This window comes from Sphingomonas cynarae, assembly GCF_039537815.1.
Taxonomy (GTDB): domain Bacteria; phylum Pseudomonadota; class Alphaproteobacteria; order Sphingomonadales; family Sphingomonadaceae; genus Sphingomonas; species Sphingomonas cynarae.
In genome coordinates, this window is record NZ_BAABBF010000001.1 from 114,880 (window position 1) to 170,816 (window position 55,937).

Genomic DNA, 55,937 nt, shown 5'->3' on the forward strand with positions numbered 1-55,937 from the left:
ATCGTGGTCATTGCCCCTGTTCCCCTGCGCGATCGATATCCAGGGCCAGCAGCGCGAACGTCGCCAGCCAGTGTTCACCCATATAGCTGTCGGCCAGATGCGGCAGACTGGCAAGTAGGTGCGTTTCGGCCGTATCCCGAGCCGGTCCAGAGACGGGATGATCCGCGCCCAGTCGGTCCGCGATCCCGCGCCAGCACCACGCCCGGCTGAGATTCAGGCCATCGAGATGCGCGATCTTGCCGTCGCGCCGGTCGCTGACGATGGCGGGGGCGAACAGCGTCGCCGGCCGGCCGCCCGCGACATCGGGCAGGAAGCCGTCGAACCAGTCGCGGAATCCGTCCGCCGGCAGCACCGCCGCCATCAGCATCGCCTCGCACAGCGCGGGCGACAGGAATTCGTCCCCGCCCGGCTCCCATGCCTGGCAATCGCGATCGCCGCCGAACCAGTGCCGTGCCCGCTCGCCGATCAGCGCCGCCAGCGCCGGATCGCGCGTGGTGGCCCAGCGATGCGCCAGCACCAGCGCGAACGCGATGTTGGGATGCGCGCCCACCCGGATCGGATAGGTCAGCTTCGGCAGGAAATCCCGGAACCGCGCCGCGAACGCATCCGCCAGCGGTGCCAGCGCCGCGCCCCACGGATGATGCGCCGCCTCGTGATGCAGCGCCAGCAGCCATGCCCAGCCATAGGGCCGTTCGAACCCGCCCGCGTCCGGCCGCGCCAGATAGGCGAGTTCGCCCGCCACCTTGTCCGCCGTCAGCATCTCGTCGGCCCGCGCCCGGATCGCCGCCGCCTCCGGCATATCGGGGTACAGGCGCAGCAATCGCAGCAACTGCCACCAGCCATGCACGCAGCTATGCCAGTCGAAACTGCCGTGGAAGATCGGATGCAGGGCGGACGGCGTTGCCGCGTCGTCCGGCCCGGCCAGCACGTGGTCCAGCTTGTGCGGATATTCGCGGCCGACATGGCCCAGCGTCATCGCGGCGAAACGGCGGGCGGTCGGCAGGTCGAGGCGCATCATGCGATCATCACGTAGAGCAACAGCATGTTGAACGCGAGCAGCGGCAGCGCGGTCGGCACCTGCGCGCGGATCACCCCGTACCGGTCCTTCAGGTCGAGCAGCGCGGCGGGCACCAGATTGAAGTTCGCCGCCATCGGCGTCATCAACGTGCCGCAGAACCCCGCCAGCATCCCCAGCGCCGCGACCATCGCCGGATCGGCCCCCGCGCCGTGGATCAGCAGCGGCACCCCGATCGCCGCCGCCATCACCGGAAACGCGGCAAAGGCATTGCCCATCACCATCGTGAACAGCGCCATGCCCAAGGCATAGGCGATCACCGCCCCGGCCACGCTGCCGCCGGGAATCGCCCGGCCCATCAGCCCGCCGACCACCTCGCCTACCCCCGCCAGCGCGAACACCGCGCCCAGGCTCGCCAGCATCTGCGGCATGATCGCCGCCCAGCCGATATCGTCGATCAGCCCCCGCCCCGCCGCGAACGCCTGCGCTGGCCGCGCCTTCAGCAGCATCAGCCCCAGCGCGAGCGCCAGCATCGTCCCCATCGCCAGCGCCACCAGTGTCGCCTGTTTCGGGTCGACCAGCGCCGGCATCTGCTTGAACGCCAGCGTGCCGACCAGCGCCGCCGCCGGGATCACCAGCGCCGGCACGAACACGCGCCTGCCATGCTCGACGGGCGGCGCGGCCGTCACCGACCGCCGCATCCGCCCCGACGCCGCGATCGTCACCAGCGCCAGCACCAGCACCCCGTTGCCGACATCGCCCAGCCGGTCGCCCGCCAGGAACGATAGCGCGATCAGCGCATGGAACGCGCCGTTCGCCCAGCGCCGCTCCACCAGCGACGAGGCGGCGAACACCGCGAACACCACCCCCGCCACCGCATAGACGAACCCGATCCCGATCATGCCCCACCCCTTTGGCCGACCTTTCGCCGCGCCAGCCGCCGGTCCAGCCACAACAGCCGTCCGCCATGGATCAGGAACGCCGCGATCGCGGTCGGGATCGCCCAGACGGATAGCTGGAACGGCTCCAGCATGATGCCATATCCCTCCAGCACGCCCTTCATCAGCAGGATAGATCCGATCGCGATGAAGATATCCTCGCCGAAGAACAGCCCGACATTGTCGGTCGCGGCCGTCATCGCGCGTACCTGTTCGGATGCGTCCGCGTCAGCCGCCGCCGCCTCCGCCATCGGCGCGACCAGCGGCCGCACCGTCTGCGCCGGCCCCGCGATCGAGGTCAGCCCCAGCGCCGCCGTCACCTGCCGGAACAGCAGATACCCGATCAGCAGCCGCCCCGCCGTCGCCCCGCGCAATCCCGCGACCAGCCCCCGCGCCCGCGCCTGCAATCCGTGCCGTTCCAGCAGGCCGATGACGGGCAGCACGATATAGATGGCGGTGACGTAGCGCGTATCGTTGAACGCCTTGCCGAACGTCGCCAGCACCGTCACCGGCTCCAGCCCCGCCGCCAGCCCGGTGACCAGCGCCGACACCACCACCACCAGCAACGGATTGAACCGCAACAGGAAACCACCCGCGATCACCGCGATGCCCGCCAGCACCAGCATCAGGCCACGCCGCCGCGTTGAGAACGAAGCCGCCGCAAAAAATTTCTACTTCCCCGGCGAAGGCCGGGGCCCAGTTGGGCGACCCCCGGCGATCGATCGCAAACGCCACCCCAACTGGACCCCGGCCTCCGCCGGGGGGGTGGTTTCGATACCATGCCGCAGAGTTTTACAACCGTCCCATCACGGCGGCGACCAGCCTGCCCGACAGGAAGAAGATGGGTTCGCGCGGAGGCGCGGAGACGCGGAGGAGAAGAGCGGCGGGGTCCACGACACCGGCCCGCGAATCGTAATCCGGCATCGGCCTGTCGCGCAAGATGCCTGCGGCAGCGATCAACGTCCGCGCATAGCGCGCCCGAACCCCTTCTTCTTCCGCGTCTCCGCGCCTCCGCGCGAACCATTCCCGGCTGCCGCCCTCGTGACGCATCGGCATGGCTCATGCCCCATATCCCCCGCCACCCGGCGTCTCGATCACCAGCACGTCGCCTACGGCCATGTCGATCCGCGCGGTCGCCGACAGCGCCTCGACCGATCCGTCCGCCCGCTCGACCCGGTTGACGCCGACGCCGCCGTCACCGCCGCCCGCCAGCCCGAACGGCGCGATCCGCCGGCGGTTGCTCAGGATGCCGGCGCGCAAGGGGCTGCGGAACAGCAACCGCCGCCGCGTACCCTCGCCGCCCGGCTGCGCGCCCGTGCCCCCCGATCCCCGCCGGATCGAAAATTCCTCGACCAGCACGGGATAGCGCGTCTCCAGTATCTCCGGATCGGTCAGGCGGCTGTTGGTCATGTGCGTCTGCACCGCATCCGCGCCGGCATGATCCGGCCCCGCGCCCGCGCCGCCCGCGATCGTCTCGTAATATTGGTAGCTGCCGTCGCCGAAGGTCAGGTTGTTCATCGTCCCCTGCGACGCCGCCATCGCGCCCAGTGCGCCCAGCAGCGCATCGGTCACGACCTGGCTGGTCTCGACATTCCCCGCCACTACCGCGGCGGGGAAACGCGGGTTGAGCATCGACCCGGCCGGCACCCGGATCGTCACCGGCCGCAGGAACCCCTCGTTCAGCGGCACCGCCTCGTCCACCAGCAGCCGCAGCACGTACAGCACCGCCGCGCGCGTGATCGCCAACGGCGCGTTGACGTTGGACGGCCGCTGGTCGCTGGTCCCGGCGAAGTCGATCACCGCGCTGCCCGCGTCACGATCGACGGTCACCGCCACCGCGACCACCGCGCCCTCGTCCGTCTCATACTCGAACGATCCGTCCGGCAGCGTGCGGATCAGCCGCCGCGCCATCGCCTCGGCATGGGCCTGCACATGCTCCATATAGGCCGCCACCACGCCCGCGCCGTGCGCGGCCGCCAGTTGCCGCAAGCCCGCCGCCCCGCGCGCGCACGCCGCGACCTGCGCCGCCAGATCGGCAAGGTTCTGGTCGACGTTGCGCGCCGGCCATTCGCCACCGCGCAGCAGCGCGGCGATCTGCGCCGTCCGCATCCGCCCGTCCTCGACCAGCAGCACATCGTCCAGCACCACGCCCTCGTCGTGCAGCGTCCGGCTGTCGGGCGGCATCGATCCGGGGCTGGTGCCGCCGACATCGGCATGATGCCCGCGCGCCGCCACGAAGAAGGCCGGCACGTCGCCCCCCGCGAACACCGGCATCACCACCGTGATATCGGGCAGGTGGGTGCCGCCCGCATAGGGATCGTTCAGCGCATAGACGTCGCCGTCGCGCATCCCGCGCCCGTCGGCGTTATTACTGCGCCGCTCGATCACCCGGCGGATGCTCTGCCCCATCGATCCCAGATGCACCGGGATATGCGGTGCGTTCGCCACCAGATTGCCGCCCGCATCGAACAGCGCGCAGGAGAAATCGAGCCGTTCGCGGATGTTCACCGACGCCGCGCTGCGCTGCAACGCCGCCCCCATCTCCTCCGCCAGCCCCATGAACAGCCCGGCGAAGATCTCCAGCCGCACCGGATCGACCGCCGCGTCCGCGCACGGTGTCGCCAGCGCCTGCGTGCGCGACAGCACCAGACTGCCGTCCGCGATCACGTCGGCGCGCCAGCCCGGCTCGACCACCGTCGTCGACACCGCATCGACGATCAGTGCCGGCCCCGCGACCTGCGCCCCCGCCGCCAGCCCCTCGCGCCGGTGTAGCGGCGCCCGGTGCCGCGCGCCCGCCATGTAGACCGCGACGGTATCGACCGCGGGCTGCGTCACGGCGGGCAGCGCCGGCACGATCTCGCCCGCCTCCGCCACCTCGATCGCCTCGACCCGCAGCAGCTCCACCACCAGATCGTCGTCGCCGACGAAGCCGAAGCGCTGCCGGTGCGCGTCTTCGAACGCCGCCGCCATCGTCGCGGCGTCGCCCGCCGGCACCTCGATCGCCTGATCGACCCGCGCATAGCGGATCTGCGCCCACGCCTCGACCCGCGCATCGACCACGCCCAGCGCGCCCACCGCCTCGTCGGTCAGCGCCTGCAACGCCGCATCATACGCCGCCCGGTCGCCGATCGGCACGCCCAGCGTCGCCTGCCGCATCGCCCGCCGGCTCGCCAGCCCCATGCCCAGCGCCGACAGCACGCCCGCCAGCGGATGGATCAGCACGCGCCCCATCCCCAGCGCGTCCGCGACCAGACAGGCATGTTGCCCCCCCGCCCCGCCGAAACACGCCAGCGCATAATCCGCCGGGTCCTCGCCCCGCGCCACCGACACCGCGCGGATCGCGCGCGCCATGTTGGCGACCGCGATCGCCACCAGCCCCTCCGCCGCCGCCTCGCGCGACAGCGCATCCGGCATCGTCGCCAGCACCGCATCCAGCGCCGCCGCCGAAGCCGCCGGGTCGAGCGGCTGATCCCCCGCCGGCCCGAACAGCGCCGGAAACTGCCCGGGCACCAGCTTGCCCAGCACCAGGTTGCAGTCGGTGACCGTCAACGGCCCGCCGCGCCGGTAACAGGCCGGCCCCGGATCGGCCCCCGCCGATTCCGGCCCGACCAGCAACCGCCCGCCATCGAAGCGGCAGATCGATCCGCCCCCCGCCGCGACCGTATCGATCCGCATCGTCGGCGCCGCCACGCGCACGCCGCCGATCACCGCGTCGTGCCGCCGTTCCAGCACCCCGGCATAGAGCGACACGTCGGTCGAGGTGCCGCCCATGTCGAACCCGATCACGCGCGCGAAGCCGCTCCGCGTCGCCGTCTCCGCCATGCCGACGATGCCGCCGGCGGGGCCGGACAGCAGCGCATCCTTGCCACCGAAGCCCGCCCCCTCGACCAGCCCGCCGCTCGACTGCATGAACAGCGGCTTCTGCCCCGCCAGCGCCGCCTCCAGCCCCGCGACGTACCGCCCCAGCACCGGCGACAGATAGGCATCGGCCAGCGTCGTATCCCCGCGCGCGACCAGCCGGATCAGCGGCGCGGTGCGGTGGCTGACCGATATCTGCGTGAAGCCCGCCTCCCGCGCCAGATCGGCCAGCCTCGCCTCGTGCGCGGTGTATCGCCAGCCATGCATCAGCACGATCGCCACCGCGCGCAGGCCATCGGCATGGGCCACCGCGAACGCCGCCGCCGCCGCATCCTCGTCCAGCGGGCGCATCACGCTGCCCTCGACATCGACCCGCTCGTCGATTTCCACCACCGCCGCGAACAGCGGCGGCACGCGCCGGATATCGCGCGCGAAGATATCCGGCCGCTCCTGATATCCGATCGTCAGCGCGTCGCCGAAGCCCCGCGTGATCGCCAGCAGCGTCGGTTCGCCACGCCGTTCGAGCAGCGCGTTGGTCGCGATCGTGGTGCCGATGCGGATATCGGCGGGCGGCAACGGCCCCGCCGGCGTATCCGTCAGCCGCCGGATCGCGGCGACGGCGGCATCGTCGTACCGGCCGGGGTCCTCCGACAGCAATTTGGCGACCTTCAGCGCGCCATCCGGCGTCCGCGCCACGACATCCGTGAACGTGCCACCACGATCGATCCAGAACTGCCAGCCGTTCATGCCGTCATCCGCCTGTCGTCCCCGTTCCGTCAGGTCCGCGCTATCGCATCTGGACGCTCGCAGGAAGAAGATGGGTTCGCGCGGAGACGCGGAGACGCGGAGGAGAAGGGTGGCGGGGGTCGACTGTCTTGCCCGCGATCATGATCCGGCGGGGGCGGGCATGATGGCAGACGCCTTCGGCGTCATGATCTTTTTCTTCTCCGCGTCTCCGCGTCTCCGCGCGAACCCCCTTCAACGCCCGCCCCACCATGCGTCACCGGCGATCGCCCCGCCGCCTCACATCCCCAACAGCCGCGCCACCTCGCCGAAATCGCCCGCCACCGCATCCGCACCCAGCCCCAGCAGCCGCTCCCGGTGGTCGACCGCGCAATGCTGCCCGGCGCACAGGCCGATCACGAACGCGCCGGTCTTCGCCGCGCCCGTCACCCCCACCGGCGAATCCTCGATGATCGCGCATCGTCCGATCGGCACGCCCAGCGCCGCCGCGCCGTACAGGTACAGGTCCGGCGCGGGCTTGCCGGCGGCGACATGCTCGCGCCCCGAATACAGGTGGTCGCCGAACGCGTCGCGCAAGCGCAGATGGCGCAGATGCGCATCGATCCAGCGCACCCGGCTGGACGAGACGATCGCCCTGGGCAGGTCGGCGGGTAGGCTGCGCACGAACGCCACCGCGCCCCGCACCTCGCCGACGCCCTCGGCGATCACCCGTTCGTCCTCCACCTTGCGCGCGTCGTGGAACCCCGCCGGCAGGGTCGCGCCGATCCGCCGCTCGATCGCGTCGATGAAGTCGCTGCCCGACAGCCCCATATAATGCGTCATCGCATCCTCGGGAGTGGTCGGATGGCCGGCGGCGGTCAGCCAGTGCGCCAGATGCCGGTTCCCCGCCGCCTCGCTTTCCACCAGCACGCCGTCGAAGTCGAACAGGATGGCTTCATACGTCATGCCGCCGTCCCCCGCGCCCCGAACAGCGCGGTGCCGACCCGCACCTGCGTCGCGCCCAGCATCACCGCCGTCTCCAGATCGTCGGACATGCCCATGCTCAGTTCCGCCAGCCCATGGTCCCGCGCCAGCTTGGCGAGCAGCGCGAAATACGGCGCCGCCTCCACCCCCGCCGGCGGCACCGCCATCAGCCCGACGACCGACAGCCCCGCGTCCTTCGCCTGTGCCAGCAGCGCGGGCAGGTCGGCGATCGCGCAGCCGCCTTTCTGTTCCTCCTCACCGATGTTTACCTGCACGAAACAATCGGGCCGGCGCCCGGTCTTCGTGATCGCCGCGCCCAGCGCCTTCACCAGCGACGGCCGGTCGACCGAATGGATCGCGTCGAACAGCGTCACTGCCTCCTCCGCCTTGTTCGACTGCAACTGGCCGACCAGATGCAGCACCACATCGGGATGGCGCGCGCACAAATCCGGCCATTTCGCCGCCGCCTCCTGCACCCGGTTCTCGCCGAACACGCGCTGCCCCGCCGCCAGCAGCGGTTCGATCGCCTCGGGGCCTTGCGTCTTGCTCACCGCGACCAGCGTCACGTCGCCGGCCTTGCGGTCAGCCAGCGTCGCCGCCGCCGCGATCCGGGCGCGCGTCGTCGCCAGCGCGCTTTTATCGTCCTGTCGTTCCATCGGCTCGCTATAGGAGGCCGCGTGACGCGCCGATACCCTGATGGCCTGTATCCCGAGCGATGGTTGATGACCGACGAGCGGCTGGGCGACGACCTGTGGCGCATCCTGCGCCACCTGCCGCCGGGCAGCGGCGTGGTGTTCCGCCATTACCGCCTGCCCCCCGCCGATCGCCGCGCGATGTTCGCCCGCGTCCGCCGCATCGCCCGCGCCCGCCGGCTGGTGCTGTTCGCGGTCGATCCGCCGCTGCCCGGCGCCGCCGGTCGCCATGGCCGCGTGGCGGGGGCGACGAGCTGGCCCGCGCATGACCGGGCCGAGGCGCTGGCCGGCAAGCGCGCGGGCGCGGCGCTGCTGTTCGTCTCGCCGCTCTACACCACCGCCTCGCACCCCGGTACTCCCGCGCTCGGCCCGCGCAAGGCCCGCCGCATCGCCGCCGGCCTGAACCTCCCCGTCGTTGCGCTCGGCGGCATGACCCCCCGCCGCTACCGCCGCCTCCGCACGGCGGGCTTCGCCGGCTGGGCAGCGATCGACGCGTGGCGATGACGGATCGCGCCGCCGGTGGTGCGCCATCACGGACCCAATCGCCCCGTCCCTCGTTCGTGATCCCGAGACACCGACGGAGGGGTAACGTCATGGTGACATTGAGCGCATCGGTGGGACTGGGCGGCATCAATCGCCGGCCGGACGTGATCGCGGTCCAGCGCCTGCTCGATCATGCGGACGTATCGCCCGGCCCGATCGACGGCCTGTGCGGCCGGCGGACGATCATGGCGATCGAACGGTTCCAGCACGGCGTGATCGGGCGTCCCGACGGACGAGTCGACGTCAACGGGCCGACGTTGCGCCGCCTTTCGGCCGCCGCCCGGCCGGCACTGGCGCGGACATCGCCCCCCGCCCGTCCGGCACAGCCTGCCCGCCCGACACAGCCTGCCCGTGCCGCGCCCGCCGTCCGCCCGACGCCGGCAGGACAGGCCACCCCGCCGCCCCGGCCGTCGGCGGCGCATCCCAACAGCTTCTGGACCGGGCATACCTCGCTGCCGAGCCCCGACGTAAATCGTGGCCTGACCAGCCCGACCAGCGCCCAGCTCACCGCCCTGCTCGGCGATCCCACCGCGACGCGGGTCACCTCGAACACCGCCACCGAATCGGTCGGCCCCTTCCGGGTAACGGGTCTGAAACCGGCGATGGCCAGCCTTCGCGCGGTGCTGGGTCAGGTGCAGAGCGAACTTCCCGATCTGTACGGCCTGCTCGGCAGTCTCGGAATGCGCGTCGTCCGCAAGACCCGCGGGCGATCGACCTATTCGACGCATTCATGGGGCATCGCCCTCGATCTCCAGGTTGCGTTGCAGACGCCGCCGCTGGGCACGACCTATTCGCTGCGCGGGCTCGATGCGCTGGCCCCCTATTTCAACCGCGCCGGCTGGTACTGGGGTGGCGGCTATCGAAACGTCACGCGCAAGGATCCCATGCATTTCGAATGTGGACTGGCCCTCGTGCGGAGTTTCGGCCTGTGATGCGCGTCCTGTATCCGGCGGTCATCGCCATCGCGGCGATCGGCATGGGCTGTTCGCAGGCCGCCCCTCCACCCCCGCCCCCGGCGGCGGGCTGCGCGACGATCGTGCCGGCCGACATGAAGGGGCCTCAACCGCGCTGGCTCGGTGCCTGCACCGCGGGCAAGGCGGCCGGGGTCGGCGTATTGCGGGTCGGTGCCCGCGCGCCCTTCTCGCTGTTCTTCGGCCGCGTCGCCGCCGGCCGGCCGCAGACCGGGCTCATCATGCTGGAATCGGGCAATATGATGCAGATTCGCGGGGTCACCGCTTCGGGTGCCGTCATGGCCGCCGATGGCGAGCATCTGGCGGAGCAGGACCGGGCCTGGGCCGATGCCGTCGCCGGGGCGCGACTGGTCGCCCGGCGGTTCACCGCAGCGGGCAACAAGGGGTCGGCGGCCTATTACGCGCGCTGGGCGCACCGGATCGAGACGCAACGCCCGGAATGATCGCGTCGCCCGCCCGGGCGTACGTCTGACACGCGCCGGCATGCGTCTTGCGGTGCCCCGACCGCTCCCGACCACCCATAGTCGCTTCTGAGGGAAGGGGAGCGGTCCGGAGCCGCCCCCGAAACTCGCCCGTTCACGGGTCGCCGGTCGGACGCCGGCACCGCCGCCGACCACCGAACGCCGCGCCATCTCCCCGCGCGTCCACCATGCCGGCGGGCACGACAGGACTGGACAAAAAAAGGGCCCGGTACGTCGCCGTACCGGGCCTTCAGGTGTGTTCGCAGGAGGAACATCGTGGGGGGCGGGGGTCTGCTGCCCCCGCGCCCGAACCGGATCACATGTTGTAGGCGCGCTCGCCATGTTCGTTGATGTCGAGGCCCTCGCTCTCGACTTCCAGCGAGGGGCGCAGGCCCATCGTCTTGTCGAGCACGAAGAACAGCAGCCACGAGATCACGCCCGAATAGACCAGCGTGAACGCCACCGCCTTCACCTGCACCCAGATCTGGGTGGCGATGCTGTAGGTCGCCGGGTCGAACGCGGCGGGCATCACGTTGTAGTCGAACACGCCCTGCCCGCCGAGCGACGGCGCCGCGACGATGCCGGTGGCGATCGCGCCGACGATGCCGCCGACGCAGTGGACGCCGAACACGTCGAGCGTGTCGTCATAGCCCAGCTTGTTCTTCACCGTGGTGACGAAGAAGAAGCAGACCAGCGAGGCGACGCCGCCCAGCACGATCGAGGTCATCGGATGCGCGAAGCCCGCGGCCGGGGTGATCGCGACCAGCCCCGCGACGACGCCGGTGGCGACGCCCAGCAGCGACGGCTTCTTGTGCAGCACCTGTTCGATGATCGCCCACACCGCACCCGCCGCGGCGGTGGCGACGACGGTGTTGATGAACGCGACCGCGGTCACCGCATTCGCCTCCAGATTGGAACCGGCGTTGAACCCGAACCAGCCCACCCACAGCAGCGACGCGCCGATCATCGTCATCACCAGCGAATGCGGCGGCATCGGCTCGGCCTTGTAGCCATGGCGCTTGCCGATCACGAGGCAGCCCATCAGACCGGCGATGCCCGCGTTGATATGGACCACGGTGCCACCCGCGAAGTCGAGCGCGCCCCAGCCCCACAACAGGCCATGATCGGTCGGTGCGCCCGGCTGGAAGTCCGGGCCCGGCCAGTACCACACCATGTGCGCCATCGGGAAATACACGATCGTCAGCCACACGACGGTGAACACGATCAGCGGCGTGAACTTCACCCGCTCCGCGAACGCCCCGACGATCAGCGCGGGCGTGATGCACGCGAAGGTCATCTGGAAGATCACGAAGACCAGTTCGGGCAGGTACACGCCGTTCGAGAAGGTGGCGGCGAAGGTCGTCGCGTCGACGCCCTTCAGGAACACCTTGGAAAAGCCGCCGACGAAGCTGTTCAGCTCGCCGCCGTTGGTGAAGGCCATCGAATAGCCCCAGCAGACCCAGACCAGCGCGGCGACGCACACGATCGTCATTACCTGCACCAGCACCGACAGCATGTTCTTGGCGCGCACCAGCCCGCCATAGAACAGCGCGAGGCCCGGCACCGACATCATCAGCACCAGCGCGGCGGAGATCAGCATCCAGGCGGTGTCGCCCTTGTTCACCATCGCCGCGGTCGGCACGAAAGGTGCAGCGGCGGGCGTCGCCGCCACCGTCTGCGCCCAGGCGGGCAAGGCCGCGCACAGGCCAGCACCAAGGGCGACGCCGCGCCCGATCCCCGTCAGTTTCATGAAACCCCCCTTCACCCCTACAGCGCCGAATCGTCGGTTTCGCCGGTGCGGATTCGCACCGCCTGCCCGACGTCGAGCACGAAGATCTTGCCGTCGCCGATCGCGCCGGTGTTGGCCGATTGCTGGATCGCCTCGACCACGCGGGGCCCCAGTTCGGCGGCGCAGACCACCTCGATCTTGATCTTGGGCACCATGTTGGTGCTGTATTCGGCCCCGCGATAGATTTCGGTCTGCCCCTTCTGGCGGCCGAATCCCTTGACCTCGGTGACCGTCATCCCCGCGACGCCCAATGTGGTGAGGGCTTCCCTCACCTCGTCCAGCTTGAACGGCTTGATAACCGCAATGACCAGTTTCATCCCGCCCCCTTGTTTGGCCGATGTACCGGATTACGGATGTGCAACGATCATGCCATTTGCCCGGCTAGCCATGGAGCTGGTCCGCATGATCGTTGACGGAGATGTTACGGAATAATTAATAGGCAGCCGGGGCGATCTGCCCGTTTTTCGGGCAACGCGTCAGGCAGCGGTGACGATCGCGCGGGCCGCCGCCTCGTCCTCGTCGTCCACCATCACCCGCACCGGGATCAGCAGCCAGCTGCCGTCCGCGATGCTGCTGCCCGCATCGAACGCCACCGCCGGTATCCCCTCCGCCTCCAGCCGCCCGATTACGATATGTGCCTCGTTGCGGTTGAAGCGGCCGAGTTCGATCAGACTCATCATGCTCTCCGTTGACGCGCAATTCCTGTGCGCATAACTTTCACGCATGAAGCACGATCCGATTGCCTCGGGCAAGCGCAAGCCCGTCAACCTGTCCCTCGACACCGGCGTGATCGCCGTCGCGCGCGAAGCGGGACTCAATCTGTCGCAGATCAGCGAGGCGGCCATCTCGCTGGAAGCCCGCAAGGCGCGCGACCGGAAATGGAAGGAGGACAATCGCGAATGGATCGCCGCTCATAACCGCTGGGTCGAAACCAACGGCCTGCCGCTCGAAAAATACCGGTTGTTCTGATGGCACGTTTCGATGTCTATCGATTGGCGGATGGCGCGTTCGTCATTGATTGCCAGGCGGACTTTCTCGACGAGATCAATACGCGCTTCATCGCTCCCCTGCTGCCGCCGGGGAAGGCACCGCCGCCCAACGGTCACCTCAATCCCGGCTTCGAGATCGAAGGCGAGCCCTTGGTGATGGTCACGCAATTCGCCACTGCCGTCCGCACCACGGAGTTGAGGCAACGGATCGCCTCGCTGGATCACGAACATCTCCGTATCACCCGCGCGATCGATGTCCTGACCGGCAGTGCCTGATCCGCACCCGATGACGCCCGTCATATCTGACCCGCCATCACACATGGCCAGCCCATGAAGGATTGACCGCCCCCCGGCCCCCGGAGACCAAATGATACTGGCCCAACCCATCCCGTCATTGCGAGCGTAGCGAAGCAATCCAGAGCCCGGTTCGTGAAGCTCTGGATTGCTTCGCTACGCTCGCAACGACGACAGGGCAGGCTTCACATCATCCAGCCTAGGCCGCCGTGCCACCCACCGTCAGTCCCTCGACCAGCAGCGTCGGCTGGCCGACGCCGGCGGGCACGCCCTGCCCGCCCTTGCCGCACACGCCGATGCCCTCGTCCAGCGCGAAGTCGTTGCCGATGCCGCGCACCTTGGTCAGCACGGTCGGCCCGTCGCCGATCAGCGTCGCGCCCTTGATCGGCGCGCCCAGCTTGCCGTTCTCGATCCGGTACGCCTCGGTGCAGGAGAACACGAACTTGCCCGACACGATATCGACCTGCCCGCCGCCGAAGCTCTTGGCAAAGATGCCGGTCTTCACGCGCGACAGCAGTTCGGCGGGATCGTCCTGTCCGCCCTTCATGAAGGTGTTGGTCATCCGCGGCATCGGCGCATGGGCATAGCTTTCGCGGCGGCCGTTGCCGGTCGCCGCCATGCCCATCAGCCGCGCGTTCAGCCGGTCCTGCATATACCCCTTCAGGATGCCGTCCTCGATCAGCACCGTCTCGCGCGTCGGCGTGCCCTCGTCGTCGATCGACAGCGAGCCGCGCCGGTCGACCAGCGAGCCGTCGTCCACCACCGTGACGCCGGGCGCCGCCACCCGCTCGCCCAGCCGGCCGGAAAAGGCGCTGGTGCCCTTGCGGTTGAAATCGCCCTCCAGCCCGTGACCGATCGCCTCGTGCAGCAGCACGCCCGGCCAGCCCGGCCCGAGCAGCACCGTCATCTCCCCCGCCGGCGCCGCCACCGAATCCAGGTTCACCAGCGCCTGCGCCAGCGCCTCGTCGATGCCGCGGTTCCATGTCGCCGGCTCGAACAGCCGGTCGTACAGATAGCGGCCGCCGATCCCGAACGTCCCCGTCTCGCGCCGGCCATTCTGTTCGGCGACGATCTGGATGTTGAGGCGCACCAGCGGCCGCACGTCGGTGGCGACGAAGCCGTCGGCGCGCACGATCTCCACCACGCTCCACGATCCCGACAACGAGACGGACACCTGCGCCACGCGCGGATCGCGCGCGCGTGCCGCGGCGTCGATCGTCTGGCACAGATTCACCTTGTCGGCGAAGGGGATCAGGTCGAGCGGATCGGTATCGGTATAAAGATGCCGGTTGTTGCCCTGCGGCGGCGCGGCCTTCGGCGTGGCGGAGGGATCGATCAGCGCCATCGTCTGCGCGGCGCGCTTGATCGCCGCTTCGCTCAGTTCGTTGGCGTGCGCGAAGGCGGTCGTCTCGCCGGCCACCGCGCGCAGGCCGAAGCCGGCATTGGTGTCGTAGGCGGCGGTCTTCAGCCGCCCGTCGTCGAACCCGAACGCCTCCGACCGGCGATATTGCAGATAGAGTTCGCCGTCATCCGCCCGCCCCAGCGCGTCCGCGGTCAGCGCCTGCGCCGCCTCCGGCGACAGATCACGGTAGAGGAACGAGCGGGGGTCCTGATATGCCATGCCGGCAATATAGGGACAGGCGGCGGAAGGTCCACGTCCCGATCTTCCCCAACCCCTCTTGCTTCCCCGGCGGAGGCCGGGGTCCAGTTGGGGGACGCCGGTAATGTCAAACTTCCGGTTATCGCCTCACGTCATGGCAAAGCCATGACGTCGAACGGCAGGGCGAGCCCGCCGCCGGCCGATCGGCGGCGCGTTTACTTCGGCTTGTTCTGGGGGCTCGCGCCTTCCGCGATATCGGGCAGGCTCGCCTGATCCTTGCCGTCCGCCGCGCCGCCGACCAGCACGAAGCGCCGGTCGCAATAGCCGCAATCCACATAACCCGCCTCGTCGATCTGCAACCAGACGCGCGGATGGCCGAGGGCGGCGCCCCCCGGAATATCGGCGGCGCCGTCGCAGGCGACACGGGGCTGGCTGACGCGGGCGATTTCGAGCGGAGGATGCATGGCGGTGCAGATAGCAAGGAGCATTGTCGCCACGCAAGCAGAAGCCTATTCGCTGGCACCATGACCGACGCTGCCATCTCCATCACCGGCCTCTGCAAGACCTATCAGGGCGGCAAACGCGCGCTGGACGGCGTGACGTTCGACGTGCCCCGCGGCCAGATCTTCGGCCTGCTCGGCCCTAACGGCGCAGGCAAGTCGACGCTCATCAACATCCTGGCCGGCCTCGTCAACAAGACGGACGGCAGCGCCAGCATCTGGGGCTTCGACATCGACGCGCACCCGCGCAACGCCAAGGCATCGATCGGGATCGTCAATCAGGAAATTCTGTTCGACCCCTTCTTCACGCCGATCGAGACGCTGGAGATCCAGGCCGGCCTTTACGGCGTGCCGAAGCGCGAACGCCGCAGCCTCGAACTGCTGCGCGCGGTGCATCTGGAGGACAAGGCGAATGCCTATGCCCGCACCCTGTCGGGCGGCATGAAGCGGCGGCTGATGGTGGCCAAGGCGATGGTCCATTCGCCCCCCGTCCTCGTCCTCGACGAACCGACCGCGGGCGTCGACATCCAGTTGCGCCAGCAATTGTGGGATTATGTCCGCGAACTCAACGCCGGCGGCGTGACGGTGGTGCTGACGACCCACTATCTGGAGGAGGCGGAGCAGCTCTGCGATCGCATCGCGATCATCAACCATGGTCAGGTCGTCGCCAACGAACCCACCCGCGACCTGCTGGCCCGTGCGCAGGAAAAGGTCGTCGCCGTCACCGTCGACCGCGACCTGACCGGTACGCCCGACGCCCCCTGTTTCGAGAAGATCGCGCTGCTGCCCCCGCGCACGCTGGAGATCACCTATTCCAAGGACCGGGTGAACGCGGGCGAGGTGCTGGCGGCGGTGCAGGCGAACGGCCTCGGCATCGTCGACGTCTCGACCCGCGAGGCCGATCTGGAGGACGTGTTTCTCAGCCTGACCAGCAAGCCGGCCTGACGGGGCAGTTCTCCCTACTCTCCACCGCCTTCGGCGTCTCCTCCCTCTCCCGGCGCAGGCAGGGAGAGGGCCGGGCGGAACGTCCCGCTATCCTGCCGGAACCCGCTGCCCGCCCCATCGCTTCTCCCGGCACCCCCGCCAGGAGCGCCGCCGCCATGAACGCCACCCGGACCACCACGATCACCGCCGGCATCGCCGGCATCGCCGCCACCGGCATCGCCGCCGCGCTGTCCTATGCCCGCGCCACCCGCCCGCCCGTCATCACCGCCCGCGTGCCCGAACCCGCGAAACCGGTCGAGCTGCAACGCTATACCGGCCGCTGGTACGAGATCGCCCGTCACGAGAATCGCTTCGAACGCGGCATGGAAGCGGTAACCGCCGATTACAGCCTGCTCGGTCCCGACCGGATCGAGGTCGTCAACGGCGGCCGCAAGCCCGGCACCGGCGCCCGCTCCGCGAAGGTCGCGCGCGGCAAGGTCGTCGACGCCGCCACCAACGCGAAGCTGAAACTGTCCTTCTTCGGCCCCTTCTATGTCGGCGATTACTGGGTGCTCGACCATGACGACGCGTACACCTGGTCGATCATCGGCGAACCATCCGGCCGTTACCTGTGGATTCTCGCGCGCCGGCCGCACCTTCCGGCGGACGAGGTGGAAGCCCTCCTCACCCGCGTCGCCACGCTCGGCTACGACCGTCATCGCCTGCGGATGACGCGACAGGACTGACCTGAGCAGTGGAAAGTACGCTTGACGTAAAGCTAACTTTCCATGACAAGCTTCCTTCACACCGAATCGAAGGAGCCCGTCATGCGTTTCTCCCCTGCCCAGCGCCGCTACAGCCGCCGCGTCCTGATCCTGGCGATCGTCTATGCCGCGCTGTTGCTGCCCGCCGTCTATCTGTTCGCCCGTCATCTGGTGACCGGCCCGCTCGCCTATCTGCTGGGCGTGCTGCCCGCGCTTCCCGTCGTCGGCTTCTTCGTCGCGGTCGGTGCCTATCTGGTCGAGGAACAGGACGAATATCTGCGCCTCATCTTCGCCCGCCAGTCGCTGATCGCGACCGGAGTGGCGATGACCGCGGCAACGGTCTGGGGCTTTCTCGAAGGGTTCGATCTGGTGCCGCACGCGGTGGCGTGGGCATGGCCGGTGACATGGTTCGCCGGCATGGGGATCGGCGCGTGCGTCAACCGGATGGTCGAACGGACGGCGGCATGAACAACCATCTGCGCACCCTGCGCGCCGAACGCGGCTGGAGCCAGCAGCAGCTCGGCGAGCTGCTCGACGTCAGCCGCCAGAGCGTCAACGCGATCGAAACCGGCCGCTACGACCCCTCGCTCCCGCTGGCCTTCCGCATCGCCGAACTATTCGGCCTCGCCATCGAACAGATCTTCGTCAGCCCGTCGGGACGATCATAAGCCGAATACCCGTCCTTCGAATCCCCGCTCTTCAAATGCCTGTCCTACCGCCGCGGATTTTGGCAGAGCCCGGCGATGGCCTCCGTTTCCTGCCCCCCGCCGTCCGCCTCGTCGCGTCCATCCCTGCCCGACCATGCGACGTTCGTGACTTTCCGTGTGACTTTCCGCGGCCGTCCGGGCCTGCCGGCATGAGCGGGTCGGACGTCCTCATCATCGGCTCGGGCGCTGCCGGGCTCACCGCCGCGCTCAACCTGGCGGAGCGGTTCCGCGTCACCGTCGTCGCCAAGGGGCAACTGAACGAGGGGTCGACCGCCTGGGCACAGGGCGGGATCGCGGCGGTGCTGGAACCCGGCGACACCTTCGCCCACCATGTCGAGGACACGATGGTCGCCGGCGCCGGCCTCAACGACCGCGAGATCGTCGAGTTCGTCGTGGAGCGCGCCCCCGCCGCGATCCAGCGCCTCACCGAACTGGGCGTCCCCTTCGCCACCGAGGGAGATGCCCTCCACCTGACGCGCGAGGGTGGCCATTCGCACCGCCGCATCGTCCATGTCGCCGACGCTACCGGCTGGGCGGTGCAGGAGGCGCTGCAACGCGCCGCCGAGGCGCATCCCAACATCACGCTGCTGCCCGACCGGGTCGCGATCGACCTGGCGACCAGCCGGCACGAGGAACGCTATTCGGGGGCGGGCAATGTCTGGGGCGTCTATGCACTCGACCGCGCGAGCGGCCGGGTCGAGCTCCACACCGCGCGTGCCACGATCTTGGCGACCGGCGGCGCGGGCCGCACCTATCTGTTCTCCACCGCCCCGCGCGGCGCGACCGGTGACGGCATCGCGATGGCATGGCGCGCCGGCTGCCGCGTCTCGAACATGGAGATGATGCAGTTCCATCCCACCTGCCTCTACCATCTGGAGGTCAAGAACTTCCTGATCACCGAGGCGGTGCGCGGCGAGGGCGGGCGGCTGATCAACCCCGCCACCGGCCAGCGCTTCATGACCGCGCACGACCCCGTGCGGATGGAACTGGCCCCGCGCGACGTGGTGGCGCGCGCGATCGATGCGGAGATCAAGCGCCACGGGCTCGATTACGTCCATCTCGACATCAGCCACATGCCCGCCGATTTCATCCGCGGCCATTTCCCGACCATCCATGAAAAGCTGCTGGGGCTGGGCATCGACATGACGACCGGGCCGATCCCGGTCGTCCCCGCGCAGCATTATACCTGCGGCGGCATCGTCGTCGACGCGCACGGGCGCACCGATCTGCCCGGTCTCTATGCGGCAGGCGAATGTACCGAATCGGGGCTGCACGGCGCCAACCGGCTCGCCTCCAACTCCCTGCTCGAATGTTTCGTGTTCGGTGAGGCGGCGGCCGATCACATCGCCACCTGCTGGGACGCCCTGCCCCCCGTCCCCGCGATCCGCGCCTGGGACGAGAGCCGCGTCACCGATTCGGACGAGGAGGTGGTCATCAAGCAGAACTGGACCGAGATCCGCCGCTTCATGTGGAATTACGTCGGCATCGTCCGCACCACCAAGCGGCTGCAACGCGCCGCCAGCCGCATCCGCCTGATGACCGACGAGGTGGCGGAGCATTACGGCCATTTCCGCGTCACCCCTGACCTGATCGAACTGCGCAACCTGCTCCAGACCGCCGACCTGATCGTCCGCGCCGCGCTCCACCGCCACGAAAGCCGGGGTCTGCACTACACGCTCGACTATCCGGCAACGCTGCCCGAAGCGGTGGATACCGTGCTGGTGCCGTGACAGACGGCCGTTACTGACGAAACGTCACTTTCGCAGCGATAAGTAGCTGATAAGTAGCAAATATTCCTACCACCCCGGCGGAGGCCGGGGTCCAGTTGGGCGAAGGGTCGGGATCAATCACAGCGGCCTTCCCAACTGGCCCCCGGCCTCCGCCGGGGTGGTGAAGGGGGCGGCGATTCATCCGGTTCCCGCACCCCCGCCTCCGCTCGCCGCGCGCAACCGTCATGTCGGCGCAGTGACGGCCAGAGGCGGTTTCGCCCCGGCCACGCTCGGCTAAGGATCGTATCCGGGGGTACGAGTGCGGGATTTCATGCGTTTACGATCGGTTGCTGTCCCTGTGCTGATGCTGTCGCTGACCGGCTGCGGCGCGCCGTCGCGCCCCGGTGCCAGCGGTCGCGCGCCCGAGCGGGAGGAGCAGGTATCCGTCTCGATCCCCGTACCGCCCAGCGTCGCCCGCCCCACCACCAACACTCCCCGCCAGCTCCAGACCGCGATCGAGGCGCTGGCGCGCGGCTTCGACGGCCGCGCCGGCATCGCGGTGCGCGCGGTGGACGAGGGGTGGACGGTGGAAGCCGGCGGGCGCCAGCGCCTGCCCCAGCAATCGGTGTCGAAGCTGTGGGTCGCGTTCACGCTGCTCGACCTGCGCGACCAGGGCAAGATCAGGCTCGACGATCCGGTCACCGTCCTGCCCTCCGACCTCACCTTGTTCCACCAGCCGATCGCCTATCTGGTCGCCAAGACCGGGCGGTTCGACACCACCGTCGGCGGCCTGCTGACGCGGGCGCTGACGCAGAGCGACAACACCGCCAACGATCGGCTGCTGACCCTGGTCGGCGGGCCGCCCGCCGTCCGCCGGATGATCGCCGCCAAGCGGCTGGGCGATATCCGTTTCGGCCCCGGCGAGCGATTGTTGCAGGCGGGCACCGCCGGCCTCGTCTGGCAACCCGCCTTCTCGATCGGCAACGCCTTTGCGATCGCGCGGTCGCGGCTGTCGCCGGAAGCGCGGGCGGCCGCGCTCGACCGTTACGTCGCCGATCCGCCCGACGGCGCCGCGCCGCTCGCCATCGCCGATGCGCTGGCGCGGGCGGCGCGCGGCGAACTGCTGTCGGAAACCTCGACCCGCATCCTGCTCGACACGATGGGCGCGTCGCGCACCGGCCATGCCCGGCTGCGCGCGGCGGTGCCCGCCGGCTGGCAGATCGCGCACAAGACCGGCACCGGTCAGGACCTCGGCCGCCGCAATGCCGGGTTCAACGATGTCGGCCTGCTCACCGCCCCCGATGGTCGCCGCTATGCGCTGGCGGTGATGATCGGCGACACCGTCCGCCCGATCCGCGAACGCCAGATGCTGATCCAGAACGTCGCCAGCACCGTGGCCAGCTACGTCGCCGGCCACCCCGGCGCGGCCTTCTCGGCGACGCTGGCGAACTGATCCGCAGCGGCGTCGCCTCCCTTCACCAACGCCTCCCCGGCGGAGGCCGGGGAGCATCGGGTTTGAGGGCCGGCGCCAACGGATCGCTTGGTCCCCCCTCGCTTACCCGCTACATCGCGAGGCACCATGCCCCATCTCTATCTCGTCGACGGCTCCGGCTACATCTTCCGCGCCTATCACCGCCTGCCGCCGCTCACCAATGTGCATGGCGAGCCGGTCGGCGCGGTCTATGGCTACACCACGATGCTGTGGCGGCTGGCGGACGAGGTGCATGCCGCAGAAGGGCCGACGCATATGGCGGTCATCCTCGACAAATCGTCGAAGACGTTCCGCAACGACCTGTACGACCAGTACAAGGCGCACCGTCCGCCGCCGCCCGAAGACCTCGTGCCGCAGTTCCCGATGATCCGCGACGCCACCCGCGCCTTCTCGCTGCCGTGCATCGAGACCGAGGGGCTGGAGGCGGACGACATCATCGCCTGCTATGCCAAGGCGGCGCTGGCGCAGGGGTGGTCGGTCACGATCGTCTCGTCCGACAAGGACCTGATGCAGCTGATCGAGCCCGGCCTCGACCTGTATGACACGATGAACAACCGCCGGCTCGGCGCGGAGCATGTCGCGGAGAAATTCCACGGCATCGCGCCGTCGCAGCTGGGCGACGTGCTGGCGCTGATGGGCGACAGCGTCGACAACGTGCCGGGCGTCCCCGGCGTCGGACCGAAGACCGCCGCGAAGCTGATCCTCGAACATGGCGATCTCGAATCCGTCCTCGCCGCCGCGGAGGGGATGAAGAAGGGCAAGCTGCGCGACAATTTGATCGAACATGCCGACATGGCCCGGCTCAGCCGCGAACTCGTGGCGCTGAAATGCGACGTGGCGCTGCCCGAGCCGCTGGAGGACCTGGAACTCAAGGGCATCCCCGACGCACCCTTGCGTGCCTTTCTCGAACATCACGGCTTCCGCTCGCTGCTCAACAAGCTGGGCCAGGTCGCCGATGCGCCCGCCGCCGCCCCTGCCGGCGATGCGCCGATCCAGGATGACCCGCCCTGCAATCTCGACGGGTACGAGACGGTGCAGGACCTCGACGCCCTCGACGGCTGGATCGCGCGCGCGCGTCATCAGGGCTGGATCGCGGTCGATACCGAAACCAGTTCCACCGACGCCACGCAGGCCAACCTCGTCGGCGTGTCCCTCGCGCTTGCACCCAACCTCGCCTGCTACATCCCGCTCGGCCATGGCGGCACCGACCTGCTGGCGGAGGTGCCGGTGCAGATCGACACCACCGCCGCGCTCGCGAAGCTGAAGGAGCTGATGGAGGACCCCTCGGTCCTCAAGATCGGCCACAACCTGAAATTCGACATGATCATACTGGGCGAACGCGGCATCGACGTGGCGCCGCACGACGACACCATCGTGATGAGCTTCGATCTCGACGCCGGCCTGCACGGCCACGGCATGGACGAACTCGCCGCCACGCACCTCTCGCATGCCTGCATCGCGTTCAAGGACGTGGTCGGCACCGGCAAAAGCCAGCGCGGCTTCCACGAGATCGACCTGAAGACCGCCACCCGTTACGCCGCCGAGGATGCGGACGTGACGCTGCGGCTGTGGAAGCGGTTCAGGGCGCGCCTGCCCGCCGAGGGGTCGACCCGCGTCTACGAGATGGTCGACCGTCCGCTGGTGTCCGTCATCGCCCGGATGGAGCGGCGCGGCATCAGGGTCGATCGCGAGCAACTGGCCGCGCTGTCCGCCGATTTCTCCACCCAGATCGCCGCGCTGGAGGTGGAGGTCCATGCCCTTGCCGGCGGTCCCTTCACGATCGGCAGCCCCAAGCAACTGGGCGACGTGCTGTTCGAGAAGCTGGGGCTGAAGGGCGGACGCAAGGGCAAGTCGGGCGTCTATTCCACCGACGTGACCGAACTGGAACGGATCGCCCGCGAGAAGGGCCCGCATACCGAGATCGTGCGCAAGGTGCTGGAATGGCGCCAGCTGTCGAAGCTGAAAAGCACCTATACCGATGCGTTGCAGGCGCAGATCAATCCGAAGACCGGCCGCGTCCACACCAGCTATTCGCTGACCGGCGCGCAGACCGGGCGGCTGTCGTCGACCGAGCCCAATTTGCAGAACATCCCGATCCGCACCGAGATCGGCCGCCAGATCAGGCATGCCTTCGTCGCCGAACCCGGCAACGTCATCCTCGCTGCCGATTACTCGCAGATCGAACTGCGCCTCGCGGCGCACATGGCCGACGTTCCTGCCTTGCGGGAGGCGTTCGCCAACGGCGACGACATCCACTCGCTCACCGCACAGGAACTGTTCGGCGAGGTGAACCGCGACACCCGCGGCCGCGCCAAGACGATCAACTTCGCGATCCTCTACGGCATCAGCCGCTGGGGGCTGGCCGCCCGGCTGGAAGTGAGCGCGGACGAGGCGCAGGCCATGATCGACCGCTATTTCGAGCGGTTCCCCGGCGTCAACCGCTACATGGCGGAGACGCTGGAGGCGGTGCGCGGTCAGGGCTTCACCACCACGCTGTTCGGCCGCAAGACGCATTTCCCGCGCATCGGCTCGAAGAACCAGGCCGAGCGGCAGGGGGCGGAGCGCGCCGCGATCAACGCCCCGATCCAGGGCACCAGCGCCGACATCATCAAACGCGCGATGGTCCGCATGGAACCCGCGCTCGACGCCGCCGGCCTCGGCCATGTCCGGATGCTGTTGCAGGTCCACGACGAACTGGTGTTCGAACTGCCCGAAGCCGACGTGGCCGCCGCGAGTGCGGTGATCCGCGACGTGATGGAAAACGCCGCCGCCCCGGCGGTGACGCTGTCGGTGCCGCTGGGGGTCGAGATCGGCACCGGCCCGAGCTGGGGCGCGGCGCATTGAGCGCGATGGTCCATGACGGACGGGAATGGTCGATACCCGTCACCCCCCACAACACCACCCCGGCGGAGGCCGGGGCCCAGTTGGGGGACGCCGGTGACACCTCACGACAGCCTGCCCGACTGGACCCCAGCCTCCTCCGGAGTGGAACGGTTTCAGCCGGACTGACGTCTGCCTCTTCTACAATATCCCCCCGATGACCCCCACCAAGGACATCGACGCCCTCGCCAAGGGCGGCCGCACCAACATCGCCGGCTTCGCGCTGCGATTGCTGGCGCGCATCCCGTTCCTGTTCATCGCGGGCCGCTTCTACGGTCCCGATCTGGTCGGGCGGTTCGCGATCGCGGTGGTGGTGGTGGAACTGGCCGCGCTGCTCGCCACGCTCGGCATGAAGCGCGGGCTGGCGCAGGCGCTGGCCAAGGCGGATCGGCCGCACGCGCATGTCGTATGGGATGCGCTGGCGCTGGCGCTGGTCGCCTCGCTGATCGCCAGTGCGGTGCTGTGGATGTTCCCGCAGCTGCTCTATCCCAATTCGCCGATCACCGGGCTCGACCATTGGCTGGCGCTGATCGTCGTCGCGATCGCGTGGTCGGACCTCAGCCTCGCCGCGCTGGCCTATCGGCTGAACGTGAAGGCGGCGGTGACGGCGCGCGCGGTGGTGGAGCCGTGGACGATCTCGATCGCCGCTTACGTCTTCTCGTTCTTCACGATCCGCGACGGGCTGGTCCTGTCCTATGTCGCTTCGATGACGGCGGCGCTGATCGCCAGCATGGTGCCGTTCCTCCGCTCCTACGGCCTGCCGCGCGGCTGGTCGCCGCGCCTGCGCGAACTGGCGCGGCTCGCGCGCGTCAACGCGCCGCTGGCGGGGGCGGACGCGTTGGAATGGGGGAGCCGCAACGTCGACCGCTTCATCCTCGGCCTGTTGTTCGCGCCCAGCGTGGTCGGCATCTATTACATGGCGCAACAGGTCGCCTCGCTGCCGCAGAAGCTGAAGACCAGCTTCGATCCCGTACTCGGCCCCGTCATCACCCGCGCGCTGGCCGATGACGACCACCCCGCCATCGCCAGCCAGGTGCGGCAGGTCGCGTTCTGGATCATCGCCGCGCAGTTGCTGCTCGCGCTGATGGGGTCGATCCCGGGCGAGGCGGTGATGGGCGTGGTCGGTCCGCAGTTCGTCGTCGGCACCGCGCCGCTCGTCTTCCTGCTGATGGGGGAGGTGTTCGCCTCGACCGGGGCGGTGTGCGAATCGGCGCTGGTCTATGTTGCGCGGCATCGCAACCTGATGATCTCCGCGACGATGCTGGCGTTCCAGATCGCACTCAGCGTCGGGCTGGTCTTCGCGATGCGCGCGCTCGGCTGGTCGCCGACGTGGCAGGCGGCGGGGCCGGCGGTGGCACTGGCGGTCAGCCTCGCGCTCACCTCGCTGGCGAAGGCGATGCTGCTGCGCCGGCTGCTCGGCGCGCCCGTTTCGCCCCTGCGCTGGCCGCTGATCTGGGCGGCGCTGGCGGCGGTGGTGGTGGGCGGCGCCTTCACCGCGCTGCCCCACCGGTTCGAATGGGCGGAACTGCTGATCGGCGAGCCCGCGATCGCCGCGACCTATTGCTGGATTCTCTGGCGCTGGGCCTTCCGCCCCGCCGACCGCGCGCTGTTCACCAAGAAACCGGACAGGGCGTCGCTGCCGAACGAGGGCGCCGCGACGGGCTGAGCGCTCTCTCCGCCGGAGGGAGCGCCAGGATCGATCAATGCCGGAAGTGGCGCATTCCGGTAAACACCATCGCCAGCCCCGCCGCGTCCGCCGCCGCGATCACCTCGTCGTCGCGGATCGATCCGCCCGGCTGGATCACCACCGTGGCGCCCGCCTCCACCGCCGCCATCAGCCCGTCTGCGAACGGGAAGAACGCGTCGGACGCGACCGCCGACCCGGTGGTGCGCGCCTCGCCCCAGCCGGCCTTGTCGGCGGCGTCCTTCGCCTTCCACGCGGCGATCCGTGCCGATTCCAACCGGTTCATCTGGCCGGCGCCGACGCCCGCCGTGCTGCCGTCCTTCGCGTAAACGATCGCGTTCGACTTCACATGCTTGGCCACCGTCCAGGCAAAGCGGCAATCCGCCAGTTCCTGCGGGGTCGGCGCGCGCTTGGTCACCACGCGCAGCATGTCGTCCGTCAGCCGGCCATTATCGCGCGACTGCACCAGCACGCCGCCGACGATCTCCTTCGTCACCTCGCCCTCGCGATGCGGGTCGGGCAGGCCGTCGGTCAGCAACAGGCGCAGGTTCTTCTTGGCGGCGAAGATCGCCAGCGCTTCGTCGTCGGCACCGGGGGCGACCACCACTTCGGTGAAGATGCCGGTGATCGCGCGCGCGGTCGCGGCGTCGATCGCGCGATTCAGCGCGATGATGCCGCCGAACGCCGATACCGTATCGCATGCGAACGCCGCCTCGTACGCGTCCGCCAGCGTCGCGGCGGTCGCCACGCCGCACGGGTTGGCGTGCTTGACGATCACCACCGTCGGATCGGCATCGCGGAACTCCGCGATCAGTTCCAGCGCGGCATCGGCATCGTTGTAGTTGTTGTAGCTGAGCGCCTTGCCCTGCACCTGCCGCGCCTGCGGCAGGCCGGCCGACCCTGCCGCATCGGGACGGACCCGCGCCTGCTGGTGCGGATTCTCGCCGTAGCGCAGCGTCAGTTCGTCCTGCTCCCCGTCGTCCTGCCCGCCGTCCGCCTGCTGCGCGAACCAGCGCGCGATATAGCTGTCGTACTGGCCGGTATGCGCGAACGCCTTGCCCGCCAGCCGCCGCCGCGTCGCCATCGTCGTGCCGCCGGCCGCCACCTCCGCCAGCACAGCGGCATAATCCGCCGGATCGGTCAGGATCGCGACCCAGGCGTGGTTCTTCGCCGCCGACCGGACCATGGCCGGGCCGCCGATGTCGATATTCTCGATCACCGTATCGGCATCCGCACCACTCTCTACCGTCTTCTCGAACGGGTAGAGGTTGACCACGGCGAGGTCGATCGCCCCGATCCCGTGCTGCGTCATCGACGCGACATGGCCGGCATCGTCGCGCACCGCCAGCAGCCCGCCATGCACCGCCGGGTGCAGCGTCTTGACCCGGCCGTCCATCATCTCCGGAAAGCCGGTCAGCTCGGCCACGTCCTTCACCGCCAGCCCGGCGTCGCGCAGCGCCTTCGCGGTGCCGCCGGTCGACACCAGCTCGACCCCCGCGTCCGCCAGCGCGCGGGCGAAGTCGACGATGCCGGTCTTGTCGGATACCGACAGCAGGGCGCGGGTAACGGGAACGGCAAGGAGATCTGGAGTCATCGGAATTCCTTCGGCACGGCGCGTGTTGCGGCGGCCCATAGGGCGCGCGGCCGGATCGATCAAACCTTGGCGATCAAACCGTGCGCTTCAGCATCCAGCCGACCTGCGCCCCGCCCGACGATGCCTCGCCCATGATCGCCAGCTGTGCGGTCGCGACCGGGCGGCCGCCGCCGTCGATCCACACGCCGTCCTCGACCGCCAGCGCGCCGCCGCGACAGCGGAACTGCCATGTCGCGCCATCGGCCAGTTCCAGCGTCGCGCCCTGACCGTCCGCCGCCGCCGTCGCCGCCACCCCCGCGCCCAGATGAAACCGGATCGCGAACGGCGCCGATCGCCCCCGTCGCCGGCCGGAAGGCAGCAGCGCATCCTCGCCGCGCAGCTCGCGCCCGTCGCCGGTCAGCATCAGTTGCCGGCGGTGGAGCAGTCCCCAACGACGGACATAGCCGTCATGGCTCGCCTCGATCCGGCTGGCATTGTCCGCCTCCTGCCGCGACAGTTCGACCTGCCCGACACCACGGCCCAGCGTGCCGTCGGTATGGATCGCGGTGGAATTGGTGTCGCCCAGCGTCAGCGTCGAATGCGCGGCAGTGGTGCGCAGTCCCTCCAGCAGCATGGCCGGCAACCCGGCATGGGCCGCGCTGGCGCCGCCGCCGTTCACGATCAGCCGCGTCGGCCCGTCGGAAAATTCGAACGCCAGCGTCGACGCGCAGCCGCCCGCCACCAGCCGCGCGATCGGCGGCGGCGCGGCATCGACGATCAGCACCGCCGACCCCGCCGCCATGCGCTGATACCCCCAGTCGCGCGACTGGCGCAGCGGCCGGGTGCGCACGCCGCTGGCGGCGATCACCGCCGCGATCTGGTCGGCATCGCCGGGGCCGCCGCCCTGCCAGCTCGACAGCATCCGGTCGCCGTGCAGGCTGCCGAGCAGCGCCGGCACCGCGCGCATCGACGCCGCGACCACCGCTTCCGGCACCTCCGTCCCGCAGGCGACATAGATTTGGCGCAGCATCGCCAGCAACATCACCATGTCGAGGAGCACCGCCGGGCTGCGCGACACCGCGCCGCCATCCTCGAACAATCCCCCCGCCAGTGCGCGGCCCAGCCCCGCCTCACCGAAGCCGCGACGCGGATCGTTGCCGGGGATCAGCAGTCCGGCGGCCACGACGCCGCACCATGCCGCGATCCGCGCCGCCCCCGGCGTCGCCTTGTCGGCGGAACGATCCAGATGCCGCGCCCCGCGGGCCAGCGTATTGAGCACGCGGGCGTCGTGATCGGGATCGATCCCGCGCAGGATCAGCGGCGTATGCAGGCTCCAGTACAGTACGCGCCGGCCCCACGCCTCGGGCGTCCATGCCGGATCGGCCACCGTCTCGGCATGGGCGTCGAGCCATATCGTGGTCAGGTGCGTCGCGATCGGCGCGGCCTGCGCCAGCGTCGCCACCGTCGACAGGTCGCGCAGCCAGGCGAAGCTGTGCAGATAATCGCCGAAGGCCGCACTCCATAGCGGCCGGCCGAAATCGAGACCGGCGATCGCCTGCGTCTCGCCCCGGAACGACAGCCGTCCCGCCAGCAGCGCGCGCCCGCGCGCCGGATCGCCGATGATCGGGTCGTCGGGCGTCGCCGCCAGCCGGTCGGGCGGCTGCCCGTTCGATCGCACCGCCTGCAACGGGGTGCGCCACGCCAGCCGGTCGAACCCGTCCGTCAACCATCCCGCCAGCGATCGCCCCTTTTCGGCGACGATGCGGAACGGCTGATCCCCGCCCTCGATCGCGGCCTCGCTCAGGACCGCGCCGTATTCCTCCTCATGTTCATTCCCGTCGCCCGGTGGAACGCTGGTCACCCATTCCCCCGCAAGGCTGCGATATTGGCGGCATAGGCGGCCGGCCCGCCCCGGAATACGGCGGTGCCCGCGACCAGCGCGTCGGCCCCCGCCTCGATACAGCGGCGCGCGCTGTCGGCATCGACGCCGCCGTCCACCTCCAGATCGATCGCCCGCCCGGTCTGGTCGATCATCCGGCGGATCGCGGCGATCTTCTTCAACTGGCTGTCGATGAAATGCTGGCCGCCGAAACCGGGGTTCACGCTCATCACCAGCACCAGGTCGACCATGTCGATCAGGTAATCGAGCATCTTGGCCGGCGTCGCCGGATTCAGTACGATCCCGGCGCGCTTGCCCAGCCCCTTGATGTGCTGGATCGTGCGATGGACGTGCGGCCCCGCCTCGGGATGCACGGTGATGCAGTCCGCGCCCGCTTCCGCAAAGGCATCCAGATACAGGTCGACGGGCGAGATCATCAGGTGGACGTCGAACGGCTTGTCCGTCAGCGGCCGGATCGCCTTCATCACCGACGGGCCGAAACTGATGTTGGGCACGAAATGCCCGTCCATGATGTCGACATGGATCCAGTCCGCCCCCGCCGCGTCGATCGCACGGACCTCCTCGCCCAGCTTGGCGAAATCGGCGGACAGGATGGACGGCGCGATGCGGACGGGGTTCATGGCGGGCTCTCTATCACTGCGGCGGCAGGTCGCAACCCGGTCAGCCGCGAACCAGCTTCGCCACGAAGAACCCGTCATTGCCGCCATCGGCGATCATCCCCGGCAGGGTGCGGACATAACCCTGCGGGTCGACCGGCACCGGCAGGTCGGCGGGTGCCGGCACCAGCGTATAGTCGCTGCGCGCCGCCAGGAACCGGTCCAGCTGCCGCTCACCCTCGTCCGGCTCCAGCGAGCAGGTGGCATAAACCAGGGTTCCACCCGGCTTCACCCAGTCCGCCCCGCGCGCCAGCAGCCGCGTCTGCAATTCCGCCAGTTCGGCGACCAGCGACGGGCGTACCCGGTGCAGCACGTCCGGATGGCGGCGGAAGATGCCGGTCGCGCTGCACGGCGCATCCAGCAGCACCGCATCGACCGGCTCGTCCGGCGACCACAGCAGCACGTCGCCGCGCACCACTTCCGCCTTCAGCCGGGTGCGGAACAGGTTCTCGCGCAGCCGCTTGATCCGGCCTTGCGAATTGTCGACCGCGATCGTCTGCCACCCGGCGGCGGCCAGCTGCATCGTCTTGCCGCCGGGCGCCGCGCACAGGTCGAGCGCGATGCCCTCACCTGTGCCGATCAGCCGCGCGGGGATCGAGGCGGCGATGTCCTGCACCCACCATGCCCCCTCGGCATAGCCCGCCATCTCCGGCACCGGCGCATGGTCGTGCAGCCGCAGATGACCGGGGGCGAGCGACACGCCGCCCAGCCGCTCCCGCCATTCTTCGGTGCGGCCTGCATCGGCCAGCGTGATGTCGAGCGGCGGCGGCGCGGCGACCGCGACTTCCGCCGCCTCGACCATCGCCTCGCCCCACGCCTTTTGCCAGCGCAGCTCGACCGGGGCGGGCAGATGCGGCGTTTCGGGCAGCAGCTTGCCGCTCCTCATCAGCGTGCCGAACACGCCGTGGACCAGCTTGCGCGGGCCACCATCGACCAGCGGCAGCACGGTGGCGATCGCGGCGTGTTGCGGCGTGCCCAGCACCAGCGCCTGCACCAGCGCGATGCGCAGCGCCATCCGCGCCTTGGCGTCGTCGGGCAGGGCGCGCTCGGTCGCGCCGTCGATCAGCGCATCCAGATCGGGCAGCCGGCGCAGCGTCTCCGCCGCGATCGCATGGGCCAGGCCACGGTCGGGGCCGTGCACCATCCGCGTCGCCGCCGGCAACGCCGCCTCCAGCGATTCGCCCCGGCGCAGCACCGCGTCGAGCAGCTTGATCGCGGCGCGGCGCGTCGGCACGCCGAGCGGTTCGGGCGCGTGGGTCTGCCCGCGGGGGGTCTGGTGGGGGGCGTTCACGTTGCATCGCTCCTTCGCGACCCTATCTGGCACAGGGTCGCCATTCTGGAAGGAACCGCCATGGGCCAGCGCCCCGATCATGTGAAGCCGCCCGCGCATCTTTCCGCCAATCCGCCGGTGCCCAAACCCGACGCGACGGCCCCGGTGCGCAAGGCCGAGGACGATCCGCTGGGCCGCGATCCCGTCCGCTACGGCGACTGGGAGAACAAGGGCATCGCCATCGATTTCTGAGGTGATCGTCCCGGTAAGACGGGCATGACGGGGCGGCGGCGATGCACTCGATTGTCATCTCGGCCTGACAGGCCGGTTCGCCACCGGAACGAATTGCTTCCGGAAACGTCCCGTCGGGGATGAAAAGACGCGGGATGATCGTGGGGGCGGCAGCGGCGGCCATCCTGCTGCTGTTGCTGGCGATCCTCGCGGTCTTCCCCTGGGGAAGTCTGCGCGGCACGATCGAGCGTAAGGCGAGTGAGCGGTTCGGCCGGCCGGTGCGGATCGGCGCGATCGAGCGGCTCGACACTATCGGCTTCCACCCCGTGATCGCGATCCGCGACGTTGCCGTCGCGCAGGCCGACTGGGCCGGCACCAGCGACTTCGCAAGGATCGGAACGATCACGCTGCGCTTCCCGGTCTGGCCGCTGCTGATCGGCCGTTTCCGGCCGCAGGACGTGACAATCGATGGCCTGCACCTAGCGCTGGTGCGCACGAAGGAGGGCCGCACCAACTGGGACCGGCCGGACGGGTCGAAGGATAGCGGCGACGGCGGCGGCCCCGATATCGGCCGCCTGACGATCCGCAACGCGATCGTCCGCTACGCCGATGGCAAGCAGGACCGGCAACTCACCGCCCGGATCGCCGCCGATCCGGCTGCCGGCCTGCGCGTGCAGGGGCAGGGCCGGATCAACGGCGTGCCGATCCGCCTGACCGTCAGCGGCCCCGCGCCGGCGCAGGCGCCATGGCCCTTCACCGCGACGATCGACGGCGACAGGCTGGCGATGCGCGCGACGGGCACGATGGACCGGCCGCTCGATGCGGACGCGATGACGCTGGACGTCACCGCCCGCGCCGCCGACCTGAAACTGATCGATGCGGTGATCGAGGCGGGGTTGTTCCACACCCGCCCGGTCGCGATCCGCGCGCATGTCCGCCACGACCCGGACCGCTGGGCAATCACCGCGCTGACCGGCACGATCGGCCGCTCCGACATCGCCGGACGGCTGACGGTCGACAAGGTCGATGGCCGGTCGAAGATCGACGGCGCGGTCACCTCGCGCGCGTTCGATTTCGGTGATCTCACCTCGGCGGCGGGACGCGCGGAGGCGGCAGCACTTGAAGCACGGATCGGGCCACGGCTGGTGCCCAATACCCGCATCGACATCGGCAAGATCGATTCGACCGATGGCCGATTGGCGTTCCGCGTCGGCCGGATCGTCGGCAGTTCGTCGCCCCCCATCCTCAGCCTGGCCGGCGTGATGACGATGGATCATCGCCGCCTGACGCTGGCACCCTTGCGCCTCAGCCTCGATCAGGGGCGCGTTACCGGCCGCGCGGTGGTCGATCAGCGTCAAGGACAGCCTGCGCCGACCCTGACGCTCGACCTGACGCTGGCGGGCGGCGATGTCCGTGCCTTCGCGGCGGGGGGCGAATTCACCGGCAAGCTGGCGGCGCGGGTGCGGCTGGTCGGGGTCGGCGACACGCTGCGCAGCGCGGTGGGGCGGTCGGACGGCAGCGTCGGCTTCACCGTCCGCCACGGCCGCCTGCCCGCGCGCTATGCCGCCGCGCTGGGGTTCGACGCGGGCCGCGCGCTGCTTGCCGGATCGGGCGAGCGCGCCGGGCTACGCTGCCTCGTCACCAGACTGGCGATGGCGAACGGCACCGCCCGCGCCACGCCGGCGATCATCGATACCGAATGGAGCAGGATGACCGCCACCGGCACCGTCTCCTTCCCCGACGAACGCCTGTCGATGCGGCTGACCGGCGCGCCCAAGCACCCCGCGATCCTGCGCATCCCCGGCGCCGCGACGATGACCGGCACGATCACCGCCCCCCACCTCGACGTACCGCGCGAAACCAAGTCGGTCGGCAACATTCTGAAGGCGATCGGCCGCAAGATCACCGGCGATACCGGCCCCCTCGCCACCGATGCCGACTGCGACGCACTGGCGGCACGGGCACTGCGGTAGCAGTCCCGTGCCGACACCCGGCCGCGCGATCAGCCGAAGGCGATCACGGTCTTGCGACGACGATAACGCGTCGCGCCCGCCACCATGCCGAAACCTGCCAGCATCATCGCCCAGGTCGCCGGCTCGGGAACCGCGCCGGCACCGGCGAGATAGGTGTAGGTGACGCTGACGTTGCTGAAGCTGCCGCCGGACAACGCAGGCGCATAACCCGGCGCGACCAGACTATAAAAGCCAAGGACGAAGCTGCCCGTACCGATATAACCGCCCAGATCGGCAGTGAAGATCGGGTTCGCGGTCTTGACGATGTTCACCGATATCTGATTGGCGGCCGAAAAATATGACTGGACCACCTCATTGACCATTACTTGGCCATAGGCGGGTTCACCGATCGTTCCGAAAATTCGTACCATCGGCGCGGGCGAACCCGGCAAGCTGTTGTAAATGTAAGAGGCGGTCACACTGTACCGATTGTCGAACGACACGCTCTGGAGCGTACCCAGCGAGGAGTCGAACCGTGGCAGAAACACCGGCCCCCGGTTCGCGTCCGTATAGGTGATCGTGGCGGCGCTGGCGCTCGATGCCGCGCAGATGGCTGCAGCGGCAATCGCCACCGTCCTGAAAAAATTGCTCACATGCTTTCCCCGTTTCGCGATCGCTGATCGCGGCCGTGGCGTTAACAAAAGCGCCTGATCCGTCAATCACACCGAACCCTAGCTGTCCCGCTTCAGGACGGGATCACAGGCCTTGTTATACCCCCTCCTCGCGCAACGGTCGCGCCAGCAGGGTACCGATCACGTCGGACACGGCCGCGCCCTCCAGCAGGTGGCACACCGCGTCGCATACCGGCATGTCGACGCCTGCCTCCGCCGCCGCCTGTCGCAGCACGGGCGCGGTGAACGCGCCCTCCGCGACCGTGCGGCGATCCGCCAGCAACGCCGTCGCCGCCTCACCCCGGCCCAATCCGACGCCCAGCGAGAAATTGCGCGAACTGGTCGACGAGCAGGTCAGCACCAGATCGCCCAGGCCGGACAGCCCCGCCAGCGTCTCGGCCCGCGCGCCGCGCGCCAGCCCGAACCGCGTCATCTCGGCGAAACCGCGCGCGATCAGCGCCGCGCGCGCATTCTGCCCCAGCCCCGCACCCTCGACCACGCCGCAGCCGATCGCCAGCACGTTCTTCACCGCGCCGCCGATCTCGGCACCGGTCACATCGCTGGACGCATAGGGCCGGAAATGCGGGGCGGCGAGCCGTTCAGATAGCGCGGTGCGCAGGACATCGTCTTCGCACGCCAGCGTCACCGCGGTCGGCAATCCTCGTGCCACCTCATGCGCGAAGGTCGGGCCGGACAGGACGGCGATCGGCGCCTGTGGATGCACGGCGCGCGCCACCTCCCCCACCAGCCGGCGGCTGCCCGCCTCGATCCCCTTGGCGCACAGCACCAGCGGCCGGGTGCCAACCGGCGTCGCCGCCAGCACCGCGCCGACATGCTGCGCCGGCGCCACTACCAGCAACGCGTCGCACGCCGCCAGATCGGCGAGATCGCCGGTCGCCCGGATCGTCGGCGACAGGTCGATGTCGCTCAGGAACAGATGGTTGCGATGATCGGCATTGACCGAGGCGACCACCTCCGCCTCACGCGCCCACAACAACACGTCGCGGTCGCCGTGCGCCGCCACCTGCGCCAGCGCCGTGCCCCACGCCCCGCCGCCGATCACCCCGATTCTCATGCCTTCACCCCCGCACCGCGCACTGCCTCTGCCGAGGGATCGAGCGGCCAGCGCGGCCGGGCGGGCATGTCGAGCGGATCGGTCAGCCCGGCGGCGAAGCGTTCTGCCCCGGCCCATGCGATCATCGCCGCATTGTCCGTACACAGCCATAGCGGCGGCGCGACGAAGCGGCGGCCATGCTTGGTCGCCAGTGCCTCCAGCGCCGCGCGCACCGCGCGGTTCGCCGCGACCCCGCCCGCGACGACCAGCGTTGCCGCCTCCGGCACCGCCGCCAGCGCGCGCGCGGTGCGATCGAGCAGGCATTCCACCACTGCCGCCTGGAACGACGCGGCCAGATCCTCCGGGCTGTGCTTGCCCACCGCGCGCGCCACCGCGCTCTTCAGACCCGCGAACGAGAAATGCGGCTCCGCCGCACCCTTCAGCGGCCGGGGCAGCGGCACGGCGCGGGGATCGCCCAGCGCCGCCGCGCGCTCCACCGCCGGCCCGCCCGGAAAGCCGAGGCCCAGCAGCTTGGCGGTCTTGTCGAACGCCTCGCCCACCGCATCATCGATCGTCGTCGCCAGCCGGCGATAGCGGCCGACCCCCTGAACCAGCAGCAACTGACAATGGCCGCCGGACACCAGCAGCAGCAGATAGGGAAAATCCAGATCGGGGTCGGCCAGTCGCGGCGACAGCGCATGGCCCTCCAGATGGTTGACCGCGACCAGTGGCTTGCCCGCCGCATGGGCCAGCGCCTTGCCGGTGACGAGGCCGACCATCACCCCGCCGATCAGCCCCGGCCCGGCGGTGGCGGCGATCACATCGACCTGCGCCAGCGTCACCCCCGCATCCGTCAAGGCCGCGGCGACCAGCGGCCCCAGCGCCTCGACGTGCGCGCGCGCCGCGATCTCCGGCACCACGCCCCCGAACGGCGCATGCGCCGCCTCCTGCCCCAGCAGCCGATGCGCCAGCACCTGCCGGTCACCCGTCACGAGCGCAGCGGCGGTTTCGTCGCAGGAAGATTCCAGACCCAGGATCAACATGCCTGTGAACGTAGCGGATTGCCGCGAACTTGTCGAAACAGGGACGAATCATTCGACTTCGCGAAGATAAGCCCGAACCGGAACCGCTGAATTGATTCTATATACACTATAGTTTGACTCATATTGGTTTGTATCCCAAATACCGTTGAAAGGGAGCTTGGTGTTGAAATTACTCGAAAACACAACCGTATCAGCTAAAATCACTACAATGCTGATGATGTTGGGCGCAGTGACGATGTTCATCGCGTGGAACGGGTCGAAACAATTGCTTACGGCTGATTCGGCCTATTCCGGTCTGGCCGCGGTCGAGCTTCCCGACAACGTCCTGCTCGCACGTCTGAACAGACGGGTGACGGAAATGGTATATCTGGGATACCGCGCGGTTGCTCTCGACCCTGCCTCGACAGACGCGCAAGGCACACCCGGCCTTGAACAGAAATCGTACGAATCCGCGATGGAAATCGTTACCACAGTCGTCCGGCAAGAGCCGGAGATTGCACCGATGCTCGATGGATTTCGTCGACAGATTACGGAAATCCACGCTCTTTCCGGCAACGCGGTACAATTAGGGCTGCGGAGCAAGGATGCGGACGCCTATGAATCATTGGCAAAGGCCGACCGGATAATCAAAGAACTGATCACAGTTTCCACGAAATTCAACGAAGACCGGATCGCCAACGCCCGGAAAACCAATGACGCCCTGTCCAAAAAGGCTGCCTCGACCTCTACGACCCTGTATGTCATGGCGATCGGCAGCGTATTGGCCAGTATTGCCTTGGGCCTGTTCGTGATCAAAACGGGTATCGTCGGGCCGCTAAAGACCCTGCAGGACCAGATGGGCGATATCGCCGCCGGCAATTATACGACCGAGGTGCGGGGTACGACACGCGGCGACGAAGTGGGCGCGATGGCCAAGGCCGTTCTGGTGTTCCGTGAGAACGGGATCGCCAAGAAAGACGCGGACGAAGTGATCGCGCGATCGACGGCCGAACAGAAAGAGGTGATTCATGCCCTGCAATCGCATCTGTCCGACCTTTCCGACGGCAACCTGACGACGCGGATCACGGCGGACTTCCCCGGTAGTTATGCCGCACTCAAGACGAACTTCAACGAGGCGCTGGTCCGACTGCACGACCTGATCGGGTCGGTGTCGGAAAGTGCCGCCACGATCCGTACCGGCTCGGGCGAGATCGCGCAGGCGTCGGAGGATCTCGCACGCCGCACCGAGAGCAACGCCGCCTCGCTGGAAGAGACGGCCGCGTCGGTGACGCAGATGGATGGCCGGCTGCGCGCGTCGGCAGTCGCGGCGACCCGGACGGTGGAGCGCGCCGATCAGGCGATCGCCACGGTCGGTGGCGGCCGTGCGGTAGCCGACGAGGCGGTGCAGGCGATGGGTCGGGTCAGCGACAGCGCCAAGGGCATCGACTCGGTGATCGAGGGGCTCGACAAGATCGCATTCCAGACGCGGGTATTGGCAATGAACGCCGCAGTCGAGGCAGGCCGGGCGGGCGATGCCGGACGCGGCTTCGCCGTCGTCGCCGATCTCGTCTCCGCCCTCGCCATGCGTGCCGAAGAGGAAGCCAAGCGGGCGCGTGACCAGCTGACAGTGACGCAAACCGATATCGTCACTGCGGTCGAGGCGGTGACCAAGGTCGACGGCGCGCTCGCCAACATCTCGGGCGATGTCGCGCAGGTTCACGAACTGCTGGCGACGATGGCGGCGGACAATCAGGCGCAGTCGGCGGCGATCACCCAGATATCCGCAGCGATCGGCACGATGGACCAGTCGACCCAGCAGAACGCCGCGATGGTCGAGGAAACCTCCGCCGCCGCGCGCAATCTGGCGGGCGAAGTCGGCAACCTGAGCGAGCAGGCAAGCCGGTTCAATATCGGACACACCGGCGCGCATGATCGCAAGCCGGCGGGCAAGCCCGACTATGTAAGGCCGGAAGCGTATAATTCACCGATCAAGCCGCTGCCTGCCGCCGCCATCCCGGCCATGGTCCGATCGGACAGTGACTGGACGTCGTTCTGACGTCTGCCCGGTCATGACCGATCTGCGGTCATGACAGACTGTTCCCATCAACCCCCTTGGGTTCCGCCACGCCCCCCGCCTATAGGCAACCGCATGGTTCGGTTAAGGCTCGGTACGCGGGGGTCGCCGCTGGCGCTAACCCAGGCGGGGATGGTGCGGGATGCACTGTGCGCGGCGCATGGCTGGCGGCCCGACGATATCGAGACGGTCGTGATCCGCACCACCGGCGACCGGGTGCAGGATCGCGCGCTGGCCGAGATCGGCGGCAAGGCGCTGTGGACCAAGGAGCTGGATCGCGCGCTGCTGGCCGGCGAGATCGACGCCGCCGTCCATTCGATGAAGGATGTCGAGACGATGCGCCCGGCGGCGATCCGGATCGCGGCGATGCTGCCACGTGCCGATGTGCGGGACCGGCTGATCGGGGTCGCAGCGATCGCCGACCTGTCCCATGCTGCCACGGTCGGAACCAGCAGCCCGCGCCGCCGCGCCCAGTTGCTGCGCCAGCGCCCCGATCTGAAGATCGTGCTGTTCCGCGGCAATGTCGACACCCGGCTGGGCAAGCTGGCGGCGGGGGAAGTCGATGCGACGCTGCTGGCCGCCGCCGGGCTCGACCGGCTCGGCCGGACGACCGTCGGCCATGCGGTGCCGACCGACACGATGCTGCCCGCCCCGGCGCAAGGCGCGGTCGGGATTGAGGTGCGCGCCGACGATGCCGCCGCGCATGCGCTGTTCGCCGCGATCGACGATCCTGCCACCCATGCCTGCGTCGCGGCCGAACGCGCGCTGCTCGCCGCGCTGAAGGCGGACTGCCATTCCCCGGTAGCGGCGCTGGCCAGCCTGTCGGGCGAGATGCTGACGCTGCGCGGCGAATTGCTGGCCGAGGATGGTGCGGCACAGGTGGAAGGCCATGTCGAGGGCACCGTCGCCGACGATCTCGGCGCACGCCTCGCCGCCGATCTGCTCGCCCGCGCGCCCGACCCGGTCCGGCGGCTGTTCGCGGGGTGAACCGCGCGGTTGCGGTGCTGCGGCCCGAACCGGGCAATGCGCGCACGGCGGCGCTGATCGCCGCGCAGGGCGGCCGGGCGATCCGGCTGCCACTGTTCACAGTGGCGGCGAAGGCGTGGATTCCGCCCGATCCTGCCGGATTCGACGCGCTGGTCGCGACCAGTGCCAACGCCTTTCGCCACGGGGGCGACGGGCTGGCCAGCCTGTGGACCCTGCCGGTATGGGCGGTCGGCCGGGCCACCGCACGTGCCGCCGCCGATGCGGGCTTCACGGTGGAGGCGATCGGTGACCGCGGCGTGGAATCGCTGGTCACGACAATGCCGGCAGGGCGGCGGCTGCTGCATCTGGCGGGGCGGGAGCGGATCGCGACCCCTGATGCAGTCGCCATCACCGTCTATGCCGCGGAACCGCTGCCGGTTGCGCCCGGCGCGCTCGCGGCGCTGGCGGAGGGGGTCGCGCTGCTGCATTCCGCCCGCGCAAGCGCCCGGCTGGCGGCGCTGGTCGATCGGCGCGGCGACATCGATCTGGTCGCGATCAGCGGCGCGGTCGCCGCGGCGGCGGGCGGCGGCTGGGCGTCGGTCGCGGTCGCGCCCCGGCCCGACGACGTCACGATGGTCGCGCTTGCGCTCGGGGCGGCCCGGAACGGGAATACCGGCCGACCACGGGAATGATTGACCGCGCGGGCGCCTGCGAGGATAACCGCCCGCGATGAGCAGCCCCGCGTTTTCCGATCCCGCGCCCTTCGATCGCCCGCCCGCGCGGGGCCGCCGCCCCGGTTTCGTCGTCGCGCTGATCCTGATCGCCTTCGTCGCGGGCTGTTCGCTCGCCAGCTATGCGATCTATGCCGGCTGGCTGTCGCGGCTGAACATCGGCGCGCAGCCGCCGCAGACGGGTACGGACGGGGCCGGTTTCACGCCCGCCCAGCCGCTGACCTCGACCGGCGCGGCCCCCGCGGTCGATCCCGCTGCCCTGGTTACGCGGGAGGCGGCATTGGCCGCCCAGCTCGCCGCGCTGGAGGCACGCACCGCCACCGTCGCGACCGATGCCGCCGCCGCGGGTGCACAGGCGACGCGGGCGGAGGCGCTGATGGTCGCCTTCGCCACCCGCCGCGCGATCGATGGCGGCACCGGCCTGGGCTATCTGGAGGAACAGTTGCGCAGCCGCTTCGTCGGGGCACAGCCGCGCGCGGTCGCGGTACTGATCCAGGCGGCCCGTACCCCGGTGACGATCGAGGATCTGCGCCAGGGGCTCGATGCGATCGCCCCCGATCTGCAATCGGCCAGCGGGCGCGACTGGTTCGCCGACACCCGCCGCGAACTGCGCAACCTGATCGTGCTGCGCGAGGAGGGCACCCCCTCCACCGCCCCGGCCGACCGGCTGGCCCGTGCCCGCCGGCTGCTCGACGATGGCCGGGTCGATGCCGCCCGTACGGAGATCGCGCGGATGCCCGGCGCGGCGCAGGCGGGCAACTGGCTGGCGGCGGCGCGCCGCTATGCACTGACGCATCAGGCGCTCGACGTGGTCGAAACCGCGGCGATCCTGGGCCAGGCGACCGGCCAGCCGCCGGTCCCGGTGCGTGGCGACCCGATCGCGCGGTAGGCTTTCCCTCAGTCCAGCCCCAGAAACGCCACGCCCGGCACCGTCAACTGCTGGCTCCCCGACCCTGATCCCGACCCCGACAGGGTGCCGTCGCGCTCGATCCCCAGCACCGTGATCGTCCCCGACCGTTCGTTGCCGACCAGCATCTGCCGGGCATCCTCGACCAGCACGAAGATGCGGGGCCAGTGGCCGCCGCTGCCGATATGCTGCGCCAGCCGGGGCTCCCCCGTCGGCTCGATCACGAACACCGCGATGCTGTCATGCCCCCGGTTCGAGACATAAAGTCGCTGCCCCGCCCGATCGACCGCGATATGCGCCGCCTGTGATGCACCGGAGAATCCGGGGGGCAGCGTCGATACGGTCGATCGCGTCGCGAACCGCCCGTCCATGCCGGCGTCCAGCGTGATCAGCTGGTTGGACAATTCGCACACCACATAAGCGACCGGCAGGCGCGGATGCCGCGCCAGATGCCGTGGCCCGGCCCCCGCAGGCGCGCGCCACGCCGGCTGCGGCAGCGCCAGCACGCGGGCACGGGGATCGAACGGATAGGCGAAGATCGCGTCCGCCCCCAGGTCGACCGCATGCAGCCAGCGCTGGTCGGGGCTGAACCCCACCCAGTGCGCATGGGGCCCGGCCTGACGGTCGCCATCCGGGCCGCTACCCTCGTGCCGGAACACCGTCGGCCGTCCTGCCACGCCCTCACGCCGATCGAGCGACAGGAAGCCGACGCTGCCGCCGCCATAATTCGCCACCGCCAGACAGCGGCCAGCCCGGTCGATCGCGAGATGGCACGGCCCTCCGCCCCCACTCGGCGCATCGCCCAGCCGTTGCCAGCCGGGACCATAGGCCGCGACCATGCCGTCGTCGCTTTCCGCCACCGCATACCAGCGCCCGCGCCGGTCGCGCACCGCGAACGATGCATCGGCGATCGTCCTGATCGCGGGGGCCAGCGTCCACCGCCCGGTGCCGGCATCATGGGCGAGCCGGTACAGCCCCTCCCCCCCTTCGGCGGTATAGGTGCCCGCCACCATCCGGCGTACCCGCGCCGCGGTCGCCCTGCCCGGCAGCAGCAGCCCCGCCGCCAGTCCGCCCAGCCCACCCAGCGTGGTCCGCCGCGTCATCGCCGCCATCGTGCCATCCGTCATCGCCGTTCCCCGTCCCGTTCCGCGCATCGGGTCATCGCGACGCCCGGTCGATCGCATCGACCGGTGGCCGTTCCGCCAGCGACGCCGCCACCGCCTCGACCCGTTCCATCAGGCGTAGCACATTTCCCTGCGCCAGCGCGACGAGGTCGCGGTCCCGCCATCCGCGCCGGATCAGTTCGGCGAACAGTCGCGGATACCCGTCGACGCCCTTCATCCCCACCGGCCCGGTGCCGCCGATCCCGTCATAATCGCCCCCCAGCCCGACATGGTTGCGCCCCGCCACGCGGGCGACATGCTCGACATGGTCCGCGACGGTGGCGATATCGACCCGGGGTTCGGGATGCGCGCGGTCCCACGCCACCAGCGGCGCGGGCGACCGATCGCCATAGACGTCCGCCGGCACCCCCGCCCCTGCCGCATAGGCGGTCCGCGCCGCATCCCAGGCCCGCCAGTCGTCCGACAGAAAGGCCGGGTAGCAATTGACCATCACCACGCCCCCGTTGGCTGCGATCGCGCGCAGCAGATCGTCGGGAATGTTGCGGGGCGCGGCAGTCAGCGCCCGCGCGCTGGAATGCGACGCGATCACCGGCGCCGTCGTCGCCGCCAGCACCGCGGCCATCGTCGCGTCGGAAACATGCGCGATGTCGACGATCATGCCGATCCGGTTCATCTCCGCCACCACCTGCCGCCCGAACGGCGACAGGCCGCCGCTGCGCGGTGCGTCCGTCGCCGAATCCGCCCAGTCCAGGCTGCGTGCGTGCGTCAATGTCAGATAGGCGACGCCCAGCGCCCGGTACTGGCGCAGCACCGCCAGCCGCCCGTCGATCTGGTGGCCCCCCTCTACCCCGATCAGCGAGGCGGTGCGCCCGTCCTTCATGATCCGCCGTATCCCGGCGGCATCGCTGGCCAAGGCGAGATCGCGGGGATGCGCGGCGACCAGCCGGCGGACGATGTCGATCTGCTCCAGCGTCAGTTCCACCGCGCGCGGGCCGGTGACGTCGGCGGGAATCCACACCGACCAGAACTGCCCGCCGACATGCCCGCGCCGCAACCGGTCGAGATCGGTCTGGAGCGGGCGCGGCAGCCGGTCGGTCCCGCGCGTCAGGTCGATCGCCTCGACATGGCCGCCCTGGGTATCGCGGATTTCCCAGGCCAGATCGTTGTGCCCGTCAATCAGCGACGCCGCGGCCAGCACGCGTTCGGCGCGGGCCAATGCCGGGTCGGGTTTCGAGGAGGCCGACCGGGGCGGATCGGCGGCGGCCAACATCAGGAGCAGGGAGATCATCCCGCCATGATGGCAAAACGGCGGGACCGGGTCACCCCGATCCCGCCGCCGTCATGCCGATTGCCCGCCAGGGGCGATCGGATCGTCAGGCATGGGCGACGCGGGTCGCACGACGGCGATAGCGGGTCGCACCGCCGACCATCGCGAAACCGGCCAGCATCAGCGCCCAGCTCGCCGGCTCGGGCACCGACGCGGTCATCGAGATGCGATCATATCCGTCCATGTAGCGGGCCGTGTACTCGGTGATCGACCCTGCGCCGGTGCCGTCGTTGAAGAAGTCGATCAGGAACCCGGCCGACCCGATATCATTATAAGCCGCGAAGACGAGCGGGAAGCTGAAGCCCTCGAACGTTCCCGCCACGATGGTCCGTGCCGCGGTATCGAACCCGAAATACCGGTTCGACAGGCCAAGGATGTCGGTCAGCGAATAGGTGACGCTCGGGAATTCCTGAACGGTGCCGTCGCTAAGCAGGATCGGGCCGCCGACCGTGGTCATATCGAAGCTCTTGAGGTCCTCGAACGCCAGTACACCGGTCTTGGCGTCGTCATATTTGAACACGCCGCTGGCACGGCTGGTGCCGTTCAGGCCGAAATCGAACGTCACGGTCGCCGCCTGCGCGGGGGAGGTGATCGCCGCGGCGGCGATCAGAATACCGGTGGCCAATGACATCAGGCTGGTCTTCATGCGGATTTCCCTCGATTGCCCTGCGATCGGGCCAAAACATCGTTGAGAGACGTCCTAAATGATAATGACTAACATCGGGTTACGCGATTGATCCCGGATCGGGACGATCGCAGGAGGCAGGTGTTCAGCCCGCCGGATCGTGCGAGCGGCCGAAATCCTCCCGCGCGTCGTCCTGTCCCTGTTCCACGATCGACCGGCGGATCGCGCGGGTGCGGGTGAACAGGTCGAACAGCGCGTCGCCGTCGCCCCAGCGGATCGCACGCTGCAACTGCGCCAGGTCTTCGGAGAAGCGGCCCAGCATTTCCAGCACCGCCTCGCGATTCGACAGGAACACGTCGCGCCACATCGTCGGGTCGGACGCGGCGATGCGGGTGAAATCGCGGAACCCCCCGGCCGAATATTTGATGACCTCGCTCTCGGTCACCGCCTCCAGATCGCTGGCGGTACCGACGATCGAATAGGCGATGAGGTGCGGCAGGTGGCTGGTGACGGCCAGCACCCGGTCGTGATGCTCGGGGGTCATCACCTCGACATCCGCCCCCAGCCGCCGCCAGAACTCGCCCACCCGCGCCACCGCGAGGGGTTCGGCATCGGCAGCCGGCGTCAGGATGCACCAGCGGCCCGCGAACAGCGTCGCGAAGCCCGCTTCCGGCCCGCTGCGCTCGGTTCCCGCGACGGGGTGCGCGGGGACGACCGTCACGGTCGGGATCGCCTCGGCCAGCGCGCGCGCCACCTCGGTCTTGCAGCTGCCGACATCGGTGACGATCACGTCGGCGGGCATATCCGCCGCCAGGTCGCCCGCCACCGCGCCGATCGCGCCGACCGGCACGCACAGCACGACCAGATCGGCATCGGTGACCGCCGCGCCGGCCTGATCGGCGACATCGTCAACCAGTCCCAGCCGGATCGCCGTGTCGCGCACCGCCGGATCGGCGTCATACCCGCTCAGCCGCACCGTCGGCATCGACTGCCGCACGGCCCGCGCGACCGACGATCCAATCAGCCCCAGCCCGACGATCGCGACCCGCGCGAACGGCAGCATCAGCCGGCCCGTTCCACCAGCGTGCGCAGCGCCGCGACGACGCCGCGCGTCTCTTCCTCGGTGCCGATCGTAATGCGCAGGCCCTGTGCCAGCCCCTGCCCCGGCAGCCAGCGAACGATATAGCCCGCGTCCATCAGCCCCTTGTACGCCGTCTCGGCGGTCAGTTGCCCCTCGAACAGCACCAGCACGAAATTGGCCTGAGACGGCACGCAGCGCAGCCCGGCATTGCCCAGCGCGCCCATCTCGCCGACGAACCAGTCGCGCCAGCGGTCGTTGTGTGCGCGCGTCGACGCGACGAAGCCGGTATCCCCGACCGCCGCCACCGCCGCCGCCTGCCCCGCGATCGTCACGTTGAACGGCCCGCGCACCCGGTGCAGCGCCTCGATCACCGCCGCCGAGGCATATCCCCAGCCGATCCGTTCCGCCGCCAGCCCGTGAATCTTCGAAAAGGTGCGCGTGACCAGTACGTTGGCCGCCGTCTCCGCCAGCGCGAGGCCGCCATCGTCGTCCTCGGGCGCCAGATATTCGGCATAGGCCTGGTCGAGCACCAGCAGCACATGCCCCGGCAACCCGGCATGGAGCCGCGCGATCTCGTCCTTCGCGGTGAAGGTGCCAGTCGGGTTGTTCGGGTTGGCGACATAGACGATCGTGGTGCGATCGGTGACGGCGGCGAGGATCGCGTCGACATCGGTGGCGTAATCGCGGTCGTCCACCACCACCGGCGTCGCGCCGACCCGGCGGGTCGCGATCTCGTACACCGCGAAGCCGTAGCGGACATGGATGATCTCGTCCCCCACCCCGGCATAGGCGGAGGCGACCAGGTGCAAAATCTCGTCCGATCCGGTGCCGTAGATGATCCGGGCGGGATCGATCCCGTGCGCCGCGCCGATCGCCTCGCGCAGCGCGGTCGCGCCGGCATCGGGATAGCGTTCCAGGCTGGTGCCCGCGCCCGCAAAGGCGGCGACGGCGGCAGGACTGGTGCCGAGCGGGTTCTCGTTCGACGACAGTTTCACCACCTTGCGCCCGTCGTCCGCGGTCGAACGGCCCGGGATATAGGGATGGATCGCCTGCACCCATGGCTTCACGACGGGCGAGGTGGGGGAGGATGCTGGGGTCATGCCGCCGCGCATAGCCGCCACGGCCTTGCCATGCCAGCCCGCGCACCGTAGCGGGCGGGGGATGATCGACGAGCGTTTCGGGCTATCGCGCCATGTGACGTTGCCCGGGCCGCTCCGGCTCGACGGCGGCGCCCTGCTCGCGCCCGTCGAGATTGCCTACGAAACCTATGGCACGCTCGCCCCCGATGGCGGCAACGCGGTGCTGGTCTGCCACGCGCTGACCGGCGACCAGCATGTCGCCAGTCCGCATCCACGCACCGGCAAGCCGGGCTGGTGGTCGCGGCTGGTGGGCGAGGGAAAGCCCGTCGATCCCGCGCGCGACTTCATCGTCTGCGCCAACGTGCTGGGCAGTTGCATGGGGTCATCCGGCCCGTCGACGATCAACCCCGCCACCGGCCACCCGTTCGCGATGGCATTCCCCGTCATCACCATTCGCGACATGGTGCGCGCGCAGGCGATGCTGCTCGACCATCTCGGCGTCGGGGTGCTTCGCGCGGTGGTCGGCGGATCGATGGGCGGGATGCAGGCGCTCAGCTGGCCCGCCACCTTTCCCGATCGCGTGCGCGCGGCGGTGGTGATCGCCTCGACCGCGCGCCACACCGCGCAGAACATCGCCTTTCACGAGGTCGGTCGACAGGCGGTGATGGCCGATCCCAAATGGCGCGGCGGCGATTACCGCGACGATCCCCCCGCCGCCGGCCTGTCGGTCGCGCGGATGGCGGCGCACATCACCTATCTGTCCGAAGCCGGGCTGACCGAGAAATTCGGGCGGAAATTGCAGGCAAGGGATGCGAAGGGCTTCGGCTTCGACGCCGATTTCCAGGTCGAAAGCTATCTGCGCCATCAGGGGCTCAGCTTCGTCGACCGGTTCGATGCCAATTCCTATCTCTACATCACTCGCGCGATGGATTATTTCGATCTGGCGGAGGAGCATGGCGGGCTGCTCGCCAACGCCTTTCGCGCGACGGCCGCCCGGTTCTGCCTCGTCAGCTTCGATACCGACTGGCTGTACCCGACGATCGAATCGCGCCACATCGTCCACGCCCTCAACGCCGCCGGCCGCGCGGTCAGCTTCGTCGAACTCTCCAGCCCCTATGGCCACGACGCCTTCCTGCTCGACGCCCCCGAGATGAACCGCGTGGTCGACGGTTTCCTGAAGGCGGTGGCATGATCGATCTCGACGACGACAGGGCGCGGCTCGACGTGGCGCGTATTCACGGCTGGCTGGCGGGCAGTTACTGGTCGCCCGGCATCGCGCGCGATCTGGTCGAACGGGCGATCGCGGGATCGCACTGCCTCGGCGCCTATCGCGACGGCACGCAGGTCGGCTTCGCGCGCGCGATCACCGATCACGCCACCTTCGCGTGGATCGCCGATGTCTGGGTGGCCGAGAGCACACGGGGTCAGGGACTCGGCCGGCATATGGTCGGCTGGTTCGTCGATCATCCGCGCTTTGCCGGCATCCGCCGTATCGGCCTCGTGACGGCGGATGCGCATGGGGTGTACGAAAAGCTCGGATTTCACGCGCTGCTGCGTCCCGATCGCTATCTGGAAAAGCTGTCGGCGGAAGCCGCGGCAATGTTGCGGGCGGTGCCATGACCCTGCGTCCCGACCTCGCGGTGATCGCCGACCATGTCGCCGCCGGTGCGCGCGTGCTGGATATCGGCTGCGGCGACGGCGCGTTGATGGCGGCGTTGCGTGATGGCCGCGGCGTCGATGCGCGCGGGCTGGAGATCGATCCTGGCAACGTGTCGCTGGCGGTCGCGCGCGGGTTGCCGGTGGTGCAGGGCGATGCCGATACCGACCTGCCCGGCTATCCCGACCAGAGTTTCGACTATGCGATCCTCAGCCAGACGCTGCAGACCTGCCATGCGCCCGACCGGGTGCTGGACGAACTGTTGCGGATCGGCCGGCGTGCCTTCGTCTCCTTTCCCAACTTCGCGCATTGGCGGGTGCGGCTGTCGCTGCTGTGGGGCGGGCGGATGCCGGTGACGTCGTTGTTGCCCGAGCAATGGTACGACACGCCCAATATCCATCACGTCACGATCGACGACTTCCGCACCTTCCTGGCGCGGCGATCGGTGGTGGTGGAGGGGGCGTGGTTCCTGTCGCGCGGGGGCGTGCGACCGGCGGCGGGGGCCAATCTGCTTGCCGAACACGCCGTATTCCTGCTGCGACGCTAGGGAAACGGGGATGCGCGACGACCGGCTATGTGGAACTTTTGTTACTGATCTGGATTTACGGGTTCCACTCCCCATTGGATGTTCGATGAGCAAAACCGCGCTGATCGTCGAGGATGAGATTTTCGTCGCGCTGGATCTGGAGCGGATACTGCTCGATGCCGGCTATAACGTCGCCGCGATCGCCGCCGATCGCGAAAGCGCACTGCTGGCTGCGCCCGAGTGCGGATTCGCCTTTGTCGACGTGAACCTGCGTGACGGCCCGACGGGGCCGGATATTGCCCGTCGTATCGCCGCCGACTACGGTATCAAGGTGGTGTTCGTTACCGCCAACCCCACCCAGATCGGCGATGGCGATGGTGCGCTGGGGTATATCCGCAAGCCGTTCACCGAACGCTCGATCCTTGCCGCCGCCGCGATGGCGACCAGTGTGAATACATCCGTCAATGTCGCCGCCAGTGACGATGTGGTCCCGTTCGTGGCGCCGGTGATGACGGATGCGTCGTGCCGCCACGATCTGATGGTCGACGCGAAGGCCGGCTGAGGGCTGTCCCGTCCCCGGTCGGACGGGACGAAATGCTATACGTCCCGCCGGCTCAGGGCGGATCGCGGTACCCGTATCGCGACGTCCAGCCCCTCTGGCCGCCATTCGCGCGTTACCCTGCCACCCAGCTGGCGTACCGCGCTCAGTTCGATCAACTGGCTGCCGAACCCGCTCATCCCGCTGGCCGGCTCGGTCACCGCGGGGCCGCCAGTCTCGGTCCAGCACAGCGTCACGTCATCCCCATCCTGATCGATACGCACCGTCACCTGCCCATCCTGTGCGGACAGTGCGCCATATTTGGTCGCGTTGGTCGCCAGCTCGTGAAACAGCAGCGCCAGCGGCGTCGCGGAGCGATCGTCGATCAACATATCGGCACCCTCCGTCACGATCCGCAGACCGTCACCCTGCTGATAGGGTTCGAACAGGTCGGCGAGCAAACCGGCCAGACTGTCCTGCCGGGCGGAAGGGCGCGACTGCGCGCTGTGCGGCCGCACGAAATCATGGGCACGACCCAGCGCGGTAATCCGCTGGCGCAGGTCGGTGGCGATCGGTGCGAATTCGGGCCGGTTGCGTGCGGTGAACTGGATCAGCCCGGCGATCACCGCGAAGATGTTCTTGATCCGGTGAGCCAGTTCCTGGCTAATGATCTCGCGTTCTTCCAGCGCCAGTTTCTGCTCGTGGATGTCGGTGCAGGTGCCGAACCAGCGGGTGATCGTGCCGCCATCGTCGCGGATCGCCAAGGCGCGACCCAATACCCAGCGATACGTGCCGTCGAAATGCCTCAGCCGATATTCGATTTCATAGGGGTCGCCCGTCTCCAGGCTGCGACGCCATACCGTCCACGACCGCTCACGGTCGTCGGGATGGAATACGTCGTTCCACCCCTCGCCGTCGGTGCTGCCGGGGGGAGTGCCGGTGAACTCGTACCAGCGCGCATTATAATAATCGTGGAACCCATCAGCCCGCGTCGACCACACCATCTGCGGCATCGTGTCGGCCAAGGTACGGAACCGCAGGTCGCTTTCCTCCAGCGCGCGGCGTGATTGCGCAGCGGCGACGCCCTGTTCCCGGGCGACGCGGCGGTCGTCCAGCCGCCCCATCGCCGCCCGCGCCAGCACCATCAGTCCCTGATGCTGAAGCGGCGTCAGCCCCGCCCGCGGGACGGTGTCGAGTACGCAGACGGTGCCCAGCACGCTGCCGTCGGTCGCCCGCATCGGCGCGCCCGCATAGAAGCGCACCGATGTCGGACCGGTGACCAGCGGATTGTCGACGAAGCGCGGATCGGCCAGCGTATCGGGCACCACCATCACGTCGTCCGCCGCCACCGCATGGGTGCAGAACGAGATGTCGCGCCGGGTTCCCGTTCCATCGAAGCCGGTCCGCGCCAGGAAGTGCTGATACTCCTCCTCCAGCAGCGTAACGAGCGCCACCGGCACCTCGCACAGCGCCGCCGCGAAACGGGTCAGGTCGTCGAGCGCACCCGCTGCCCCGATTCCGTTCGCATCGTAGAACGACAGGACACGAGTATCGGCATCGGCGCACAACAGGGTTTCAGGGTTCAATCACCGGTCCTCAGAACGGAACATCGTCGTCGAGATCGTCGGCGAAGCCACCGCCCTGACCACCACCAAAGCTGCCGCCACCGCCACGGCTGCCACCGCCCGATGCACCGCCGCCGCGCGATCCCCCGCCCGAGCCGTAATCGTTGCCGCCGCCGCCGGCCCAGTCGTCGCCGCCACCGCTACGACCGCCGCCACCACCGGCACCGCCGCCCTGACCGCCACCGGGACCATCGAGCATGGTCAGCACGCTGTTGAATCCCTGCAACACGATCTCGGTCGAATATTTGTCCTGACCCTGCTGGTCCTGCCATTTGCGGGTCTGGAGCGAGCCTTCGATATAGACCTTCGAGCCCTTGCGCAGGAACTTCTCGGCGACGTTGGCCAGCCCCTCGTTGAAGATCGCGACCGAATGCCATTCGGTCTTCTCCTTGCGCTCGCCGGACATCTTGTCCTTCCACGTCTCCGACGTGGCGATCCGCAGGTTGACGACCTTGCCGCCGTTCTGGAACGCCCGGCTCTCGGGATCGCGTCCCAGATTGCCGACGATGATGACCTTGTTGACGCTACCCGCCATGATTGCCCCGAAATTAGAGGCCGACGGCAACCGCCAGCCAGTAGGTGATACCCGCCATGATGTACGCGGCGGCGAACAAATAGCCAACCATGAACGCCGGCCACTTCCACCCGTTCGTCTCGCGCCGGGTCACCGCGATGGTCGAGATGCATTGCGGCGCGAAGACGAACCACATCAGAAACGCCAGCGCGGTCGGCAGGCTCCAGCGCGCGCGCAGGTTTTCGGTGATCGCCTTCTGCCCGCCCTCGGCATCGGGATCGTCGATCGCATAGACGGTGCCGATCGCCGCCACCGCCACCTCGCGCGCCGCCATCGCCGGGATCAGCGCCAGCGCGATGTCGCGGTTGAAGCCGATCGGCCGCACCACCACCTCCAGCCCGTTGGCGATCCGGCCCGCCACCGAATAATCGACCGGCGATATCCCGCTGCCCTCGGGCGGCTTGGGGAACGACAGCAGCGCCCACAGCACGATCGTGGTCAGCGCGATGATCGTGCCGGCGCGCTTCAGGAATATTTCGGTCCGCCCCCACAGGCCCAGCGCGATGTCGCGCCATTGCGGCCACTGGTATTTGGGCATCTCCATCATGAAGCCCGACGACGCGCCCTTCGTCACCGTCCGCCGCAGCGCCAGCGCCGTGACGAACGCGCCGACGATGCCCAGCACGTAGAGGCCCAGCAGCACCAGCCCCTGCAACCCCACCCAGCCCCAGACCGGCCGGTCGGGGATGAAGGCGGCGATGATGATGGTATAGACCGGCAGCCGCGCCGAACACGTCATCAGCGGCGCGATCAGGATCGTGGTCAGCCGGTCCTTCTCGTCGTCGATCGTCCGCGTCGCCATGATGCCCGGCACCGCGCAGGCGAAGCTGGACAGCAGCGGGATGAACGCCCGGCCCGACAGGCCGACCCGCGCCATCATCCGATCCATCAGGAACGCGGCGCGGACCATGTATCCGGTCGCCTCCAACACCAGGATGAACAGGAACAGGATCAGGATTTGCGGCAGGAACACGATCACCGCGCCGACGCCCGCGATCAGCCCGTCCGAGATCAGCGAGCGGACGAACCCGTCGGGCAACGTCGCCGACACCCATCCCTCCAGCGCGGCGAACCCCGCCTCGATCCAGCCGATCGGCGCTTCCGACCAAGCGAACACCGCCTGGAACATCACGAACAACAGCCCCAGCAACAGCACCGGCCCCGCCACCGGATGCAGCGCGACCGCATCCAGCCAGTGGTTCCAGCGCCGCCCCGGCGATTCGGCGATCACCGCCGCCTGCGCGATGCCCCGCGCCCGGCGTTGCAGCGTGACGATATCCTCCTCGACCGCCGCGATATCGGGCACCCTGTCGGGCCGCCGCGCCGTCGTTCCCCCGACAATGCCGGTCAGCGCCGCGCGCAGCTGGTCCAGCCCCCGCTTGCGCACAGCGACGGTGGGGATCACCGGCACGCCCAGCTTGCGCTCCAGCACCGCCGGATCGAGCGTCAGTCCGTCGCGCTCGGCCAGATCGACCATGTTCAACGCGACCACCACCGGCAGGCCCAGCGCGATCAGTTGCAGCGCGAAGCGCAGGTGATTGTCGAGATTGGCGGCATCGACCACCACCACCATCGCATCGGGCACGCGTTCGAACCCGCCGCGCCCGGTCACCACGTCGCACGTCACCCGCTCGTCGGCGGAACCGGGGTCGAGGCTGTAGGTGCCGGGCAGGTCGACCAGTTCGACCGGGCGGCCATCGTCCAGCGCCAGCCGGCCCGAATGGCGCTCCACGGTGACGCCGGGGTAATTGCCCACCTTCTGCCGCGCGCCGGTCAGCGCGTTGAACAGCGCGCTCTTGCCGGCATTGGGATTGCCGACGAGCGCCACGAGCGGCGCGGCGTTCACGTCAGTGACGGGCGGAGACGCTGATCGCGGCCGCCACCGTGCGCCGCAACGCTACTGTCATCCGGCCGATCCGGCACGCGATCGGCCCGCTGCCGAAGCGCGAACGGTGCAGCACCTCCACCCCGACGCCCTCGTCGAAGCCCAGTTCGCGCAGCCGGCGTGCCTCGGGCACTGCCAGTCGACCCCAGTCGATCGCCGCGACGGTGGCGCGGGTCTGGCGGGGCAGGGTCACGAGACTGTCGAAGGTGGTCGCCATGGGGGGCAGATAATGGGTTTGCGACTGATTATCAATTAATGACCGTCGATAAATCCCGCTATCCCGCCAGCCCCGCCCCTTCCGGATCGATCAGCGCGGTCAGCCGCCGCGCCGCGCGCCGGGCAAAGGCGAGCGTGCAGCGCTTGCGGACATGCGCGGGCAGCGGCGTGGTATGCGCCTCGCGCAGGATCGCGGCGTCGTAACGGTCGGCGACGATGATGCCGGTCCGCGCCGGCAGAAAGGTGGGATCGTCCAGCGGCTGGCAATCGAACCCCGCCGGCACCGCCCAGAAATACCGGTCGCAATGGTCGAGATAGTCGGGCCATTTGCCGTCGCCCAGCAGATCGGCGCGCGATACCTTGATCTCGACGATCACGATCCGTCCGCGCGCGTCGATCGCCATCAGGTCCGCGCGCCGGCCACTCTCCAGTGGCACCTCCGCCATCGCGGTCAGGTCGTGCCGCAACAGCAGCCGCGTCACCCCCCGGCATACATCCGCCGCACAAAGCGCCGGATTCGCCGCGGAATCACCGTCGATGCAGGGAGCCGGCGTATCGAGCATAAGCGCCGGCATAAGAACAAGTCACGAACGGATCAAGTCCATCCTGTCCAAAGCCCCCTTCGCCGTCATTGCGAGCGTAGCGAAGCAATCCAGGGCCGCGCGTGTGACGCCCTGGATTGCTTCGCTACGCTCGCAATGACGGAATAAATTGGCGCACCCCCGCGAAGAAGTATGTTCGCGCAGAGAATGCAGAGGTGCCACTCACCGGATCGATCGGCAGACCCATCCCGGATCGGCCGACGGGCAGGAAAAGCGGGCATCGGGATGCAACCCTCTGCGTCCTCCGCGCCTCTGCGCGAACACCCTTCTTCATCGTGCGATCAGCGGTAGAAGAAGTGGTTCCCGATCACCGCGATCCGACGGATGCCCGCGCCCGGCGAACGGCCGCGTGCGTTGAAATACAGCGCGGTGCCTGCCACCGTGTCCCATGCCTTGTCGACCGCGACGCGGGCGACCGCGACCGCAGTCCGCCACGTCTTGCGGGCCTCGTCGATCACGGGGATGCGACCGCCGCGCACGAAGCTGAACTGTCCGCGCTGGGTCACGACGCTGCAGATATCGGTAGGGAAGCGGCCCGACTTCACCCGATTCAGGATCACTTGCGCCACCGCCAGCTGGCCCGACAGCGGCTCGCCCTTCGATTCGAAATAGATCGCACCGGCCAGACAACGCAGCGTCTCGCCCGATACCGAACTATCCTGCGCGGCTACTGCCTCGGCTAGCGTCGTGAAGTCGGCCGTGGTGGGCAATGGCGGCACGGTGATGAGTTTCGCGGGTACCGCCGCAGGGGCGGCGATCGTCGGTGTCGTGGGCTGGATTCCCACCGGCTCGGCGGCATGGGCCGCGGAAATCGTCCCAGGCATGGCCAGCGACACGAGCAGGGCGGCGGCAGCCGCTACACCGGAAAGAAACGTCATTCACTCAAACGGCTGTGCGGCAGGCTCACGGCGCGGTCGGATGAAACCGACCGTCCGGGTACCCTCCGACTGCGTCACCGGCCCGGACCGCACCCGGATCGGCACAACGCGATGGCGACCGACACCCCGGTTACTCAGGGCCGGATCGGTGTCAAACCATCAGGAGGGTTTCGGCGACGAGCTGTTCCGCGCCTGCGACGTCCAGCTCCACGACCCACAGATCGGGGTCGCGGGATCGCCGCCTTCGCCAATAATCCGCGATACCGCCATCGGTTCCCGCTGCCGGAGTCGAATCGATCAAAATCGATTCGCCGGTCGGGCCGGGACCGCGTTCCAGCAGCCGGTCGGGTTCGCCCGGCCGTGTGACGACGACCAGAATCGTGCCGCCGCCCGCATCTCCCTTCGCCAGTACCACGCCGAATCCGCCGACATCGTTGCATCGCCGCAGCATCGCCGACACCAGCAGCCCGCTCGGCAGCCGGCCACTCATGCCGCCGGCCCGTATCCCGGCAACCCCGCCAGCGCGATGCGCGATCGCATGAAGGTGCCGGTGCCCCGTGCCGCCTCCTCCCCCTCCGCGTCGATCAGCCGCGCCTCGCCCACGAACACGCGGCGACGCCCGCTGATCCAGCGCCCCTCCGCGACCACCGGGCCGGGGCCGAGCGGCTTGGTCAGCAGCAGGTTGAACGCGGTGGTCAGCAGGAAACGGTCGCTGACCAGGCTGTTGCACGCATAGAAGGCAGCATCGTCCAGCATTTTGAAATAGCTGGTGCCATGCGCCGCGCCACCGGCATGGAAATGCCGCTCGTCCAGTGTGAAGCGGATGCGGGCGACGCCACTGGTCCCAATCTCTAGCGACGATTCGAAGAAGCGGTTGATCGGCGCGCAGGCATAGAGCGATTCGAGCGCACGGAAATGCGCCGCCTCGCCTGCCGCCGGCACGTCCTCAGGCGGCATGACGCGCATCGCCGATGGTGAACAGCGCGTACAGCGCGTCGCGCGATCCCGCCCCGCGCAGCTTGGCCAGAAACGCCCGGTCGCGCAGCTGCCGCGACACGCGGGCCAGCGCCTTGAGATGATCCGACCCCGCGCCCACGGGCGACAGCAAGGCGAAGACCAGATCGACCGGCAGGTCGTCGACGGCATCGAACGCGATCGGTTGCGCCAGCCGGATGAACAGCCCGACCGGTGCGGCGATCCCCTCCAGCTTGGCATGCGGGATGGCGACGCCGCCGCCAAATCCGGTCGACCCCAGCTTCTCGCGCGCGGCCAGCTTTTCGGTCACCGCGCGCGGATCGATGCCCGTGCCGGGGCCAGCCAGCGTGCCCAGCTGCTGGAACAGCGCCTTGCGCGACGTCACCGACAGACCGGTCATCACGGCGTCGGGGCGCAGCAGATCGCTGAAATCGGTCATCGGTTCACTCGGCCATATCCCCCGCACGGCCGCATAGCGGGTCGTGCGGGGGTGGCAAGTCAGGCGGCGGCGGCGGTGCTGCCCGCCGCGGCGTTCGCGGCAGCGCCATCGCGCTGCGGCTCGACCCAGCCGATCGTGCCGTCACCCCGGCGATAGACCATGTTGTATGCGCCCGTGCCCGAGTTGCGGAACAGCAGCGCGGCAGTGTTGCGCAGGTCGAGCATCATCACCGCATCGCCGACGCTGGCGTCGGGAATATCGA

Annotated in this window: 58 protein-coding genes (2 of these 58 only partly in view); 23 read left to right on the top strand and 35 right to left on the bottom strand. The window is 69.2% G+C overall.

Annotation, left to right across the window (positions count from 1 at the left end; genetic code table 11):
* From ABD719_RS00510 to ABD719_RS00545, 8 genes are all read right to left on the bottom strand, one after another.
* Positions 1 to 11: the 5' portion of an MFS transporter gene (locus ABD719_RS00510; RefSeq protein WP_344691229.1), read on the bottom strand. The gene continues 1,291 nt to the left of window position 1, outside the view; 11 of the gene's 1,302 nt are visible here — the first part of the coding sequence; it begins with the start codon at positions 9 to 11; its stop codon lies off the left edge, out of view.
* Entirely contained in the window at positions 8 to 1,018 is a 1,011-nt protein-coding gene (locus tag ABD719_RS00515; RefSeq protein ID WP_425567071.1) for a DUF2891 domain-containing protein, read from the bottom strand. Before ABD719_RS00515 ends, ABD719_RS00510 begins: the two co-directional genes overlap by 4 nt.
* Complete coding sequence (locus tag ABD719_RS00520; RefSeq protein WP_344691231.1) at positions 1,015 to 1,917, bottom strand: DUF979 domain-containing protein; 903 nt, start codon at positions 1,915 to 1,917, stop codon at positions 1,015 to 1,017. The genes ABD719_RS00515 and ABD719_RS00520 overlap by 4 nt, the downstream gene beginning before the upstream one ends.
* Complete coding sequence (locus ABD719_RS00525; RefSeq protein ID WP_344691233.1) at positions 1,914 to 2,579, bottom strand: DUF969 domain-containing protein; 666 nt, start codon at positions 2,577 to 2,579, stop codon at positions 1,914 to 1,916. Before ABD719_RS00525 ends, ABD719_RS00520 begins: the two co-directional genes overlap by 4 nt.
* A gap of 166 nt (positions 2,580 to 2,745) precedes the next feature.
* Positions 2,746 to 3,009, bottom strand: a complete 264-nt coding sequence (locus ABD719_RS00530; protein WP_344691235.1) for a hypothetical protein — start codon at positions 3,007 to 3,009, stop codon at positions 2,746 to 2,748.
* A 3-nt stretch (positions 3,010 to 3,012) separates the two neighbouring features.
* Positions 3,013 to 6,558 (bottom strand): hydantoinase B/oxoprolinase family protein, encoded by a 3,546-nt coding sequence (locus tag ABD719_RS00535; protein WP_344691237.1) that lies wholly within the window; start codon positions 6,556 to 6,558, stop codon positions 3,013 to 3,015.
* A gap of 276 nt (positions 6,559 to 6,834) precedes the next feature.
* Entirely contained in the window at positions 6,835 to 7,500 is a 666-nt protein-coding gene (locus ABD719_RS00540) for an HAD family hydrolase (RefSeq protein WP_344691239.1), read from the bottom strand.
* Complete coding sequence (locus ABD719_RS00545; RefSeq protein ID WP_344691241.1) at positions 7,497 to 8,174, bottom strand: YggS family pyridoxal phosphate-dependent enzyme; 678 nt, start codon at positions 8,172 to 8,174, stop codon at positions 7,497 to 7,499. The genes ABD719_RS00540 and ABD719_RS00545 overlap by 4 nt, the downstream gene beginning before the upstream one ends.
* Before the next feature lie 21 nt (positions 8,175 to 8,195).
* Here ABD719_RS00545 and ABD719_RS00550 point away from each other — a divergent pair, with 21 nt between their 5' ends.
* The 3 genes from ABD719_RS00550 (at position 8,196) to ABD719_RS00560 (ending at position 10,167) form a co-directional block, all read left to right on the top strand.
* Positions 8,196 to 8,714 (top strand): thiamine phosphate synthase, encoded by a 519-nt coding sequence (locus ABD719_RS00550; protein WP_344691243.1) that lies wholly within the window; start codon positions 8,196 to 8,198, stop codon positions 8,712 to 8,714.
* Positions 8,715 to 8,803: 89 nt separating this feature from the next.
* The gene (locus tag ABD719_RS00555) at positions 8,804 to 9,685 is read left to right on the top strand and encodes a M15 family metallopeptidase (protein WP_344691245.1); all 882 of its coding nucleotides are present in this window, start codon (positions 8,804 to 8,806) and stop codon (positions 9,683 to 9,685) included.
* Positions 9,685 to 10,167 (top strand): hypothetical protein, encoded by a 483-nt coding sequence (locus ABD719_RS00560; RefSeq protein WP_344691247.1) that lies wholly within the window; start codon positions 9,685 to 9,687, stop codon positions 10,165 to 10,167. Before ABD719_RS00555 ends, ABD719_RS00560 begins: the two co-directional genes overlap by 1 nt.
* A gap of 334 nt (positions 10,168 to 10,501) precedes the next feature.
* Here ABD719_RS00560 and ABD719_RS00565 read toward each other — a convergent pair whose 3' ends face one another.
* The 3 genes from ABD719_RS00565 to ABD719_RS00575 all read right to left on the bottom strand — a co-directional run bounded on the left by ABD719_RS00565 (position 10,502) and on the right by ABD719_RS00575 (position 12,651).
* Entirely contained in the window at positions 10,502 to 11,935 is a 1,434-nt protein-coding gene (locus ABD719_RS00565; RefSeq protein ID WP_344691249.1) for an ammonium transporter, read from the bottom strand.
* Between the two features lie 17 nt (positions 11,936 to 11,952).
* Positions 11,953 to 12,291: a P-II family nitrogen regulator gene (locus ABD719_RS00570; RefSeq protein WP_344691251.1), complete on the bottom strand. Its 339-nt coding sequence runs from the start codon at positions 12,289 to 12,291 to the stop codon at positions 11,953 to 11,955.
* 159 nt (positions 12,292 to 12,450) lie between these two features.
* Entirely contained in the window at positions 12,451 to 12,651 is a 201-nt protein-coding gene (locus ABD719_RS00575; RefSeq protein ID WP_344691253.1) for a putative signal transducing protein, read from the bottom strand.
* A 46-nt stretch (positions 12,652 to 12,697) separates the two neighbouring features.
* Here ABD719_RS00575 and ABD719_RS00580 point away from each other — a divergent pair, with 46 nt between their 5' ends.
* Positions 12,698 to 12,943, top strand: a complete 246-nt coding sequence (locus ABD719_RS00580) for a type II toxin-antitoxin system CcdA family antitoxin (RefSeq protein WP_344691255.1) — start codon at positions 12,698 to 12,700, stop codon at positions 12,941 to 12,943.
* Entirely contained in the window at positions 12,943 to 13,239 is a 297-nt protein-coding gene (locus ABD719_RS00585) for a CcdB family protein (protein WP_344691257.1), read from the top strand. The genes ABD719_RS00580 and ABD719_RS00585 overlap by 1 nt, the downstream gene beginning before the upstream one ends.
* A 217-nt stretch (positions 13,240 to 13,456) precedes the next feature.
* Here the strand turns inward: ABD719_RS00585 and tldD are convergent, their stop codons facing one another.
* Both tldD and ABD719_RS00595 read right to left on the bottom strand, forming a co-directional pair.
* On the bottom strand, positions 13,457 to 14,878 hold the full coding sequence (tldD, locus tag ABD719_RS00590) for a metalloprotease TldD (protein ID WP_344691259.1): 1,422 nt from the start codon (positions 14,876 to 14,878) through the stop codon (positions 13,457 to 13,459).
* Between the two features lie 194 nt (positions 14,879 to 15,072).
* The gene (locus ABD719_RS00595) at positions 15,073 to 15,321 is read right to left on the bottom strand and encodes a zinc-finger domain-containing protein (RefSeq protein ID WP_344691933.1); all 249 of its coding nucleotides are present in this window, start codon (positions 15,319 to 15,321) and stop codon (positions 15,073 to 15,075) included.
* 60 nt (positions 15,322 to 15,381) lie between these two features.
* Between ABD719_RS00595 and ABD719_RS00600 the strand changes: the two genes are divergently transcribed.
* From ABD719_RS00600 to ABD719_RS00635, 8 genes are all read left to right on the top strand, one after another.
* Positions 15,382 to 16,302: an ABC transporter ATP-binding protein gene (locus tag ABD719_RS00600; RefSeq protein ID WP_344691261.1), complete on the top strand. Its 921-nt coding sequence runs from the start codon at positions 15,382 to 15,384 to the stop codon at positions 16,300 to 16,302.
* 155 nt (positions 16,303 to 16,457) lie between these two features.
* Entirely contained in the window at positions 16,458 to 17,027 is a 570-nt protein-coding gene (locus ABD719_RS00605; RefSeq protein ID WP_344691263.1) for a lipocalin family protein, read from the top strand.
* Positions 17,028 to 17,108: 81 nt separating this feature from the next.
* Positions 17,109 to 17,513, top strand: coding sequence for a hypothetical protein (locus ABD719_RS00610; RefSeq protein WP_344691265.1), 405 nt, complete (start codon positions 17,109 to 17,111; stop codon positions 17,511 to 17,513).
* A complete protein-coding gene (locus ABD719_RS00615) occupies positions 17,510 to 17,713 on the top strand; it encodes a helix-turn-helix transcriptional regulator (protein ID WP_344691267.1) in 204 nt (67 codons plus the stop codon). Before ABD719_RS00610 ends, ABD719_RS00615 begins: the two co-directional genes overlap by 4 nt.
* A 188-nt stretch (positions 17,714 to 17,901) precedes the next feature.
* The gene (nadB, locus tag ABD719_RS00620; protein ID WP_344691269.1) at positions 17,902 to 19,482 is read left to right on the top strand and encodes an L-aspartate oxidase; all 1,581 of its coding nucleotides are present in this window, start codon (positions 17,902 to 17,904) and stop codon (positions 19,480 to 19,482) included.
* Positions 19,483 to 19,792: 310 nt separating this feature from the next.
* Complete coding sequence (locus ABD719_RS00625) at positions 19,793 to 20,914, top strand: serine hydrolase (RefSeq protein WP_344691271.1); 1,122 nt, start codon at positions 19,793 to 19,795, stop codon at positions 20,912 to 20,914.
* Between the two features lie 126 nt (positions 20,915 to 21,040).
* A complete protein-coding gene (gene polA / locus ABD719_RS00630) occupies positions 21,041 to 23,797 on the top strand; it encodes a DNA polymerase I (protein WP_344691274.1) in 2,757 nt (918 codons plus the stop codon).
* A 193-nt stretch (positions 23,798 to 23,990) separates the two neighbouring features.
* Positions 23,991 to 25,499 (top strand): lipopolysaccharide biosynthesis protein, encoded by a 1,509-nt coding sequence (locus ABD719_RS00635; protein ID WP_344691276.1) that lies wholly within the window; start codon positions 23,991 to 23,993, stop codon positions 25,497 to 25,499.
* A 34-nt stretch (positions 25,500 to 25,533) separates the two neighbouring features.
* Here the strand turns inward: ABD719_RS00635 and purH are convergent, their stop codons facing one another.
* From purH to ABD719_RS00655, 4 genes are all read right to left on the bottom strand, one after another.
* Entirely contained in the window at positions 25,534 to 27,111 is a 1,578-nt protein-coding gene (gene purH / locus ABD719_RS00640; RefSeq protein ID WP_344691278.1) for a bifunctional phosphoribosylaminoimidazolecarboxamide formyltransferase/IMP cyclohydrolase, read from the bottom strand.
* Positions 27,112 to 27,184: 73 nt separating this feature from the next.
* Complete coding sequence (locus ABD719_RS00645) at positions 27,185 to 28,879, bottom strand: heparinase II/III family protein (RefSeq protein WP_344691934.1); 1,695 nt, start codon at positions 28,877 to 28,879, stop codon at positions 27,185 to 27,187.
* 68 nt (positions 28,880 to 28,947) lie between these two features.
* Positions 28,948 to 29,610: a ribulose-phosphate 3-epimerase gene (gene rpe / locus ABD719_RS00650; protein ID WP_344691280.1), complete on the bottom strand. Its 663-nt coding sequence runs from the start codon at positions 29,608 to 29,610 to the stop codon at positions 28,948 to 28,950.
* Positions 29,611 to 29,650: 40 nt separating this feature from the next.
* The gene (locus ABD719_RS00655; protein ID WP_344691282.1) at positions 29,651 to 30,937 is read right to left on the bottom strand and encodes an RsmB/NOP family class I SAM-dependent RNA methyltransferase; all 1,287 of its coding nucleotides are present in this window, start codon (positions 30,935 to 30,937) and stop codon (positions 29,651 to 29,653) included.
* Between the two features lie 60 nt (positions 30,938 to 30,997).
* Here ABD719_RS00655 and ABD719_RS00660 point away from each other — a divergent pair, with 60 nt between their 5' ends.
* Together ABD719_RS00660 and ABD719_RS00665 are read left to right on the top strand one after the other, a co-directional pair.
* The gene (locus tag ABD719_RS00660; protein ID WP_192126584.1) at positions 30,998 to 31,168 is read left to right on the top strand and encodes a DUF1674 domain-containing protein; all 171 of its coding nucleotides are present in this window, start codon (positions 30,998 to 31,000) and stop codon (positions 31,166 to 31,168) included.
* Between the two features lie 119 nt (positions 31,169 to 31,287).
* Entirely contained in the window at positions 31,288 to 33,120 is a 1,833-nt protein-coding gene (locus tag ABD719_RS00665; protein WP_344691286.1) for an AsmA family protein, read from the top strand.
* Positions 33,121 to 33,149: 29 nt separating this feature from the next.
* On the opposite strand, the gene ABD719_RS00670 is transcribed toward ABD719_RS00665, so the two are convergent.
* Genes ABD719_RS00670 through tsaD form a run of 3 tightly spaced genes read right to left on the bottom strand, consistent with a single transcriptional unit; the run spans position 33,150 to position 35,867 of the window.
* Positions 33,150 to 33,818 carry a PEPxxWA-CTERM sorting domain-containing protein gene (locus ABD719_RS00670; protein ID WP_344691288.1) on the bottom strand — a complete coding sequence of 223 codons (669 nt, stop codon included), beginning with the start codon at positions 33,816 to 33,818 and terminating at the stop codon, positions 33,150 to 33,152.
* Positions 33,819 to 33,867: 49 nt separating this feature from the next.
* Complete coding sequence (locus ABD719_RS00675) at positions 33,868 to 34,845, bottom strand: NAD(P)H-dependent glycerol-3-phosphate dehydrogenase (protein WP_344691290.1); 978 nt, start codon at positions 34,843 to 34,845, stop codon at positions 33,868 to 33,870.
* Complete coding sequence (tsaD, locus tag ABD719_RS00680) at positions 34,842 to 35,867, bottom strand: tRNA (adenosine(37)-N6)-threonylcarbamoyltransferase complex transferase subunit TsaD (RefSeq protein ID WP_344691292.1); 1,026 nt, start codon at positions 35,865 to 35,867, stop codon at positions 34,842 to 34,844. Before tsaD ends, ABD719_RS00675 begins: the two co-directional genes overlap by 4 nt.
* A gap of 163 nt (positions 35,868 to 36,030) precedes the next feature.
* Between tsaD and ABD719_RS00685 the strand changes: the two genes are divergently transcribed.
* From ABD719_RS00685 to ABD719_RS00700, 4 genes are all read left to right on the top strand, one after another.
* A complete protein-coding gene (locus tag ABD719_RS00685; protein WP_425567072.1) occupies positions 36,031 to 37,902 on the top strand; it encodes a methyl-accepting chemotaxis protein in 1,872 nt (623 codons plus the stop codon).
* A 93-nt stretch (positions 37,903 to 37,995) separates the two neighbouring features.
* The gene (hemC, locus tag ABD719_RS00690; protein ID WP_344691296.1) at positions 37,996 to 38,907 is read left to right on the top strand and encodes a hydroxymethylbilane synthase; all 912 of its coding nucleotides are present in this window, start codon (positions 37,996 to 37,998) and stop codon (positions 38,905 to 38,907) included.
* Positions 38,904 to 39,578: a uroporphyrinogen-III synthase gene (locus ABD719_RS00695; RefSeq protein WP_344691298.1), complete on the top strand. Its 675-nt coding sequence runs from the start codon at positions 38,904 to 38,906 to the stop codon at positions 39,576 to 39,578. The genes hemC and ABD719_RS00695 overlap by 4 nt, the downstream gene beginning before the upstream one ends.
* 37 nt (positions 39,579 to 39,615) lie before the next feature.
* Positions 39,616 to 40,506, top strand: coding sequence for a hypothetical protein (locus tag ABD719_RS00700; protein ID WP_344691300.1), 891 nt, complete (start codon positions 39,616 to 39,618; stop codon positions 40,504 to 40,506).
* Positions 40,507 to 40,514: 8 nt separating this feature from the next.
* Here the strand turns inward: ABD719_RS00700 and ABD719_RS00705 are convergent, their stop codons facing one another.
* The 5 genes from ABD719_RS00705 to hisC form a co-directional block, all read right to left on the bottom strand.
* Positions 40,515 to 41,651 (bottom strand): lactonase family protein, encoded by a 1,137-nt coding sequence (locus ABD719_RS00705; protein WP_344691302.1) that lies wholly within the window; start codon positions 41,649 to 41,651, stop codon positions 40,515 to 40,517.
* A 31-nt stretch (positions 41,652 to 41,682) separates the two neighbouring features.
* Complete coding sequence (locus tag ABD719_RS00710; protein ID WP_344691303.1) at positions 41,683 to 42,936, bottom strand: dipeptidase; 1,254 nt, start codon at positions 42,934 to 42,936, stop codon at positions 41,683 to 41,685.
* A gap of 85 nt (positions 42,937 to 43,021) precedes the next feature.
* Entirely contained in the window at positions 43,022 to 43,621 is a 600-nt protein-coding gene (locus ABD719_RS00715; protein ID WP_344691305.1) for a PEPxxWA-CTERM sorting domain-containing protein, read from the bottom strand.
* Between the two features lie 124 nt (positions 43,622 to 43,745).
* Positions 43,746 to 44,663 (bottom strand): prephenate/arogenate dehydrogenase family protein, encoded by a 918-nt coding sequence (locus ABD719_RS00720; RefSeq protein WP_344691307.1) that lies wholly within the window; start codon positions 44,661 to 44,663, stop codon positions 43,746 to 43,748.
* A complete protein-coding gene (gene hisC / locus ABD719_RS00725; RefSeq protein ID WP_344691309.1) occupies positions 44,663 to 45,781 on the bottom strand; it encodes a histidinol-phosphate transaminase in 1,119 nt (372 codons plus the stop codon). The genes ABD719_RS00720 and hisC overlap by 1 nt, the downstream gene beginning before the upstream one ends.
* Before the next feature lie 61 nt (positions 45,782 to 45,842).
* Here hisC and metX point away from each other — a divergent pair, with 61 nt between their 5' ends.
* The 4 genes from metX (at position 45,843) to ABD719_RS00745 (ending at position 48,505) form a co-directional block, all read left to right on the top strand.
* Positions 45,843 to 46,952 (top strand): homoserine O-acetyltransferase MetX, encoded by a 1,110-nt coding sequence (metX, locus tag ABD719_RS00730; protein WP_344691310.1) that lies wholly within the window; start codon positions 45,843 to 45,845, stop codon positions 46,950 to 46,952.
* Positions 46,949 to 47,380, top strand: a complete 432-nt coding sequence (locus ABD719_RS00735; protein ID WP_344691312.1) for a GNAT family N-acetyltransferase — start codon at positions 46,949 to 46,951, stop codon at positions 47,378 to 47,380. The genes metX and ABD719_RS00735 overlap by 4 nt, the downstream gene beginning before the upstream one ends.
* Positions 47,377 to 47,964: a methionine biosynthesis protein MetW gene (gene metW, locus ABD719_RS00740; protein ID WP_344691314.1), complete on the top strand. Its 588-nt coding sequence runs from the start codon at positions 47,377 to 47,379 to the stop codon at positions 47,962 to 47,964. The genes ABD719_RS00735 and metW overlap by 4 nt, the downstream gene beginning before the upstream one ends.
* Positions 47,965 to 48,049: 85 nt before the next feature.
* Positions 48,050 to 48,505, top strand: a complete 456-nt coding sequence (locus ABD719_RS00745) for a response regulator (RefSeq protein ID WP_344691316.1) — start codon at positions 48,050 to 48,052, stop codon at positions 48,503 to 48,505.
* A 35-nt stretch (positions 48,506 to 48,540) separates the two neighbouring features.
* Here ABD719_RS00745 and ABD719_RS00750 read toward each other — a convergent pair whose 3' ends face one another.
* The 10 genes from ABD719_RS00750 to hpf all read right to left on the bottom strand — a co-directional run.
* On the bottom strand, positions 48,541 to 50,067 hold the full coding sequence (locus tag ABD719_RS00750) for a sensor histidine kinase (RefSeq protein WP_425567073.1): 1,527 nt from the start codon (positions 50,065 to 50,067) through the stop codon (positions 48,541 to 48,543).
* A 10-nt stretch (positions 50,068 to 50,077) separates the two neighbouring features.
* Positions 50,078 to 50,641 (bottom strand): single-stranded DNA-binding protein, encoded by a 564-nt coding sequence (ssb, locus tag ABD719_RS00755; protein WP_344691318.1) that lies wholly within the window; start codon positions 50,639 to 50,641, stop codon positions 50,078 to 50,080.
* 13 nt (positions 50,642 to 50,654) lie between these two features.
* Positions 50,655 to 52,526, bottom strand: a complete 1,872-nt coding sequence (feoB, locus tag ABD719_RS00760) for a ferrous iron transporter B (protein ID WP_344691319.1) — start codon at positions 52,524 to 52,526, stop codon at positions 50,655 to 50,657.
* A 1-nt stretch (position 52,527) separates the two neighbouring features.
* Positions 52,528 to 52,782 carry a FeoA family protein gene (locus ABD719_RS00765; protein ID WP_192126625.1) on the bottom strand — a complete coding sequence of 85 codons (255 nt, stop codon included), beginning with the start codon at positions 52,780 to 52,782 and terminating at the stop codon, positions 52,528 to 52,530.
* A gap of 58 nt (positions 52,783 to 52,840) precedes the next feature.
* Positions 52,841 to 53,344: an MmcB family DNA repair protein gene (locus ABD719_RS00770; RefSeq protein ID WP_344691936.1), complete on the bottom strand. Its 504-nt coding sequence runs from the start codon at positions 53,342 to 53,344 to the stop codon at positions 52,841 to 52,843.
* A 320-nt stretch (positions 53,345 to 53,664) separates the two neighbouring features.
* Positions 53,665 to 54,261, bottom strand: a complete 597-nt coding sequence (locus ABD719_RS00775) for a cell wall hydrolase (protein WP_344691323.1) — start codon at positions 54,259 to 54,261, stop codon at positions 53,665 to 53,667.
* A 151-nt stretch (positions 54,262 to 54,412) separates the two neighbouring features.
* Positions 54,413 to 54,751, bottom strand: coding sequence for a DUF1491 family protein (locus ABD719_RS00780; RefSeq protein WP_344691324.1), 339 nt, complete (start codon positions 54,749 to 54,751; stop codon positions 54,413 to 54,415).
* Positions 54,748 to 55,218 carry a PaaI family thioesterase gene (locus tag ABD719_RS00785; RefSeq protein WP_344691326.1) on the bottom strand — a complete coding sequence of 157 codons (471 nt, stop codon included), beginning with the start codon at positions 55,216 to 55,218 and terminating at the stop codon, positions 54,748 to 54,750. The genes ABD719_RS00780 and ABD719_RS00785 overlap by 4 nt, the downstream gene beginning before the upstream one ends.
* Positions 55,208 to 55,675, bottom strand: a complete 468-nt coding sequence (locus tag ABD719_RS00790; protein WP_344691328.1) for a PTS sugar transporter subunit IIA — start codon at positions 55,673 to 55,675, stop codon at positions 55,208 to 55,210. The genes ABD719_RS00785 and ABD719_RS00790 overlap by 11 nt, the downstream gene beginning before the upstream one ends.
* Before the next feature lie 59 nt (positions 55,676 to 55,734).
* On the bottom strand, positions 55,735 to 55,937 hold the 3' portion of the coding sequence (gene hpf, locus ABD719_RS00795; protein WP_344691330.1) for a ribosome hibernation-promoting factor, HPF/YfiA family. Its footprint extends 424 nt past the window's final position; only the last 203 of its 627 coding nucleotides appear in the window; the start codon falls outside the window, past its right edge; the stop codon is at positions 55,735 to 55,737.

Coding starts and splice junctions, on each gene's coding strand:
- ABD719_RS00515 (WP_425567071.1), bottom strand. CDS start 1,018: ATGATGCGCCTCGACCTGCCGACCGCCCGCCGTTTCGCCGCGATGACG.
- ABD719_RS00520 (WP_344691231.1), bottom strand. CDS start 1,917: ATGATCGGGATCGGGTTCGTCTATGCGGTGGCGGGGGTGGTGTTCGCG.
- ABD719_RS00525 (WP_344691233.1), bottom strand. CDS start 2,579: ATGCTGGTGCTGGCGGGCATCGCGGTGATCGCGGGTGGTTTCCTGTTG.
- ABD719_RS00530 (WP_344691235.1), bottom strand. CDS start 3,009: ATGCCGATGCGTCACGAGGGCGGCAGCCGGGAATGGTTCGCGCGGAGG.
- ABD719_RS00535 (WP_344691237.1), bottom strand. CDS start 6,558: ATGAACGGCTGGCAGTTCTGGATCGATCGTGGTGGCACGTTCACGGAT.
- ABD719_RS00540 (WP_344691239.1), bottom strand. CDS start 7,500: ATGACGTATGAAGCCATCCTGTTCGACTTCGACGGCGTGCTGGTGGAA.
- ABD719_RS00545 (WP_344691241.1), bottom strand. CDS start 8,174: ATGGAACGACAGGACGATAAAAGCGCGCTGGCGACGACGCGCGCCCGG.
- ABD719_RS00555 (WP_344691245.1), top strand. CDS start 8,804: ATGGTGACATTGAGCGCATCGGTGGGACTGGGCGGCATCAATCGCCGG.
- ABD719_RS00560 (WP_344691247.1), top strand. CDS start 9,685: ATGCGCGTCCTGTATCCGGCGGTCATCGCCATCGCGGCGATCGGCATG.
- ABD719_RS00565 (WP_344691249.1), bottom strand. CDS start 11,935: ATGAAACTGACGGGGATCGGGCGCGGCGTCGCCCTTGGTGCTGGCCTG.
- ABD719_RS00570 (WP_344691251.1), bottom strand. CDS start 12,291: ATGAAACTGGTCATTGCGGTTATCAAGCCGTTCAAGCTGGACGAGGTG.
- ABD719_RS00575 (WP_344691253.1), bottom strand. CDS start 12,651: ATGAGTCTGATCGAACTCGGCCGCTTCAACCGCAACGAGGCACATATC.
- ABD719_RS00580 (WP_344691255.1), top strand. CDS start 12,698: ATGAAGCACGATCCGATTGCCTCGGGCAAGCGCAAGCCCGTCAACCTG.
- ABD719_RS00585 (WP_344691257.1), top strand. CDS start 12,943: ATGGCACGTTTCGATGTCTATCGATTGGCGGATGGCGCGTTCGTCATT.
- tldD (WP_344691259.1), bottom strand. CDS start 14,878: ATGGCATATCAGGACCCCCGCTCGTTCCTCTACCGTGATCTGTCGCCG.
- ABD719_RS00595 (WP_344691933.1), bottom strand. CDS start 15,321: ATGCATCCTCCGCTCGAAATCGCCCGCGTCAGCCAGCCCCGTGTCGCC.
- ABD719_RS00600 (WP_344691261.1), top strand. CDS start 15,382: ATGACCGACGCTGCCATCTCCATCACCGGCCTCTGCAAGACCTATCAG.
- ABD719_RS00605 (WP_344691263.1), top strand. CDS start 16,458: ATGAACGCCACCCGGACCACCACGATCACCGCCGGCATCGCCGGCATC.
- ABD719_RS00610 (WP_344691265.1), top strand. CDS start 17,109: ATGCGTTTCTCCCCTGCCCAGCGCCGCTACAGCCGCCGCGTCCTGATC.
- ABD719_RS00615 (WP_344691267.1), top strand. CDS start 17,510: ATGAACAACCATCTGCGCACCCTGCGCGCCGAACGCGGCTGGAGCCAG.
- nadB (WP_344691269.1), top strand. CDS start 17,902: ATGAGCGGGTCGGACGTCCTCATCATCGGCTCGGGCGCTGCCGGGCTC.
- ABD719_RS00625 (WP_344691271.1), top strand. CDS start 19,793: ATGCGTTTACGATCGGTTGCTGTCCCTGTGCTGATGCTGTCGCTGACC.
- polA (WP_344691274.1), top strand. CDS start 21,041: ATGCCCCATCTCTATCTCGTCGACGGCTCCGGCTACATCTTCCGCGCC.
- ABD719_RS00635 (WP_344691276.1), top strand. CDS start 23,991: ATGACCCCCACCAAGGACATCGACGCCCTCGCCAAGGGCGGCCGCACC.
- purH (WP_344691278.1), bottom strand. CDS start 27,111: ATGACTCCAGATCTCCTTGCCGTTCCCGTTACCCGCGCCCTGCTGTCG.
- rpe (WP_344691280.1), bottom strand. CDS start 29,610: ATGAACCCCGTCCGCATCGCGCCGTCCATCCTGTCCGCCGATTTCGCC.
- ABD719_RS00660 (WP_192126584.1), top strand. CDS start 30,998: ATGGGCCAGCGCCCCGATCATGTGAAGCCGCCCGCGCATCTTTCCGCC.
- ABD719_RS00665 (WP_344691286.1), top strand. CDS start 31,288: ATGAAAAGACGCGGGATGATCGTGGGGGCGGCAGCGGCGGCCATCCTG.
- ABD719_RS00675 (WP_344691290.1), bottom strand. CDS start 34,845: ATGAGAATCGGGGTGATCGGCGGCGGGGCGTGGGGCACGGCGCTGGCG.
- tsaD (WP_344691292.1), bottom strand. CDS start 35,867: ATGTTGATCCTGGGTCTGGAATCTTCCTGCGACGAAACCGCCGCTGCG.
- hemC (WP_344691296.1), top strand. CDS start 37,996: ATGGTTCGGTTAAGGCTCGGTACGCGGGGGTCGCCGCTGGCGCTAACC.
- ABD719_RS00700 (WP_344691300.1), top strand. CDS start 39,616: ATGAGCAGCCCCGCGTTTTCCGATCCCGCGCCCTTCGATCGCCCGCCC.
- ABD719_RS00705 (WP_344691302.1), bottom strand. CDS start 41,651: ATGACGGATGGCACGATGGCGGCGATGACGCGGCGGACCACGCTGGGT.
- ABD719_RS00710 (WP_344691303.1), bottom strand. CDS start 42,936: ATGATCTCCCTGCTCCTGATGTTGGCCGCCGCCGATCCGCCCCGGTCG.
- ABD719_RS00715 (WP_344691305.1), bottom strand. CDS start 43,621: ATGAAGACCAGCCTGATGTCATTGGCCACCGGTATTCTGATCGCCGCC.
- ABD719_RS00720 (WP_344691307.1), bottom strand. CDS start 44,663: ATGCTGCCGTTCGCGCGGGTCGCGATCGTCGGGCTGGGGCTGATTGGA.
- hisC (WP_344691309.1), bottom strand. CDS start 45,781: ATGACCCCAGCATCCTCCCCCACCTCGCCCGTCGTGAAGCCATGGGTG.
- metX (WP_344691310.1), top strand. CDS start 45,843: ATGATCGACGAGCGTTTCGGGCTATCGCGCCATGTGACGTTGCCCGGG.
- ABD719_RS00735 (WP_344691312.1), top strand. CDS start 46,949: ATGATCGATCTCGACGACGACAGGGCGCGGCTCGACGTGGCGCGTATT.
- metW (WP_344691314.1), top strand. CDS start 47,377: ATGACCCTGCGTCCCGACCTCGCGGTGATCGCCGACCATGTCGCCGCC.
- ABD719_RS00745 (WP_344691316.1), top strand. CDS start 48,050: ATGAGCAAAACCGCGCTGATCGTCGAGGATGAGATTTTCGTCGCGCTG.
- ssb (WP_344691318.1), bottom strand. CDS start 50,641: ATGGCGGGTAGCGTCAACAAGGTCATCATCGTCGGCAATCTGGGACGC.
- ABD719_RS00765 (WP_192126625.1), bottom strand. CDS start 52,782: ATGGCGACCACCTTCGACAGTCTCGTGACCCTGCCCCGCCAGACCCGC.
- ABD719_RS00770 (WP_344691936.1), bottom strand. CDS start 53,344: ATGCTCGATACGCCGGCTCCCTGCATCGACGGTGATTCCGCGGCGAAT.
- ABD719_RS00775 (WP_344691323.1), bottom strand. CDS start 54,261: ATGACGTTTCTTTCCGGTGTAGCGGCTGCCGCCGCCCTGCTCGTGTCG.
- ABD719_RS00780 (WP_344691324.1), bottom strand. CDS start 54,751: ATGAGTGGCCGGCTGCCGAGCGGGCTGCTGGTGTCGGCGATGCTGCGG.
- ABD719_RS00785 (WP_344691326.1), bottom strand. CDS start 55,218: ATGCCGCCTGAGGACGTGCCGGCGGCAGGCGAGGCGGCGCATTTCCGT.
- ABD719_RS00790 (WP_344691328.1), bottom strand. CDS start 55,675: ATGACCGATTTCAGCGATCTGCTGCGCCCCGACGCCGTGATGACCGGT.